This window comes from Cobetia sp. MMG027 (genome assembly GCF_027947415.1).
GTDB classification, from domain to species: domain Bacteria; phylum Pseudomonadota; class Gammaproteobacteria; order Pseudomonadales; family Halomonadaceae; genus Cobetia; species Cobetia marina.
In genome coordinates this window covers 1-57,671 of sequence record NZ_JAQJIO010000007.1, presented here as the reverse complement: position 1 = coordinate 57,671, position 57,671 = coordinate 1, and the positions used below count along the sequence as shown (strand labels likewise).

The 57,671-nt window shown below is 57.1% G+C and carries 46 protein-coding genes (1 of these 46 running past the window's edge); 12 read left to right on the top strand and 34 right to left on the bottom strand.

The window, feature by feature from the left end:
• On the top strand, positions 1-642 hold the 3' portion of the coding sequence (locus tag PJK54_RS10965; RefSeq protein WP_084208372.1) for a TRAP transporter large permease. Its footprint begins 666 nt before the window's first position; only the last 642 of its 1,308 coding nucleotides appear in the window; the start codon falls outside the window, past its left edge; its stop codon occupies positions 640-642.
• Positions 643-748: 106 nt separating this feature from the next.
• Here PJK54_RS10965 and uxuA read toward each other — a convergent pair whose 3' ends face one another.
• Complete coding sequence (gene uxuA / locus PJK54_RS10960; protein ID WP_271302822.1) at positions 749-1,924, bottom strand: mannonate dehydratase; 1,176 nt, start codon at positions 1,922-1,924, stop codon at positions 749-751.
• A 506-nt stretch (positions 1,925-2,430) separates the two neighbouring features.
• On the opposite strand from uxuA, the gene PJK54_RS10955 reads away from it, so the two are divergent.
• The 6 genes from PJK54_RS10955 (at position 2,431) to PJK54_RS10930 (ending at position 9,626) form a co-directional block, all read left to right on the top strand.
• The gene (locus PJK54_RS10955) at positions 2,431-3,177 is read left to right on the top strand and encodes a ribonuclease activity regulator RraA (protein ID WP_077377604.1); all 747 of its coding nucleotides are present in this window, start codon (positions 2,431-2,433) and stop codon (positions 3,175-3,177) included.
• A gap of 131 nt (positions 3,178-3,308) precedes the next feature.
• Complete coding sequence (locus PJK54_RS10950) at positions 3,309-4,364, top strand: Bug family tripartite tricarboxylate transporter substrate binding protein (RefSeq protein ID WP_254696518.1); 1,056 nt, start codon at positions 3,309-3,311, stop codon at positions 4,362-4,364.
• A 113-nt stretch (positions 4,365-4,477) separates the two neighbouring features.
• The gene (locus PJK54_RS10945; protein WP_077377607.1) at positions 4,478-5,023 is read left to right on the top strand and encodes a tripartite tricarboxylate transporter TctB family protein; all 546 of its coding nucleotides are present in this window, start codon (positions 4,478-4,480) and stop codon (positions 5,021-5,023) included.
• A gap of 3 nt (positions 5,024-5,026) precedes the next feature.
• Entirely contained in the window at positions 5,027-6,571 is a 1,545-nt protein-coding gene (locus PJK54_RS10940; RefSeq protein ID WP_271302821.1) for a tripartite tricarboxylate transporter permease, read from the top strand.
• Between the two features lie 270 nt (positions 6,572-6,841).
• Positions 6,842-7,438, top strand: a complete 597-nt coding sequence (locus tag PJK54_RS10935) for a hypothetical protein (protein WP_271302820.1) — start codon at positions 6,842-6,844, stop codon at positions 7,436-7,438.
• A 232-nt stretch (positions 7,439-7,670) separates the two neighbouring features.
• Positions 7,671-9,626, top strand: coding sequence for a TonB-dependent receptor domain-containing protein (locus tag PJK54_RS10930; protein WP_271302819.1), 1,956 nt, complete (start codon positions 7,671-7,673; stop codon positions 9,624-9,626).
• 127 nt (positions 9,627-9,753) lie between these two features.
• On the opposite strand, the gene PJK54_RS10925 is transcribed toward PJK54_RS10930, so the two are convergent.
• Both PJK54_RS10925 and PJK54_RS10920 read right to left on the bottom strand, forming a co-directional pair.
• The gene (locus PJK54_RS10925; protein WP_271302818.1) at positions 9,754-10,503 is read right to left on the bottom strand and encodes a siderophore-interacting protein; all 750 of its coding nucleotides are present in this window, start codon (positions 10,501-10,503) and stop codon (positions 9,754-9,756) included.
• A gap of 1 nt (position 10,504) precedes the next feature.
• Positions 10,505-10,981, bottom strand: coding sequence for a MarR family winged helix-turn-helix transcriptional regulator (locus PJK54_RS10920; protein WP_271302817.1), 477 nt, complete (start codon positions 10,979-10,981; stop codon positions 10,505-10,507).
• Positions 10,982-11,263: 282 nt separating this feature from the next.
• On the opposite strand from PJK54_RS10920, the gene PJK54_RS10915 reads away from it, so the two are divergent.
• A complete protein-coding gene (locus PJK54_RS10915; protein ID WP_271302816.1) occupies positions 11,264-11,941 on the top strand; it encodes an HAD family hydrolase in 678 nt (225 codons plus the stop codon).
• Between the two features lie 499 nt (positions 11,942-12,440).
• Here PJK54_RS10915 and PJK54_RS10910 read toward each other — a convergent pair whose 3' ends face one another.
• The 8 genes from PJK54_RS10910 to PJK54_RS10875 form a co-directional block, all read right to left on the bottom strand.
• Positions 12,441-12,776, bottom strand: a complete 336-nt coding sequence (locus tag PJK54_RS10910) for a hypothetical protein (RefSeq protein WP_271302815.1) — start codon at positions 12,774-12,776, stop codon at positions 12,441-12,443.
• Between the two features lie 116 nt (positions 12,777-12,892).
• Entirely contained in the window at positions 12,893-13,480 is a 588-nt protein-coding gene (locus PJK54_RS10905; protein WP_167592990.1) for an ankyrin repeat domain-containing protein, read from the bottom strand.
• A 90-nt stretch (positions 13,481-13,570) separates the two neighbouring features.
• Entirely contained in the window at positions 13,571-15,118 is a 1,548-nt protein-coding gene (locus PJK54_RS10900) for a catalase (RefSeq protein WP_271302814.1), read from the bottom strand.
• 537 nt (positions 15,119-15,655) lie between these two features.
• Positions 15,656-17,263: a BCCT family transporter gene (locus PJK54_RS10895; RefSeq protein WP_271302813.1), complete on the bottom strand. Its 1,608-nt coding sequence runs from the start codon at positions 17,261-17,263 to the stop codon at positions 15,656-15,658.
• A gap of 691 nt (positions 17,264-17,954) precedes the next feature.
• A complete protein-coding gene (locus PJK54_RS10890; RefSeq protein WP_271302812.1) occupies positions 17,955-20,465 on the bottom strand; it encodes a CoA transferase in 2,511 nt (836 codons plus the stop codon).
• 86 nt (positions 20,466-20,551) lie between these two features.
• Entirely contained in the window at positions 20,552-22,189 is a 1,638-nt protein-coding gene (locus PJK54_RS10885; protein WP_271302811.1) for a BCCT family transporter, read from the bottom strand.
• Between the two features lie 133 nt (positions 22,190-22,322).
• Positions 22,323-24,008, bottom strand: coding sequence for a GMC family oxidoreductase (locus tag PJK54_RS10880; protein WP_442870680.1), 1,686 nt, complete (start codon positions 24,006-24,008; stop codon positions 22,323-22,325).
• A gap of 233 nt (positions 24,009-24,241) precedes the next feature.
• Entirely contained in the window at positions 24,242-25,759 is a 1,518-nt protein-coding gene (locus tag PJK54_RS10875; protein WP_271302809.1) for a CoA-acylating methylmalonate-semialdehyde dehydrogenase, read from the bottom strand.
• A gap of 453 nt (positions 25,760-26,212) precedes the next feature.
• On the opposite strand from PJK54_RS10875, the gene PJK54_RS10870 reads away from it, so the two are divergent.
• The 4 genes from PJK54_RS10870 to PJK54_RS10855 all read left to right on the top strand — a co-directional run bounded on the left by PJK54_RS10870 (position 26,213) and on the right by PJK54_RS10855 (position 29,456).
• Positions 26,213-27,109, top strand: a complete 897-nt coding sequence (locus tag PJK54_RS10870) for a LysR family transcriptional regulator (protein WP_271302808.1) — start codon at positions 26,213-26,215, stop codon at positions 27,107-27,109.
• 377 nt (positions 27,110-27,486) lie between these two features.
• Complete coding sequence (locus PJK54_RS10865) at positions 27,487-28,350, top strand: SDR family oxidoreductase (RefSeq protein WP_271302807.1); 864 nt, start codon at positions 27,487-27,489, stop codon at positions 28,348-28,350.
• Positions 28,351-28,682: 332 nt separating this feature from the next.
• Entirely contained in the window at positions 28,683-29,051 is a 369-nt protein-coding gene (locus tag PJK54_RS10860; protein WP_084208355.1) for a PH domain-containing protein, read from the top strand.
• A 51-nt stretch (positions 29,052-29,102) separates the two neighbouring features.
• Positions 29,103-29,456, top strand: a complete 354-nt coding sequence (locus PJK54_RS10855) for a hypothetical protein (protein ID WP_271302806.1) — start codon at positions 29,103-29,105, stop codon at positions 29,454-29,456.
• 177 nt (positions 29,457-29,633) lie between these two features.
• Here PJK54_RS10855 and PJK54_RS10850 read toward each other — a convergent pair whose 3' ends face one another.
• From PJK54_RS10850 to cysN, 23 genes are all read right to left on the bottom strand, one after another.
• Positions 29,634-30,323 (bottom strand): hypothetical protein, encoded by a 690-nt coding sequence (locus PJK54_RS10850; RefSeq protein WP_271302805.1) that lies wholly within the window; start codon positions 30,321-30,323, stop codon positions 29,634-29,636.
• A 457-nt stretch (positions 30,324-30,780) separates the two neighbouring features.
• Entirely contained in the window at positions 30,781-32,202 is a 1,422-nt protein-coding gene (locus PJK54_RS10845) for a c-type cytochrome (protein WP_271302804.1), read from the bottom strand.
• 2 nt (positions 32,203-32,204) lie between these two features.
• Positions 32,205-33,794, bottom strand: coding sequence for a GMC family oxidoreductase (locus tag PJK54_RS10840; RefSeq protein ID WP_271302803.1), 1,590 nt, complete (start codon positions 33,792-33,794; stop codon positions 32,205-32,207).
• Positions 33,795-33,851: 57 nt separating this feature from the next.
• Positions 33,852-34,391 carry a sorbitol dehydrogenase family protein gene (locus tag PJK54_RS10835; RefSeq protein ID WP_176503780.1) on the bottom strand — a complete coding sequence of 180 codons (540 nt, stop codon included), beginning with the start codon at positions 34,389-34,391 and terminating at the stop codon, positions 33,852-33,854.
• 263 nt (positions 34,392-34,654) lie between these two features.
• Positions 34,655-35,323: a DUF938 domain-containing protein gene (locus PJK54_RS10830; protein WP_271302802.1), complete on the bottom strand. Its 669-nt coding sequence runs from the start codon at positions 35,321-35,323 to the stop codon at positions 34,655-34,657.
• Positions 35,324-35,425: 102 nt separating this feature from the next.
• A complete protein-coding gene (locus tag PJK54_RS10825; protein ID WP_271302801.1) occupies positions 35,426-36,451 on the bottom strand; it encodes a glycosyltransferase in 1,026 nt (341 codons plus the stop codon).
• A gap of 309 nt (positions 36,452-36,760) precedes the next feature.
• Entirely contained in the window at positions 36,761-37,687 is a 927-nt protein-coding gene (gene rfbA / locus PJK54_RS10820) for a glucose-1-phosphate thymidylyltransferase RfbA (protein ID WP_084208351.1), read from the bottom strand.
• A 337-nt stretch (positions 37,688-38,024) separates the two neighbouring features.
• A complete protein-coding gene (rfbB, locus tag PJK54_RS10815) occupies positions 38,025-39,098 on the bottom strand; it encodes a dTDP-glucose 4,6-dehydratase (protein ID WP_271302800.1) in 1,074 nt (357 codons plus the stop codon).
• Between the two features lie 360 nt (positions 39,099-39,458).
• On the bottom strand, positions 39,459-40,475 hold the full coding sequence (locus PJK54_RS10810; RefSeq protein ID WP_271302799.1) for a phytanoyl-CoA dioxygenase family protein: 1,017 nt from the start codon (positions 40,473-40,475) through the stop codon (positions 39,459-39,461).
• A 78-nt stretch (positions 40,476-40,553) separates the two neighbouring features.
• Positions 40,554-42,767, bottom strand: a complete 2,214-nt coding sequence (locus PJK54_RS10805) for a beta-1,6-N-acetylglucosaminyltransferase (protein WP_271302798.1) — start codon at positions 42,765-42,767, stop codon at positions 40,554-40,556.
• A gap of 1 nt (position 42,768) precedes the next feature.
• Positions 42,769-43,773 carry a glycosyltransferase family 2 protein gene (locus tag PJK54_RS10800; RefSeq protein WP_271302797.1) on the bottom strand — a complete coding sequence of 335 codons (1,005 nt, stop codon included), beginning with the start codon at positions 43,771-43,773 and terminating at the stop codon, positions 42,769-42,771.
• A gap of 10 nt (positions 43,774-43,783) precedes the next feature.
• Entirely contained in the window at positions 43,784-44,905 is a 1,122-nt protein-coding gene (locus PJK54_RS10795; protein WP_271302796.1) for a polysaccharide pyruvyl transferase family protein, read from the bottom strand.
• Between the two features lie 8 nt (positions 44,906-44,913).
• On the bottom strand, positions 44,914-45,762 hold the full coding sequence (locus PJK54_RS10790) for a sulfotransferase (RefSeq protein ID WP_271302795.1): 849 nt from the start codon (positions 45,760-45,762) through the stop codon (positions 44,914-44,916).
• The gene (locus PJK54_RS10785; RefSeq protein ID WP_271302794.1) at positions 45,759-46,508 is read right to left on the bottom strand and encodes a sulfotransferase domain-containing protein; all 750 of its coding nucleotides are present in this window, start codon (positions 46,506-46,508) and stop codon (positions 45,759-45,761) included. The genes PJK54_RS10790 and PJK54_RS10785 overlap by 4 nt, the downstream gene beginning before the upstream one ends.
• The gene (locus PJK54_RS10780; protein ID WP_271302793.1) at positions 46,505-47,602 is read right to left on the bottom strand and encodes a hypothetical protein; all 1,098 of its coding nucleotides are present in this window, start codon (positions 47,600-47,602) and stop codon (positions 46,505-46,507) included. Before PJK54_RS10780 ends, PJK54_RS10785 begins: the two co-directional genes overlap by 4 nt.
• Positions 47,603-48,217: 615 nt before the next feature.
• Positions 48,218-49,054: a beta-1,6-N-acetylglucosaminyltransferase gene (locus PJK54_RS10775; RefSeq protein WP_271302792.1), complete on the bottom strand. Its 837-nt coding sequence runs from the start codon at positions 49,052-49,054 to the stop codon at positions 48,218-48,220.
• A 102-nt stretch (positions 49,055-49,156) separates the two neighbouring features.
• Positions 49,157-50,038, bottom strand: coding sequence for a glycosyltransferase (locus PJK54_RS10770; protein ID WP_271302791.1), 882 nt, complete (start codon positions 50,036-50,038; stop codon positions 49,157-49,159).
• Between the two features lie 138 nt (positions 50,039-50,176).
• The gene (locus PJK54_RS10765) at positions 50,177-51,298 is read right to left on the bottom strand and encodes an ABC transporter ATP-binding protein (RefSeq protein WP_271302790.1); all 1,122 of its coding nucleotides are present in this window, start codon (positions 51,296-51,298) and stop codon (positions 50,177-50,179) included.
• A gap of 3 nt (positions 51,299-51,301) precedes the next feature.
• The gene (locus PJK54_RS10760; protein WP_271302789.1) at positions 51,302-52,384 is read right to left on the bottom strand and encodes a chain-length determining protein; all 1,083 of its coding nucleotides are present in this window, start codon (positions 52,382-52,384) and stop codon (positions 51,302-51,304) included.
• A 3-nt stretch (positions 52,385-52,387) separates the two neighbouring features.
• On the bottom strand, positions 52,388-53,242 hold the full coding sequence (locus tag PJK54_RS10755) for an ABC transporter permease (RefSeq protein WP_442870677.1): 855 nt from the start codon (positions 53,240-53,242) through the stop codon (positions 52,388-52,390).
• A 2-nt stretch (positions 53,243-53,244) separates the two neighbouring features.
• Positions 53,245-54,960 carry a polysaccharide biosynthesis/export family protein gene (locus PJK54_RS10750; protein WP_271302788.1) on the bottom strand — a complete coding sequence of 572 codons (1,716 nt, stop codon included), beginning with the start codon at positions 54,958-54,960 and terminating at the stop codon, positions 53,245-53,247.
• A 143-nt stretch (positions 54,961-55,103) separates the two neighbouring features.
• Positions 55,104-55,532, bottom strand: coding sequence for a DVU3141 family protein (locus PJK54_RS10745; RefSeq protein WP_271302787.1), 429 nt, complete (start codon positions 55,530-55,532; stop codon positions 55,104-55,106).
• Positions 55,533-55,594: 62 nt separating this feature from the next.
• Positions 55,595-57,505 (bottom strand): sulfate adenylyltransferase subunit CysN, encoded by a 1,911-nt coding sequence (gene cysN, locus PJK54_RS10740; protein WP_271302786.1) that lies wholly within the window; start codon positions 57,503-57,505, stop codon positions 55,595-55,597.
• Positions 57,506-57,671: the final 166 nt, after the last annotated feature.

Genomic DNA, 57,671 nt, shown 5'->3' with positions numbered 1-57,671 from the left:
GATGGTCTGCTGGCCTCGGGGATTCCGATCGTGATCATCGGCGGCATCACTCTGGGCATCGTGACGCCGACCGAGGCCGCGGTGATCGCGGTGGTCTACGCACTGGTGCTGGGCTTCGTGATCTATCGCGAGCTGGATCTCACCAAGCTGCTCAATGCCTCCACCGACACCGTCAGGCTGTGCTCGCTGTCGCTGTTCAGTCTGGTGGGCGCGGCCATCTTCGGGTATCTGATCAGCTTCTATCAGATTCCGCCGAAGCTGATGGCGGGCGTCAGCATCACGGACCCGACCGTGCTGCTCATCGTGATGACCATCGTGCTGCTGGTGATCGGCACCTTCATGGACGCCCTGCCCGCCATGGCGATCATGGCACCCATCTTCTACCCGCTGGCGATGGCGGCAGGCGTGCACCCCGTGCAGTTCGGTGTCATCGGCGTCATGGCGCTGGGCCTGGGGCTGATCACGCCGCCCTACGGCCTATGTCTGATGATTTCCGCCAAGATCGGCGGCATCCCCCTGCTCAAGGCCATGGCGACCACCATGCTGTACCTGGGCGTGATGCTGGCCGTGATCGTGTTGATGATCCTGTTCCCGGAATTCGTGCTGGCGATCCCGCGCCTGATCGCTCCCGATTTCGTCTAGCAGCCCCCTGGCCAGACAGACCTGTCTGTCTGGCCTCATGAACAAGAACGGCCACCCCGGTCTAGACACCGGGGTGGCCGTTCTTGTTTGAGTGGCGTACCCGCCGTCAGGCCAGTCTTTGGATCGCCATCTCGAGGCCACGGATTTCCGCCAGCCCTTTCATGCGCCCATACAGCGGGTACCCCGGGCGGGTCTCGCGGCGTGCATCGTCCAGGATGTGGTGGCCATGATCCGGGCGCATCGGCAGGGGGGCTCCACCAGACGCCAGGCGGCGGCGCTCTTCTGCCACCAGCACACGGATGATCTCCACCATGTCCAGATCGCCCTCGAGATGCTGTGCTTCATGGAAGGAGCGCTTGTCCTCGCTGTCACGCCCGGTGGCTCTGAGATGAGCGAAGTGGATGTGAGAGGCAAAGCGGCGCGCCATGATGCTGAGATCGATATCCGGATTGGCACCGTAGGAGCCGGTACAGAATGTCAGGCCATTGGCCGGGCTGGGCACGACACCCAGCAGCCAATCAGCATCCACCATGCTCGAGACCACGCGCGGCAAGCCGAACATCGGCCGCGGCGGATCATCGGGGTGGATGGCCAGTCGAATGCCGACCTCTTCCGCCACCGGTACGATGGCCTTGAGGAAGGTGGCCAGATGCTGGCGCAGGCGCGCGGCGTCAATTCCGTCATAGGCTGCCAGCGCGGCGCGGAATTCCGCCAGACTGTAGCCCTCTTCTGCACCGGGCAGTCCTGCAATGATGGTGCGAATCAGCCTCTCGCGACCGGCCTCATCCAGCGTCTCGAGATGCTGCCGCGCGGCCTGCTGCTCCTCGCTGGTGTATTCACGCTCGGCGCCGGGGCGCTCCAGCAGATAGAGATCAAAGGCTGCGAAGGCATCCTGATCGAAGCGCAGGGCCGTGCCACCTTCCGGCAGCTGCCAGGCGAGATCGGTGCGCGTCCAGTCCAGTACCGGCATGAAGTTGTAGCACACCGTGGTGATGCCACACTCCGCCAGATGGCGCAGCGACTGCTGGTAATTGGCGATATGGCGATCACTGCCGGGCGCTGCCTGCTTGATGCTCTCATGCACCGGAATGCTCTCGACCACCGACCACCTGAGACCGGCCGCCTCGATCTGCGCCTTGCGCTCGCGAATGGCGGCCAACGGCCAGACCTCGCCATTGGGTATCTCATGCAGCGCCGTGACGATACCTGTCGCGCCAGTCTGACGAATTTCCTCGAGCGTGATGGGATCCTCGGGACCGAACCAGCGCCATGTCGCTTCCATGTCATCTCCTTGACGGTCAAAAAAGGGGCGGACAACACCCACCGACAAAATATGACAACTTGTGTCAGGTGCTGCCATGCGACCTATGTCGCTGGCGATGACGAGCCGGCTCATGTTGCTTCCTGCCACCGACATGCTTCCTCACCGGAAAGCCGTATCGTGGGACTGGGCGAGACCACCTCTCGCACTGACACCCACAAAATAAATCCACTAATATCAAAATATTGAGCGATATTACGAGTAACGAGAGCAGAACGTGACGCTCGCGTGTCCCACGACGTCCTTCGCGTGCCATGCCGGTCAGCCATGGTGATGAGTGCCATTTTCGCTTCCGACACTAGACTTATTGATCATCCAAAGTTGTCAATATTTGTTTGATCAGTCATCTCAAGCCCCCTATAGTGATCTCGGAAACCCCATCAGACGCACGTGTCGACTGATCACTCTGGCCAGGCACGTTGCCGAGAGCCGAGCCTCCTTACCCATAGACTGACGACGGACGCCATATGACTGCCATTACTTCTACCGAGCACGCCAGCTACGCCGAGCTCTCCTCCGTGACCCGCGAGCGTTTGATGCGCGCTTCCACCGCCTCTCTGCACACCCTGCTCTTCAAGCGTGGCCTGCGAAACACCTTCATCCAGAACGTGGTGCAGATGAACCGCAAGACGACCCACATGGTGGGCCAGGCCTTCACACTGCGGTATATCCCGGCACGCGAAGACATCGACACCGTCGCCGCCTTCCGCGACCCCAAGCACCCGCAGCGCCTGGCGGTGGAAACCGTCCCGTCCGGGCATGTCATGGTGTCTGACTGCCGTCAGGATGCCTCGGCCGCCAGCGCCGGCAGCATCCTGCTGACCCGCCTGGAGTATCGTCAGTGCGCCGGTTTCGTCTCCGATGCCGGCATCCGGGATTCCGGCGCCGCTGCCGAGATGAACCTGCCGATCTTCTGCGCCAAGCCCAGCGCCCCGACCAACCTGACCAAGCACCATGCAGTAGAGTTGCAGGTGCCGATCGGTTGCGGCGGCGTGCCGGTCTTCCCGGGCGACGTGCTGGTAGGCGACGCCGATGGCGTGATGGTCATCCCGCTTGAGTTGGCCGACGAGATCGCCGAGGAAGCCAGTCAGATGGAAGATTTCGAAGATTACGTGCTGGAGAAAGTCCGTAACGGCACGCCCGTGATCGGCCTGTATCCGCCGACGGACGAGGCCCGCGCAGAATTCGAACGCTACATGGCAGCCAAGCAGTAATCTGCATGTCGCCCATACCGTCTTGTCCACGGTAGCCCCGGACGACAGGTCACGCCGGCCTGTCGTCCACCGCCCCTCCTGCATCAATGCGTATCGAGTGACCACAACCATAACAACACTGGAGTCGTGCCATGCTCTGTCAAGACAATCGCCAAGACACCCGTCAAGCCAACTCACGTCGTCTCACACCGAGCGCTCGCTCAAGGACCCGCTCCCGTTCACTGCTGGCGTTGCTCGCCCCGATTGCCCTGTCCGGCATGGTCGCGGCCTCGCCCTTCGTCAGCACCGGTGCGCAGGCCGACTATCCGGTGCGTGACATCCGACTGATCGTGCCGTGGCCCGCCGGCGGCGGCGCCGATGCCATCAGCCGCAAGATCAGCAACCTGGCCGAGCAGGACCTGCCGAAATCGATCTACGTCGAGAACATCGGGGGTGCCATCACCGCCACCGGCCTGATGCAACTCAGCAAGGCCCGTCCGGATGGCCATACCGTCGGCGTGATGACCTATGACAGCATCATCACCCTGCCTCGCGGCAACCTGGTGCCCGGCTACTCGCTGGACCGCATGATTCCCTTCGCTCGCATCACCAAGGAAGCGGACGCCATCGTGGTGTCCAAGCAATCCGGTTACGAGAATTATGAGCAGCTGATCGAGGCGGCACGCGCCAACCCCGGTACCGTGCGTATCGGTGTCGCCCCGCGAGGTTCCGGCCCCTACCTGGCAGTTCGCCGCCTGGAAGCCGCAGCCGGTGTCGAATTCAATGTCATCACCTATCCGGGCTCTTCCACCGCCGAAGCCGAGGCCCTGCTGTCCGGCGAGATCGATGGTGCCATCTCGAGCCTGGGTGACTTCTCCGGCATTCTGGAATCCGGGGATGCCCAGGGCATCGTCGAATTCTCGTCAGAGCAGAATCCGGCCTACCCGGAAGTGCCGCCGATGAGTGAACTGGGTGGCAATCTGGAAACCGGCAGCTTCATCGTGCTGGCCGTGCCCAAGGGCACGCCGGATGAGGTAGTCAGCACGCTGGAAAATGCCTATCACACGGCCTACGAGACACCGGAATTCCAGAAGTGGATCACGGGCGTCGGCGTCACGCCCAGCTGGCTGGGCGGCGATGAGGTCAATGCCTGGATCGAGGATTACCAACAGAAGACCTTCACCGCCATGGATGAACTCGGCCTGTAGACGCGCCGGCAAGCGGCACCACTGAGTGTCGATGCCACTCGACGTCTACCCGTCCTCCTTCACTTCCATCGTCAAGCGGCGTCCGGCAACGGGCGCCGTCAAGGAATTCTGTCATGTCCTCATCCGCTTCCCCTCCCCGACGCCACTGGTTGATCAGCGGGGCGACACCGCTGACGCTGGTCATGACGGCCGTCAGTGCGCTCTATCTGATCAGCGCCTTCCAGATGGCGCCGCCATTGGACAATGGCCGCCTGACGGCCTCGTTCTTCCCTGCCCTCATCGGGTGCATCGCGCTCGTGCTCTGCGTGGCCCAGCTGGTCAGCCAGCACCGCGCCAGCCGCGGCGCTGCAGCGGATGACGGCAAGGAGTCTTCCACGACGGACGGCGACGCCAGCGCACCGCTGTTCTCACCGGCGCTGCGCCTGATGCTGGTGACCGCCCTCTATATCCTGGCGTTTTCGCACCTGGGGTACCTGCTAGCGTCCGCGCTCTATGTCTTCAGCGTGATGCTGCTGTTCTCGGGGCGTGAGAAATGGATCAGCAAGGCATTGATCGCCTGCGCCATCTCCGCACTGGGCTATCTGCTCTTCGAACAACTCTTCAATGTCCACCTGCCGACCTTCGAGCTGTCCGCTCTCGTCGCCACGAGTGGAGGATGACGCATGGAATTCATCGCTCAGGTATTTTCAAGCTTCGCCCTGCTGCTGGACCCGGTCATCCTGTTCTACGTGGTCGCCGGCTTCGTCATCGGCACCATCTTCTCGGCCATCCCGGGCCTGACCGCCACCCTGGCGCTCGCCCTGCTGTTGCCGCTTACCTATAGCCTGGACGTGACTACCGCCCTGATGGCGTGTGCCAGCATCTACATGGCCGGCATGTGCGGCGGCAGCATCACCGCCACCACCATCAACATCCCCGGCGCGCCCTCCTCGATGATGACTGCACTGGAAGGCTACCCCATGCAACAGCGTGGCGAAGGTACCCTGGCACTGGGTCATGCCTCCTTCGGTTCGATGGTCGGCGGTAGCCTCGGTGCGCTGCTGTTGATCGTGCTGGCACCGTTCATCGCCGAGGCCTCACTGCTGGTCAAGACCACCGGCAAGTGCGCGCTGATCGCCTTCGCGCTGATCGTGATCGTGGTCGCCCAGCGCGGCAACATCCGCAAGGCCGGCATCACAGCCTGCCTGGGGCTGATGCTGGCGACGATCGGACTGGACGCCATGCAGCCACTGGCGCGCTTCACCTTCGGCATCAGTGAGCTGACTGCCGGGATCGACCTGATGCCGGTCATCATCGGCACCTTCGCCATCAGCGAGCTGCTGATCCAGGTCGGCAATCGCAAGAAGGACGCCGCCATCCGCCAGCAGCTCAAGGCCAGCCAACAGCTCAAGCGTCGTGATTTCATTCCGCCGCTGAGCGCCATTCGCGAGATCGGCATCGGCTGCTATCTGAAGTCGACGTTGATCGGCTACATGGTCGGCACCCTGCCCGGCGCAGGCGGTTCGATGGGCGGCTTCCTCGCCTACGTGGAAACCGTGCGCACCTCGAAGAAGCCCGAGAGCTTCGGCAAGGGCAATCCCCAGGGCATCGCCGCCGCCGAAAGTGCCAACAATGCCGTCTGTGGTGGCGCTCTGGTGCCGATGCTGACCTTCGGGATTCCGGGCGATCCGGTCACAGCCATCGTGCTGGGCGTACTGGTGATCAACGGCATCCAGCCGGGGCCGCAACTGATGGCGTCACAATCCGGACTGATCGCGCCGATGCTGGCCTCGCTGCTGTTCAGCGCCCTGATCCTGATTCCCCTGACGCTCTATCTGATGGGTCCCTACTTCCTGCGCATCGTCACCATCCGCAAGGACGTGCTCTACGGCGCCATCGCATTGCTGGCCGTCGTCGGCAGCTTCGTGGCCACCTACTCCGTGTTCCAGATGATGATGACGCTGGTGCTGGGCATCGTCGCCTACCTGATGCGCAAGCATGATTATCCGGTGATCACGCTGCTGCTCGGCTTCATTCTCGGCCCGAACCTGGAAGAGTTCCTGCGCCGCGCGCTGACGCTCTCCAACGGCAACCCGATGACCTTCCTCACCACACCGGACAGCCTGTTCTTCGTCGTGCTGACAGTGGTCTTCGTCTACTTCCTCGGTATACGCAAGCCGGTGCAGCTCAAGCAGACGCCCCCCGAGAAGGCAGGCTCGACGGGCTGAACGCTCCTTCGCGCCTCGCACCTGCGAGGCGCTGAGTGATCCAGGCAAGAGTCGCCTGAAACGCTAGACGTCGGTGAAAGACAAGACAGCCCGCCATCCATGATAGCGGGCTTTTTATGTGTTATCGCAAATAAACCGGACCCGAGTGATTCTCTTTCCGTGACTACGATATATTTACGTGACAAGTATCACATCGCATACTGGCCGGCGAAGACTCGATGAAATCAGTCCTCTCATAACAATATTGAATTGAATGATAGGGAACATCATATGAAATATTTCGCTGGCATTGCCATATCGTTTGGATTGTTTTCAGGGTGTGCCGCTCTGCAGTCAGAACCCGCTCACTATGACAATAAACAGAACGCTTTCCTGGCTCCTGGCTTCCCGATGGAACGCGTCAAGAAGCCTGAAGGGTTCAATGTTGTCGCCATTGATTCAAGCAGCGAAGTCAAGGACTACACAGCTACCGCTGCGGATGGGCAAGCAAACGAGAATATGCAGGCTGTCGCTTGGAATACCACGGAAGATAACACCGCGGTAATGACAGTTGCAGCTTTCAAGCTGACCATTGGATCGCGCTACCTTGAAGAAACCGATACCGATGGCTACACGTTCCAGGGTAGACACAAGATTCAATACAAATTCTCTGATGGTCGTTTTCAGGATCTAGTGCCAGATACCAGCATGCTTCCACATTTAGCGCCTGATTGTGCAATATCCATTACTCTCGGTAGCAATAATGAACGCAAACGAATCGTCGGCACCTATGTGGAAGGCGTGACCTGCTACGATCTGCCGTTGATCAATGATTATCATCGCGAGCAACTTCGCCAGAAAGCCTTCCGTCTGTTCGGTCTGAAATAACGCGACTCAGTACATGCCTCTGGCACTGCTTATCGCCAGAGGCATCGGTTGATTCTCACCCTCTACCGCCCCGGCTCACCTACCACAGCGCAATCCGCTCGCGCCTTACAGGCTCGTGACGACTCAGGAGAGGCGTCTGACGATAAATTGTGCAAGGATCTTGCAAACAGTTAGTGAGAACGATTAGCATTGCCAATCGTTAGATATAACTATTCAAAGCAAGGGAATCCACGTGCATCTCCGTCTCCATCCGCTTACCGCCGCCGTCCTTTCCGCCAGCGCATTGACTCTCGGCGCCACGAGCCATGCGCTCGCCGGCGACATGTCCACGCTTGTCGTCAGCGAAGACCGTCTTGAACAGAATGTCGTGATCAGCGCCGAAGAGATCGAAGAACGCCAGGCTCGTGACCTGGAAGACCTCTTCCGTGCCGAACCGGGGGTCAGTGTCGGTGGCGGCATCGCCATCGGCCAGAAGGTCTATGTTCGTGGACTGGAAGACACCAACCTGAACGTCACCATCGATGGCGCGCGTCAGGGTGGCTATCTCTTCCACCATACCGGCCGACTGACCATTGACCCTGCCCTGCTCAAGCAGGCGGAAGTCGATACCGGCCCTGCGACGGCGGATGATGGCCCGGGGGCGCTTGGCGGCAGCCTCCGCTTCGAGACCAAGGATGCGCAGGATCTGCTCAAGCCCGGTCAGGATATGGGGGCGCGCGTCTCCGTCGGTACCGAGAGCGCGGCGGACGCAACCTCCGGCACCACGGCGTTCTATGGACGGCTGGGGGAAAATCTCGGTCTGATGGGATATGTCAGTGGCCGCAACAGCGATGATTATGAGGTCGGCGGTGGCGGTGAGCAGGAGCAGACCGCAGGCCAGCAGCGCGGCTACCTGCTCAAGATGTCTCTGCTTGACGTCAATGATCAGGACCTGCGCATCAGTGCCGAGCGCACCACCGATCACGGCACCTACTTCACACGCCCTCACATGCCGAGCTTCAGCAGCCAGCAGCCGACCTATCAGGAAATGGAGCGTGAGACCTTTACCGTCAATCACGCCTGGCACCCGGGCAATGACCTTATCGATACGAAGACCACCCTCTATCACACCACCCAGGAACTGGATCGTGTCGAAAGTGGCAGCACCAGCCGCTCCCGCGAATTCGGCGCGGATGTTCGCAACACCTTCCGCCTGAAGACGGGTGATCTGGCGCATGCCCTGACGGCTGGCGTGGATTTCTATGATCAGGACACCCGTCGCTCCGATGACGCAGGCAGCTCTGGCCCCAACAACGAAGACACCTCACGCAACCTGGGAGTCTACGCCCAGAACCGCATGACACTGGGCCCGTGGGCTCTGTCCGTTGGCGCGCGCCTGGATGATTACGACAGTGATTACGGCGAGGCGGGTAGCGTCAGTGGCAGCGAGGTCTCCCCCAACGCGATTCTGAGTGTCGATGCCACTGACAACCTGACCCTGCATGCCGGTTACGGCGAGGCCATCCGGGGTGCCAAGGCGCGGGAAGTGATCCTGATCGGGGATGACGTCACCATCGCGGAAGGACTGGAGCCGGAACGCGCTCGCCAGCGCGAGATCGGTCTCGATTGGCACCAGCAGGATGCGTTGACCCAGGGCGATCGCCTCGGCTTCGCGCTGACCGGCTTCCATACCGATATCGAGAACTACCAGGCCTATGATCGCGGCAGTGATCCGGCGGTGCTCTACAACCTGGATGGCGACGTCGAGAGTCGTGGCTATGAAGCCAGCCTGAACTGGGGAGTCGGTGGCTATGACACCCGCCTGGGCTACGCCAAGGTCGTCATGAAGAACAACGACGGCGACCCGCTGGGTGACGAGATGAACATCGGTGCCTCCACCGGCGACAAGTGGACCTGGGATCACCAGTACCGTCTTGCGCACCACGACATCACGCTGGGCTACACCCTCAATGCGGTGGAGCGCCTGGAGCGCGTGGCGCAAGGCGATGAGGAAAAGCCGGGCTACGTGACGCACGACATCCGCGCCCAGTGGACACCGGCCACCTGGCAGGATCTGACTCTGACGTTGGCGGTCAACAATCTGTTCGACAAGCGCTACAGCGATCACAGCAGCTACCTGCTCAGCAGTGGCGACAGCATGCTGGAGCCAGGTCGTGACATCCGACTGGGTGCCAGCTACCGCTTCTGAGTCCGTCCGCTGTTTGCGGGTCAGTCAGCCGATGCTCGCGATGCGTTGACTGTCAGATTGCCCCACAGGCCTGCCTGTGGGGCTTTTTCGTGTCCGGACCACCTGCCTTGCACCTGACGCGCCGGTGTCAGTCCGCCTGCTCGGTCTCGGCGTCCTGTTGCTTGGCCAGCTTGTGACCATCTTCTGACTGACCGATCTTCCAGTAGCTCGAGACATAGAAGTGGGACTTGGGAATCTCGTAGGCCTGCTTGAGGTGAGCACGTAGCGCACGCATGCTGCCGAATTCACAGGCCGCCCAGACAGAGATCTGACCTTCCAGTCTCGGCAACGAGGCAACCTTCTCCAGCAGCGGCTGGCCTTCCGGGTCTGGCTGCGGGTTGATCAGCCAGTGCAGCTCGATTCCCAGCGGGTGCTCAAGCGTCTGGATGTCAGCCGCATCCGGCACTTCAATGATGGCGTGTCCTCGGGCATCCGCCGGCAGTTCGGCCAGATTGACACTGATCGCCGGCAACGCCGTCATGTCACCCGCCAGCAAGAAGCTGTCGGCCGCCATGTTGATCAACTTCCTGGGCCCCGGGCCGCCGATGGTGATGCTGTCACCCGGCCTGGCACTGGCCGCCCAGACAGACGCCGGGCCTGCCTCTTCATGCAGCACGAAATCGACATCGATCTCGGTCGCGCGCTGATGACGAATGGTGTAGGTGCGCATCATCGGTCGCTCACCTTCCCCACGCGCGAAGACCAGCTTGATGTAGGCACTCTCCTGGCCTTCGGGAAGGGAGCCGATATTCTCGCCCCCCAGCGTCACGCGCAACATGTGTTCGGTGACACGCTGGGTACGAATCACCTCGAGGTCTCGCATCGCGGGCTTGGCCATCTCACGCACTCCTGTCGTCATTGCCATTGGGCACATCAGCACTGAAATCCCCGCATGCGGAGACGTTGTCCATCATGCGAGTCGCCGTGCTCAGAAAGGCCGCGATCTCCTCATCACCGAGATCACCGGCCATGCGCTGGGCCGTCTCCTGTTCCAGCACCTTGACTCGCTCCAGCATGTCACTCCCCGCTGCGGATACCTGCAGCAGCTGACTGCGCCGGTCCTGCGGGTTCTGGTGTCGTGACACCAGCCCGCGGGCCTCCAGCTCGTTCAGGACGCGAGTGACACGCCCCTTGTCCTGCCCGAGCAGCTGCCCGACCTTGTGGGCGGTGCATTCGGGAACCCGGACGATGCTCTTCAACATCCGGATGTGCAGGACAGGCAAGTCGATGCCGTGCTGCTGGATGCCATCGCGCAGCTGCTTGCGATAGACGTGCATCAGACGATGCAGCACTTCGTGCAAAGCGGTCGTTGCCATGGTCTTCCATCAGTTGGTTGCTAAAGGGCAACTATATGGGCAGTTGGTTGACACTGTCAATAAATATCCAAAGAAGACGTATTCTCATTGGCTCGCCCAACTCAGTCGCCCAACTCAGTCGCCCAACTCAGTCGCCCATGTCAGTCGCGCCTGGCAACTCCGCCACCCGGACGCATTTCGTGCGCCATGAGAGGCGTGAATTCAACGGCTTGTCCCATGGCCGCCACCCTCAGGAAACTGCTAATGTCGTGACTATCACTTCCGACACTCCACGAGGCATCAATGGCCGAACTCTGCCTGCTGTTTGACTCTGACGGGACTCTGGTAGACAGCGAAGTCCTGCTGGCAGAAGCGCTTGCCAGCACGTTACCCGGCTACGGCCTGCCCTTCACGGCCGCCCGGTATCTGGATCATTTCCGGGGCGTACGTTTTCGCAGCATCGTCGCGGAACTCGAGGCACATCATGGCGCGCTGGCCCCCGAGCGGCTGGATGAGATGGAGGCCCGCATGCGTGCCATCCTCGAGGACCTGATGGCGGCTCGCCTCACGGCCATGCCCGGCATGCCTCAGGCACTGGCGGAGCTCTCCGGCTACCCCTGCGGCGTGGTCACCAACGGGCCGGAACGCAAGGTACGCCTGGCGCTGGATACCACCGGGCTGGCGCGCTTCTTTGACGGCCATATCTTCAGTGCCTACACCCTGGGCGTCTGGAAACCGGACCCACGCCTCTATCGCCTCGCCGCCGAGCAGATGGGGTTCGCGCCGCAGCGCTGTGTGGTGATCGATGACGCCGCCGTCGGCGTGAAAGCCGGGCTGGATGCCGGGATGCATGTCATCCACTTCGCCCACCATGAGGACGGCCTCGGCACGCCCTCCGGGGCGCTGAAGATGCGCAGTGCACGCGAGCTTCCGGCGCTGATCAGAGAGATCTCGCAGCGCGTGGCACGCCTCGACCCCTGATCGGCCAGGGCCGGATTCCTGAAGAGCTGATGCACCGCGAACCGGCGCGCAAGACAAGAAAGCCCGCACGGAGGCGGGCAAGGAATGCAAGAAAGCCCGCACGGAGGCGGGCAAGGAATGTCGGGACAGGACATTCAGGGCAGGGTCATCTTTCGACAAGGTCAGCTTCAGACAAGGTCATCTTTGGGCAAAGACACGTCCTGCATGCTGCTGCATCAGGGGCGATGGCCCGAGTCAGTCACATGCATTTGCGCAAGGATGCCATCGCGGCCTTTCGGCCGGCGCTGAGCGCGGAGGCAGAGTTCCGCGTGTGGTCCTGGGGGCTTTCCCGGGTCCTTCTGCGAGTCTCTCTCCAGGGCTTTCTTCAGAGCTTTCTTCAGGGCTTTCCAGAGATCTTTCGAGTCATCGAGCGCAAGGCAAGGACGGGCTTCGTCATGAGTCAGCCATTGATGGTGTTGTTGCTGGTCGCCAGACACTCAATCACTCGAAAGGCGAAGCCTTACACGCTGTCGTTGAGCGCGTGCTCCACTCGAGTTGCAGAAACACTCTTGCCAGCATCATTGGCCTGATAGCGGGCTTTCATCATCCCACCGGCGACACCGCGCACGCCTTGCAGCGGCTGCTCCAGCGCCTGCTGCACACGCCCTGCCGAGGTGCTCATGCCGGTAGCGGCAAAGACGGCCTGCCGCGTGGACGCCGCGTGGGCGTGACCCGCGATCAGAGGCTCGCTCAAGGCAGCACGTACCCGGGCATCGGAGACGCTATCTTCTGCGTGGCTGAGAGTGCTGACCGCAGTGAGCATGGACAGGCAGACAAGGGGAACCAGACGTTTCATTCAGAGAGACTCCAGGTGGTGTCGAGTGAGCGCCCCAGCGGGAGCGGCACTCGGGTAGAGGACGGCCGAGCCGTCCAATGGTGCTTCGGGCATGGCAGAGGCAACCTCTGCACGCCTTACAGGTTGAACTTCACCAGGGTGACGATGCGTGACAGGCCCTGAGCGGCGGCCAGAGACTCGGCGGTATTGCCTTGCTGATCCGCAATTCCGGGGTCGGCCCCGGCATCGAGCAGATGCCTGATGATGGTTTCCCGCCCGAACAGCGAGGCCATCATCAGCGCCGTCTGGCCACTGGCATTGCGATGATTCACATCACAGTCGGTATTGGCCAACAGCCAGTCTGCCGTCTCGACATGCCCACGGAAGGCCACGCCCATGAAGGCATTGCTGCCTCTTTCATCCACGGCACAGGCGTCCACCCCATACCCCTTGAGCAGGGCCAGAGTGCTGGTATGCCCGTAATAGGCAGCCATGATGAACGGCGTATAGCCGTGGGATTCCGTGATCGACAGGTCTCCGCCCTGGTCGTGGTAGCGTTCGATGGCGGCGTTGTCGCCCTCACGCGCGGCATCCATGATGTCCATGCCCTCGTCCGCCTGCGCCGGAAGGGCGAGCAGACTCATGACGGCGACGCTGAGCGCAAGCATCAAGGTGACAAGGTTCGTGATGGATTGCCTGATGGGGGCTTTCACGGTCAAGGTCATGGGACTCTCTCCTCGAGGTTGGTCCAGAAATCGGTCGGGAAGATGGCAGGGAGGCATTGCCCCCCCTGCCCTGTCACGCGACGCGTCAGATCACTTCTGCTGCGCGTCGATCAGCTCCTCGACATCGTCCATGTCCACGTGAGCGACCTTGGCCAGACGCTCGCCGTATTCGTGGTCGGCCTGATAGAAGTAGCTGACCATGATGTTGCGGATCTCGTCGTTCTTGACCTTGCCCAGATCCCCACCCAGCACCTCGATCAGGTCATCCTGATCTTCCTCGGAGAAGGAGCGGTACAGCTCCCCGGCCTGAGCGAAATTCTGCTCCTTGCCGATGGGCTGCTGCTGGGTAGTGCCATTGAGGGTGTAACGCTTGTATTCGTACTGGCTGTCGTCCACCAGCGAGTCGGCGTTGCGGCTCGGCTGGTAGTTGATGGAGCCGGAACGCGGAGCGGAGTAGCCCGCGCCATCCTGATGGTTGTTGTGGACCGCCACCTTGGGGGCGTTGACCGGCAGCTGAGAGTAGTTGGCCCCCAGGCGATAACGCTGGGCATCGGCGTAGGCGAACAGGCGCCCCTGCAGCATGCGGTCTTCCGACGGCTCGATGCCCGGTACCAGGTTGGCCGGCGACATGGCCGCCTGCTCGGTTTCCTGGAAGAAGTTGTCCGGGACGCGATTCAGCGTCAGCTCACCGACCTTGCGTGCCGGGATCAGGTCTTGCGGCCACAGCTTGGTGGTATCCAGCGGGTTGAAGTCGAAGCTATTCAGCTGTCTGGGGTCCAGCGTCTGGATATAGAGATCCCAGACCGGGTCATCGCCTTCGTCCAGATGGGTGTAGAGATCATCCGTCAGGTGATTGAAGTCGGTGGACTGCACCTTGGCGATCTCTTCCGGCGACATGCCATGGTTGCCCTGGCGCGACTTCCAGGTGAACTTCACGTATTTCCAGTCGCCTTCGCCATTGACGAACTTGAAGGCGTGGACCCCGGAGCCATCCATCTCACGCAGGCTGGCAGGCACGCCCAGCGGTGAGTACAGATAGGTCAGCATGTTGGTGCTTTCCGGGATATGGCTGAAGAAATCGAAGTAGCGATTCGGGTCCTGCAGGTTGGTGCGCGGGTCCGGTTTCAGGGCATGGATCATGTCCGGGAACTTCATCGCATCGCGGATGAAGAACACCGGGAAGTTGATGCCGACCATGTCCCAGTTGCCCTGGTCGGTATAGAACTTGACGGCGAAGCCACGCGGGTCGCGCAGAGTCTCGGGCGAGCCCTTGCTGTTGATCACGCTGGAGAAACGCACGAAGACCGGCGTCACCTGGCCCTTGTCCTGGAAAGGTGCCGCGACGGTCAGGTCGGTCAGATCCGCGGTGGCACGGAACTCACCGTAGGCCCCGATACCGCGCGCGTGAACCACGCGCTCCGGAATGCGCTCACGCTCGAAGTGCCCCAGCTTTTCCAGCAGGTGGTGATCCTGCAGCAATGTCGGGCCATTCGGACCAGCGGTCAGGGAGTCCTGGTTGTTGCCGATCGGCGCACCATTGGAACGTGTCATCACTTCCTGCTGCGCCAGACTGCTTGCAGAAAGCCCCAGCGCCATCACGGCTGTCAGGGTCTTCATGGGAAAACGTACGCTCAGCATCTCGGAAATTCCTCGTCAAATCAGGGAGTAACGAGGCGAGGAGTATTCGCGAGAAGTTCCCATAGCAAAAATAAATAATAGCTAACCCTGAAATAGCGAAAAACTAACATGATGCAGAATCAGCACCAATTACTTCCACTCTCAAGCAAGGACTGTGGCGTGGTTTCCTGTTCGCGGGCCAAGCTTGCCGCGTGTGCCTTGAGCCAGATGCCCCGATGACGAGGCTTTCACGCCAGAGGTAAGAATCGCCTGCCTTGAGCGAGAGCTTTCCCATGGCCTGAACGCCAGCAGAGCAGGCCACGATTGTTGCACCCAGTCATACAATCCAGTCATATAATCCAGGCATACATTCCTGTCATACAAACCCGTCATGCAATCCAGGCATCGCGAAGTCTCAGGTCATGGCCCATCGACACCCCGGAGGCACCCTGATTCGCTCCACTGCCAGAAACGACAACGGCCCCTCATGTTGAGGAGCCGTAAGTGAGGAGCCGTTGTCATCAAGTCTTGCGACAGATCTTTCAGCGCATCCAGCCACTACGCCTGGCGCTTCGCCTTCTTCGACTTGCGCTGGAACGCCGGCATGTCATCGATGACCAGCACCGGATTCAGCTCTTCCTTGGGGAAGTCATTCTTGAGCCAGCGCAGCATGGAGAGCGCCAGAATCAGCATCACCGGAATCATCGGCAGCGCCACCACGATGGTCGAGGTCTGCACGGTCTGCAGGCCACCCAACTGGATCAGCGCAACGCCGACGGCCGCGATCAGGAAGGCCCAGATCAAGCGGAACGAGCGCTTGGGCTCCTGATACCCGGACAGCTTGCGTGAGGTCACCGAGGCCAGCACGTAGGCCGAGCTGTCCAGCGTGGTCGCCAGGAAGATGAAGCACAGCAGGATGAAGGCCACCGTGACCAGCTTGGCATACGGCAGGGTCTGCAGGATGCCTTCCACCGCCAGCGGGATACCGCCGCTATCCAGCAGCGCCTTGATATCCAGCGCACCACTGATCTGCAGGTCCAGCGCGTAACCGCCCCACACCGCGAAGAACACCCAGGTGCCCAGCGAGCCGAACACCAGCTCGGCGATGATCAGTTCACGGATGGTACGGCCGCGCGAGATACGCGCCACGAACAGCCCCACCATCGGCGCGTAGGCGATCCACCAGGCCCAATAGAAGACGGTCCAGTCCTTCCAGAAGGTGGAATCCCCCGCCGGGTCGGTCCACAGGCTCATCGGGATGAAGTTGCCCAGGGTCTTGCCGAGGCTGTTGACGAAGCCTTCGACCATGAACTGCGAGTCACCGACGATGAAGGTGAAGGCCAGCAGGAAGATCGCCAGAATCACGTTGACGTCGGAGAGAATCTTGATGCCCTTGGCCAGGCCGAACCAGACACTGGCGGAGAACATCGCCGTCCAGATGCACAGTACCGCGACTTCCAGCCCGAAGTTGGCATCCATGCCCAGGATGCCGCTGACCAGCTGTGACACCAGCGGTACCGCCAGCCCCAGCGAGGTGCCGACGCCGCCGACGATCCCGAACACGACGATGGAATCCAGCAGCACGCCCCAGGCGCCATCCGCATGGCGGCCCAGCACGCCGCGCGAGGCGACGGACAGACGCACGCCATCACGCTTCTTGACGTACATGGAGTAGGCGATCGGCAGGCCCGGCAGGCAATAGAAGGCCCACGGCGTCAGCCCCCAGTGGAACTGACCGAAGGCCAGCGCCCACTCCGCGGCCTCACGACTCTTGGCCGCCACGTGATAGGCCGGCGAGGTGTAATAGTAGATCGGCTCGACCCACGCCCAGTTGACGATCGCGATGCCCATCCCGCAGGTGAAGATCATCGCCACCCAGCTGAAGTAGGAGAAATCGGGCGTGTCTTCTGCCCCACCCAGACGGACGTTGCCGTAGCGGCTGAATGCCAGCCAGATGAGAAATCCGACGACGCTCAGACCGGCCACCAGATACAGCCAGCCGAACTTGCCGGTCGCGAAGGCGAAGGCGGCATTGATCAGCGCGGTGCTGGCCTCCGGGAACAGGATGACGGGGCCGATGAAGGCCAGGATGACCAATACGGCGGGAATGAAGACACGGGGGTCCAGATGATCGCCATCACTGGCGGGGGGAACGGCTTCTTGCACGACTACCACCTTAGTGAGAAAGCCCGAGCAAGAGGGGCGAGACGTCGCTCTTGCTCGGGCAGTTCGCTGTGTTCAATAATTTTTCGTAATGAAAAGAGCGCGGTATTATACATTTTTTTATTCCACGCGCATTATACTTTCCCGGCAACCGCGGGGAGCATGAATCGCGACACGGTATTTTCTCATTCACACATGAATTTCATTCATCAATCTTGCGCTGCACACTCCCCCCTCCTGCTCTCTTCTCGCGCCTTCCTTGCACCCTCTTCGACAATATTTCCGCCAGACGCGAACAGGCCGCCGACACGTCAATGTCGGCGGCCTGTGGGCCTCAAACGCTCATGAGCGGCGACTGTCACGCATAAGCCAGCACCTGACGCGGCAGACTTTCCGTCCCTTGCATCGCGAGGATCACGCCAGCCGATGCGCCACTCTCATGAGCGGAACTTCGACGTTAACCTCGTGTCACAAGACGCCCCGCGCTTGAGCACTTCTCATGCACCTGGCTCGAGCTGACCCATGCAAGCTCAGAGTCAGACGAGTCGGCCTTGAGCGATCAGCACTGGCTGACGTACTGAGTCACAAGAACGCCCCACCTCGTGAATCACGAGATGGGGCGTTTAAACGTCGCAGGCGCCATCGATTGCTTGCCGTCGGCGGCCCTTGGGTGAACAAGCACCGCATGGCGGGATCAGCTCGGCAGGTACTCCTCACTCCAGCTTTCAGATACTACGCCCTCCTCGATCAACCGATCGATCTCTTCATCACTGTGATCAAGCTCCCTGAGCACCGAGCGTGTCGAGGCGCCGTATTTCTCGGCCGGCGACAGCGGGTAGATGCGCCCACGCCGCGGGCGGATGGCGTAGGGGTCAAGCTGGGTGATCTCGTGCCCGCTGGGGTGGTCCGAGTAGACCGAGAACGAATAGCTGCCGGCATCGATCCCGGTCCGCTCGCCAGCCGGATGGACGTTGTAGGAACGCAATGTCTCCAGGTTCTCACAGACGGCCGCGGCGATATCCGCCGCCTGCAGTCGCTCGACCCAGTCATTGGCTCTTGCACTGATGAAACGCGGTGCCAGGTAGGCGGCACGCTCCTCACGTGGGATTTCCGGCAGCTCTTCCAAACCCTCGACCTTGCGGAATTTCTCCAGCTCCGACTCGTAGGCACTGACTAGCAGGATGCCATCGGAGGCCGAATAGAAACGCGCCAGGTCATCGTAGCCGGTCGCCTCACGACCGGAGGGCTCGTCAAACAGACTGCGGCGCTCATAGTCGTAGCAGAACGGCAGCTGTGCCAGACCGCTCAACGCCGACAGCGAGGTCTTGATGCGCGAGGTGCGGCCGGTCTTGAGCTTGCGATACAGCGCGGTGGCAATCCCCAGCGACGCGCCAAAGCCGCACATGACATCGATGGTGCCGACGTGAGCGTGCTCTTCGGGGGTATCCATGCTGCCGCCGAAGCGCAGCATGATGCCGGTAGTGGCCTGCACCAGGTCGTCATAGCCGAGGTAGTTGGTGCGCGGCCCGGGCAGCACGCCGCTGAAGCAGTCCAACTGGCAGAAGACGGCGTCCGGGTTGAGCTCGCGCATGGCCTCCTCGCTCAGGCCCATGGAGGCCACCTGCCGGTCGGTGGCATTCCAGACCACCACATCACTCTGACGAATCAGCTCATCCAGGATGGCGCGCCCGCGGGGCTGTCTGACGTCGGTCAGCAGCGAACGCTTGGAGCGCATGTGCGACAGGCCGAAGATGACGGTATTCCAGCAGTCATAGAACGGCTTGGCCGGGTCGACCTTGATGACCTCGGCACCGAAGCGCGCCAGATACGCCACCGAGTGCGGCCCGGCGATCACATTGCACAGGTCCAGGATCTTGACGCCTTCCAGCCAGCCATCGCGGGCATTGCGTGCCCGCACCCGCGGCAGCTTGGTCTCGATGCGGGTCAGCACCGACAGCGCATGAGTGACACTCACCCAGCGGCGCGGTCTGGGCGTCAGCATCTCCTGGCCGCTGTCGGCCATCCACACCATCGGGCCGGGCTGGATCATCAGCCCGAACTCCGGGTCCTCGACCTCGACCATCAGGCCCGCCGTCTCGGCGTGGTCATCGTGGATCCACTCCTGCAGCCAGCGCTGCGGCGCACCGGGGAACTTGCCCTTGCCGAAGATCTTCTCCCATTCCTTGGAGGTACGCGTGAGGAAGACTTCCTTCATGCGCGCCGCGATATGGTCCGCCCAGGACTTGGGCAACGGATAGACGCCCAGCGACATGTCGGATTGCCATTCGCTGCTCGGGCGATAGGTATCCGGCTCCTCGCTCATGCCTTCGGCGACCAGCGCATCGTAGAGGCCCAGTACCTTCAGGCAGCGCTTGGCGTGCTCGCGATGACTCGGACAGACCACATAGAACATGCGGCCATCCTTGCACTTGTAGCTACGATAGAAGGGATCGAGCAGCTCCTGCAGCTCGTCGTAGTCGAGATTCATCGGCTGGCCCTCGATACGCCGACGTTCGATCTCCTTCTCGCGCTGGGTCTTGTAGCGCTCCGGCAGGCCCTCGATCTTGATCGAGTTGTAGCAGAGCCCTTCCATCAGCGCGCAGACCAGCGGCACCTCGATCTCGTCGCCCATGCCGGTGCGCTCACGGGCCTGCAGCGCCAGCACCACCGAGGAAGCCGCCAGCATGGTGCCATAGGCCGAGCCCAGCGGCAGCGGCGAGAAGGATGGGTTGATGCCCATCAACACGCGGTTGAGGCCCATGTCGGTAAAGACACCGGAATTGGCGGCGATCACGCTCTCGAAGGCACGCCAGTCGCGGCGCAGGGTGTCATTGGAGGCAAAGCCGGGAATCGACAGCGTGATCAGCTCATTGCGCTCCTCCCGCAATGCCTCGAAGTCAATACCCAGCCGCTTCATGACCCCGGGACGGAAGCTTTCGATCACGATGTCGGCCTCCTCGATCAGCGCCAGTGCCTGCTCGACACCCTCCGCGGACTTGAGGTCCAGCGAGACGATCAGCTTGTTGCGATTGAGCGTGGCGTTGGCCGGCGACTGCCACATCGGCCCGCCGGGCGGGTCGACGTGAACCACGGTGGCGCCCAGGTCGGCGAGGATCATGGCGACGGCCGGGCCCGCCATGTATTGACCGAAATCGATGACCTTGACGTCAGTCAGCGGCAGGCGGGTTTCGGAGTGAAATGTCATCGGTGCGGTCCTTCTGGCCAGAGGGGCTGCGGGTCGCGTCAGCCCCGGTGAGCGTCATGTGTTGAGAGAGACAGGAAAAAGTGCACTCAGCGAGACTTGGCGTCATCGCGCGGACTGGGAGTCTCCAGCACCAGATGCGGTTCCAGCACCTTGCGCGCGAAGTCCTGGCGCAACCAGCGCACCAGCGACCAGGTCAGGATGAACAGCACTGGGATCATCGGCAACGCGACCACGATGGTGGAAGTCTGCACCGCCTTGAGGCCGCCCAGCTGGATCAATGCCACCCCGACACCGGCGATCAGGAAGGCCCAGATCAGACGCACGCTGCGCCTGGGCTCCTGATACCCGGAGAGTTCACGGGTGGTCACCGACGCCAGCACATAGGCCGAGCTGTCCAGGGTGGTGGCGAGGAAGATGAAGCACAGCAGGATGAAGCTTGCGGTGATCAGCTCGGAGAACGGCAGCGTGGCGAGAATCGCGGACACGGCGCCGGGGATACCGCCGTCGCTGAGCGCAGCCGCGACATCCAGGGTGCCACTCACCTGCAGGTCCAGCGCATAACCGCCCCAGACCGCGAAGAATACCCAGCAGCCCAGCGAGCCGAACACCAGCTCGGCGATGATCAGTTCACGAATGGTGCGCCCCCGCGAGATGCGTGCGACGAACAGCCCCATCATCGGCGCGTAGGCGATCCACCAGGCCCAGTAGAAGACGGTCCAGTCCTTCCAGAAGGTCGAATCGCCCACCGGGTCGGTCCACAGGCTCATGGTCACGAAGCTCGACAGCATGGTGCCGAGACTGTTGACCCAGCCTTCCACCATGAACAGCGATGGCCCGGCGATGAAGGTGAAGGCCAGCAGCACGATGGCCAGAATCACGTTGATGTCGGAGAGAATCCTGATGCCCCTGGCCAAGCCGAACCACACGCTGGCCGAGAAGATCGCCGTCCAGATCAGCAGCACCCCCAGATTGAGCGCGAAGGACGGCTCGATGCCGAGCAGATCACTGACCAGCCGCGAAACCAGTGGCACCGCCAGTCCCAGTGAGGTGCCGACACCGCCGACGATGCCGAATACCACCACCGCATCCAGCAGCACGCCCCACCACCCCTCGGCACGCTTGCCGAGCACGCCGCTTGAGGCCACGGAAAGACGCACGCCCGGGCGGTTGCGCACATACATGGAATAGGCGATGGGAATCGCCGGCAGGCAGTAGAACGCCCAGGGCGTCAGCCCCCAGTGGAACTGCCCATAGGCCAGCGCCCACTCGGCCGCCGCATCGCTGCCGGCCTTGACGTCGAAGGGAGGGCCGGTGAAATAGTAGATCGGCTCGACCCACGCCCAGTTGACGATGGCGATGCCGATCCCGCCGGCGAAGATCATCGCCACCCAACTGAAATACGAGAACTCCGGCGTGTCCTGCGGGCCACCCAGACGGACATTGCCGTAGCGGCTGAACGCCAGACCGATCAGGAACACGACCACGGAGAAGCCCGCCAGCAGGTAAAGCCAGCCGAAATTGCCGGTCGCGAAGGCGAAGGCCGTATTGACGGCAGCCTCACCGGACTCAGGAAACAGGATGATGGGAATGATCAGGCCGGCGATGACGAGCACCGAGGGCAGGAATACCCGCCAGTCAATCTCGTCGCGGGCCGTGTGGGAGGCGCGGGAATCGCGTGGCTGGCTTTCGCTACCGGAAGCCGCCTTGGGCGCAGAACTGCTCATGTTGATCACCGTTATTGTGGTTATGCGGTTCGGTGTTGAGACACGGGGAGTTCCCTGCGATTGGCGTATCGCAAGGTCTCCATGCATGGCGTATCGGCAAGGCCGTGATATGGGTGGAGGAAGATGGCCGTTGTCAGGCCGATCTCGGCAGTGGCTCGGCCAAATCGGTACTGACAGCAGACTCCAGAATCCAGCCAGCGGCCTTCTCCGCGATCATCAGGGTCGGCGAGTTGGTATTGCCGCTGACGATGGTCGGCATGATGCCGGCATCCGCCACTCGCAATCCCTGGATGCCACGCACTCGCAGGCGGCTGTCGACCACGGCCATCGGGTCATCCGCGCGCCCCATGCGCGTGGTGCCCACCGGATGGAAGATGGTGGTGCCGATATCGCCGGCGAGCCTGGCGAGCTCGTCATCAGTCTGGTACTCGACCCCCGGCTTGATCTCTTCGGGCTGGTAGCGCGCAAAGGCCGGCTGGGAGGCGATGCGCCGCGTGACCCGCAGCGAGTCGGCCGCGACCTTGCGATCTTCCTCGGTGCTCAGGTAGTTGGGCGCGATGGCCGGGGCCTGGCGCGGGTCGGCGCTCTGCAGACGCACCGAGCCACGGCTGGTGGGGTTGAGATTGCAGACACTCGCGGTGATCGCCGGGAAGGGATGCAAGGGCTGCCCGAAGGCCTCGAGACTCAGCGGCTGGACGTGATACTGGATATTGGGATGGGCGTAGTCCTCGCTGCTGCGCGTGAAAGCCCCCAGCTGCGATGGCGCCATGCTCATCGGCCCGGAACGCTTGAACAGGTACTGCATGCCGATGCCCATCTTGCCCAGCAGCGTGCTGGCCATGGCGTTCAGGGTCTTGGCATTGGTGACCTTGTAGACCGAGCGGATCTGCAGGTGGTCCTGCAGATTCTCGCCGACGCCGGGCAGGTCCTTCACCACCTCGACGCCATGTTGCTCCAGCAATGCCTTGGGCCCGACCCCCGAGACCTGCAGCAGATGCGGCGAGCCGATGGCGCCGGCACACAGCACGACCTCACGCTTCGCCGTGAGCTTGATGAGCTTGCCATCACGCACCACCTGCAGCCCGGTGCAGCGCAGACTGGAGGCGTCCTTCGCTGCGTCCGCCCCCGTGCCAGCTCCTGTGCCATCCCCTGCGCCCTGCTCGCCGCCCGCGAACCGCAGACGATTGACCTGGGTGGAGTGCCACAGGGTCAGGTTGCCGCGCTTGAGTGCCGGACGCAGAAAGGCCTTGGCCGTATTCCAGCGCCAGCCGGAACGCTGGTTGACCTCGAAATAGGCCACCCCCTCGTTGCTACCACGATTGAAGTCCTCGGTGCGCGGGATGCCGGCCTGTTCGGCGGCACTGGCGAAATCGTCCAGCACCTCCCAGTTGAGGCGCTGCCGCTCGACTCGCCATTCGCCACCGTGACCATGGAACTGGCGATGCTCGGGGCCGGCATCCCCGCCCTCGTCGAGGCGCGCGTGATCCTCATGGCGCATGAAGGCCGGCAGACATTGCTCCCAGCGCCACTCGCTGTCGCCGGTCACCTCGGCCCAGTGGTCATAATCCCGCGCCTGACCGCGCATGTAGATCATGCCGTTGATGCTGGAACATCCCCCCAGCGTCTTGCCGCGCGGATAGATCAGCGAACGTCCGTTGAGCCCCTTGTCCGGCTCGGTGCGGTACAGCCAGTCGGTGCGCGGATTGTTGATGCAGTACAGGTAGCCCACCGGAATGTGGATCCAGTGATAGTTGTCGCGCCCACCCGCCTCGATGAGCAGCACGCGGTGGTCAGGGTTGGCGCTGAGGCGATTGGCCATCAGACAGCCGGCGGAACCGGCCCCCACGATGATGAAATCGAATTCCGACAGATCGTCTCCCGGTTTGACGGGGCGAGCGTCCTGCTCGCCCCCCGGGGGTCGATGCTGATTGTTCTTGTTGTCTGACATGGCGCGTCCCTCTCCAGACAGCTGGCGTATGCTGGTAGGTAACCAGAATGCAGATGACTACGATGCAGATGGCGACAATGCAGATGACCGCAGTCGCGAGCGACTTACTTGGCCGTCGGCATGGCGAATTCGGCACCGGCATCGATGGAATCCGACCAGCGCTGCATGATGGACTTCTGCTTGGTATAGAAGCGCACCCCCTCTTCACCGTAGGCGTGGGTATCCCCGAACAGGGAGCTCTTCCAGCCACCGAAGCCGTGCCAGGCCATCGGGACCGGAATCGGCACATTGATGCCGACCATGCCCACCTGGATGCGACGCCCGAATTCACGCGCGACACTGCCGCTCTCGGTGAAGCAGCTCACGCCGTTGCCGAATTCGTGGTCATTGATCAGCTGGATGGCGGTCGCGACGTCCGGCACGCGGACACAGGCCAGTACCGGGCCGAAGATCTCTTCCTTGTAGATGGTCATGTCCGGGGTGACGTGATCGAACAGCGTGCCGCCCATCCAGAAGCCTTCAGTGCTGTCGCCGCCAATGTCATTGCCGGTGAACTCACGCCCGTCGACGATCATCTCGGCGCCTTCCGCGACGCCCTTTTCGATATACCCGCAGATACGCTCATGCGCCTGGCGGGTGACGATCGGCCCCATCTCGGCGTCCAGATTCATGCCGTCCTTGATCTTGAGCTCGCGGGCACGCTCGGCCAGACGCGGCACCAGGGTGTCCGCCACATCGCCCACCATCACCGCCACGCTGATGGCCATGCAGCGCTCACCGGCGGAGCCGTAGGCCGCGCCGATCAGGGCATCCACCGCCTTGTCGAGGTTGGCATCCGGCATCACCACCATATGGTTCTTGGCGCCACCCAGTGCCTGGATGCGCTTGCCATGACGTGCGCCGCGCTCGTAGATCAGGTTGGCGATCGGGGTGGAGCCCACGAAGGACAGTGCGCGCACCTTGGGGTGATCGATCAGCGCCTCGACGGCATCCTTGTCGCCCTGCACCACGTTGAAGACGCCATCCGGCAGGCCCGCCTGCTTGAGCAGGTCCGCCATCATCAGCGAGGCGCTGGGGTCCAGCGGGCTCGGCTTGAGCACGAAGCAGTTGCCTGCCGCGATGGCCACCGGGAACATCCACATCGGCACCATCACCGGGAAGTTGAACGGCGTGATGCCGGCGACGACGCCCAGCGGCTGGCGCATCGTCCAGTTGTCGATGCCGGTGCTGACCTGGTCGGTGAAGTCACCCTTGAGCAACTGCGGGATACCGCAGGCGAACTCGACGATATCGATGCCACGTGCCACCTCGCCCTGGGCATCGGTGAACACCTTGCCGTGCTCGCGGGTGATCGCCTCCGCCAGCGCGTCCTTGTGCTCGTTGAGTAGCGCAAGGAACTTGAACATCACCCGGGCACGACGAATCGGCGGGGTGTCGGCCCAGGCCGGGAAGGCGGCGTCGGCGGCCGCCACGGCAGCATCGATGTCGCTGTCGCGTGCCAGCGTGACCTGGCCGGTCACCTGGCCGGTGGCGGGATTGAAGACATCCTGTGTGGCACTGGAGTCACCGTGGGTCACCTGGCCGTTGATGAAATGGGCGATGGTCTGCTGGGGCGTGGTCATGGCGTGAATCGTCTCCGCTGGCGTTGTGACTGAAGCGTGCGTGGGGAGCATCCCGGCGGCTCAGCCATAGGGGCTGGTCATAAGGCTGGACATGAGAGCTGCTTATGAGAGCTGAATGCATGAAGGCTGTACCTTGAATCTACCCCGCCGGCCGGAACGTTCAATTGAGTTATTCTTAGGTGCGATATAACGATTGCTGATATCACGAACGCCCCCGAACGCAGACAGCCGCCATCGCTCACCAGCCCAGTCATGGCGGGGTTGCGGGCGAGTGAGAGCGTGGAATGGAATACGGCGGAGGGAATGTTCGAACGTCATGGCAGCGCTTTCGGTGGCATCGCTAGACCAAAGGGGAATAGGTCATCGGCGGGACGCTGAGACAAGAATGCAGGCGACCTGCTACATGAACCATGTCGCTGTTGATCCTTCGCCCCCTTGCCCAGAGAGCCTTCGATGCAGGATCTGTCCCGTCTTCACGCCTTCGTCACCGTGGCGCGCACCGGTAGCGTGTCACGAGCCGCTGAGGCCTTGCACCTCACCCAGCCTGCCGTCAGCCTCAAGCTCAAACAGCTTCAGGAAAGCCTGGGCCTCTCTCTGTTTGATCGTCACCCCCACGGATTGCAGCTGACCGCCGATGGACAGGCCCTGCTCTCCAGTGCCGAAAGCACGCTGGCCAGTGCCCGCCAGTTCGAGCAGGCTGCCTCTGCCCTGCACAGCACCCTGCGTGGCACCCTGCGCATCGGCACCATCATCGACCCGGAATTCATTCGTCTCGGCAGTTTCCTGCGTCATCTGCTGGCACAGGCACCCGGGGTAGAGACGTCTCTGCAACATGGCATGAGTGGGTGCGTGCTCAAGGCACTCAAGCAGGATGAGCTGGAAATCGGCTTCTATCTCGCCCCACCGGGAGAAGGGCCGGGCGACAGCGCCCTCGACTACCGGGAATTGGCGCTGTTCGAGTACTACGTGCTGGCACCGGCGGGCTGGTCATCGCGGCTGACCGCGACCGACTGGGCCTCGTTGGCGGCTCTGCCGTGGATCGTCACGCCCCCCAACTCGGTACATTCCCGCCTGCTGGCACATGCCATGCGCGGCGTGGAGGCTACGCTGCATCGCGTCGCCCAGGTGGATCAGGAAGTCTGCATGCTGGACCTGGTACGCGCGGGGGTCGGGCTGTCACTGGCGCGTGATGTGCTGGCGCTGGCCGAGCGGCAGGAGCGTGGGCTCAATATCGTGCCGGACACCCGCCTGCCCTGCGCACTCAGCGTGGTATGGCGCCGTGACAAGGCCGCTGATCCCAGCGTTCAGGCGGCATTACAGAGCCTGGCCAATGTCTGGCCGGCAGAGTGACCGGTGTCGTGCCAGGTTGCGCCCTTCGCGGGTCACGCCGGTCTCTTCTCTCTTCTCTTCTTTCTTCCCTCTTTTCTCTGCGCTTAGCGCCACGCTCTTTGCCCTTCTCTCCTCACCTTGCATCCTCACGACCTCTCCACCTCCCATCACTGGCAGGATTGCTCTGAGCGGGACGCAGCGTTGCCTGTCTCGCCCGTTTTCCCCTGCGCCCACTGTCACAAGGTTATCCAAGGGCATGCGTGATATCTGATATGCCCGAGACTGTGCGGTGTGTCATGCCGGTCACGACCGCCCACGCGACTGACGCAGCTCACATGACTCACACAGCTCACACGACTTACACAGCTACGGCGTACGGCGTCGTCAAGGAGGATGAGATGGTGGCCAAGACCGAGATTCATGCCCAACAGCAGACACTGCCGGGCACGGAGCGCCTGATGGAGCCACAGGCGATCTTCATCCGCGACGACTATCGCGGCAGCGGCAAGCTCGAGAACAAGGTGGCGCTGATCACCGGTGCCGACAGCGGTATCGGTCGCTCCGCCGCCATACATTTCGCGCGCGAAGGTGCCGATGTGGCGGTGATGTATTTAAGCGAGGAAGAGGACGCTCAGGAAACGAAGCGACTCGTGGAAGCGGAGGGGCGCCATTGCCTGTTGATCGCCGGTGACCTGCGCGACGCCGAGTTCTGCCGCGACGCCGTGGCGCAGGTGGTCGAGACCTTCGGCGGGCTCAATGTGCTGGTCAACAACGCCGGCACCCAGTGGGTCAGCGAGGACCTGACCACCCTGGAGGATGTCCAGTGGGAGCAGACCTTCGCCACCAACATGCACAGCATGTTCTACCTGACCAAGGCAGCGCTCCCACATCTCGGCGAAGATGACACCATCATCAATACCACCTCGGTCAATGCCTATATCGGCCCGGACTTTCTGGTCGATTACACCGCGACCAAGGGCGCCATCGTCAGCTTCACCCGCTCACTGTCCAATCAGGTGGTCGGCCGCGGGATTCGCGTCAACGCCATCGCACCCGGGCCGGTCTGGACACCGCTGCAGCCGGCGACACTCGGCGCGCATGACCCGCAGATGCTGGAAGACTTCGGTGCCGACACTCCGATGGGACGTGCCGCGCAACCCTGTGAACTGGGGCCCTGCTATGTCTTCCTGGCATCACTGGATTCCTCCTTCATCAGCGGCCAGACCCTGCACCCCAATGGCGGCACCGTCGTCAATGGCTGAGCGCTGAAGGCGCACTCGGCCTTTGTGTCCATGAAAGCCGGTTCGTGAAAGCCGGTTCATGAAAGTCTTACCCTCCTTAGAAGTGAGAAGCGCATCCTGTTTCGCCAATGGCACGCTCGTTGGCAACCACCGCAACAGGGTGCGCTGACGCCCCTTGTCAGGCGTGAGCACGACGCTATCCTCAGGCGCTGGAATCCCTTATCCTTGAGCCTATACCACGTGTCACGATGCATGATTCATGAGCGACTGACTCACTGACGGCGTCTCATCCCCCTCGATATCCTGTTCGCGAGACTCATGTCAGAGACTTGAGCAGCAGGCTGGAGTATTCCATGATCGACTTCCAGAACAAGGGCGTGTTCAAGCTCAAGCCACACGCCGAATACGCAGAAAAGGTGGAAGCGTTGTTGTGTGAAGGGGAAGAGATTGTCGCGGCCTACAAATCGATGCGTGATGGGGTCATCTTTACCACCAAGCGCGTCATAGCGGTGAATGTGCAGGGCCTTACCGGGAGCAAGAAGGACTTCACCTCGCTCCCTTACAGGAAGATTGACGCCTTCTCGATTGAAACCTCCGGTACCTTCGACCTCGACTCGGAGCTCACGATATTCTCCTCCGCCCTGGGCACCGTCAGATTTGAATTTACCGGGTCTACGCCATTGACCGACATCTCACGACTCATTGCCCGTCATGCGTGTTGAGCCATTTCGCCATCATCGTACTTCTCTACGGACGTGAATGAGACTGCTGATATGAGTGATACCACCATCCAACAATTCGAAGAAAACATGAAGCGTGAGCTGGAGCGATATGTCCGCTCCTCTGCTGCCCCCGCCAGCTCAACCTCTCCCGGCACCTCGCCGCGCGTTCGCCCTGAGGCACCACGCGCCAGAAAGACGACCACTCCGCTCAAGGGGCTCAGAGTGACGCTGGGCGTCAAGCAGAAACGTCTGGCACTGGAAGAACCCTTCACGGTGCAGACCGACAGCATCTCCCGGGTGGAAGCGCGCATTCAGGCCGAAAAGGCCGCCCGCAAGGCTGGCTGGAAGATCATCAGTCACGTGATCGACTGGAATGATACCGAGCGGGAACCCGACGCTCGCTGATCCCCTGATCCACACACATCCGTGCATGATAGCCGAGCGCCAGGCAGCTATGCCTGGGCTCCACCTCTTCTGCTTTCCTTTGCTGTGCCTGTCACTCAGGCGGCTGCACGCCCTTCCCTCGATGGGCAGACATCGTGCATTACCCGAGCCCCTACCAGCGGTCCGGCATCGGCACTATCAATATCGCCTTGCCTTGGGCGAAAGACCGCATATTCCTCTCTCTCTCAGCAAAGCCTGCTCAGCAGATGCCAGCGCTATTCGTCGACCAAGACGGATCGCCAATCGATACACGAGCCCCAGACTGATCAGAGCGGCGCAGCCCAACACGAGCGAGCCAGCCAGCACTGCAGCGCCAGCCTCAAACAAGGGGCGGTCTAGCAGTTCCCTGGTGAAGCCTGTGGCTAACCCCCAGCACAACACGATGGCCATCAGAGGAAATATCGCGCCATGCCGGAGGTGACTGCGGGATCTGCGTTCGAGAATCTTCTCGCTTTCCCCACGCATGCAATACCGACTCCGCACGGGAGATGCCACCGGATCGTGATTGACTCGCCTTGCGAAGGCGAGCAAGGCAGCAAGCTCGTTGCTGTCGACTTCCGTACAGAGGAAGGATCCATTGCGAAACAGCAGGCCGACACGGCGGCCCAAGCATTCCGGAGGGATTCGCTTGAGCATGTCTTCACCAGAGATATCCAGCGCAGCGTCCCTGGCGCTCGACTCTTGAATGGCATGAAAATCCATCACGCAATGCAGCTCTTTCAGGTCCCATATCATGATGGGAGCGCCAAGAGAGTCGCTCCCTCTGAGAAAGGGCACGATAAAGCTTGTGACAATTTCAAACTGTCTCCGATATCCAGCAATCTTCAAGGTAATTCTCCAAAGCGTCCGTACTTTTTCGATCCATTTGCCGTGCCATCATAAGCAACACCTTGTCTCCAGTGAAACTGATCCCGATAAGTTGCAGAGTAATTTCAAACTCTCATGTGCAGGCTCACGCATGAGATATCTTCTTGCCCCACAAAGCCGTGGATACGAATGATCTGATATCTAATGTAATTCGAAGCGGTGAATGTCCGAGAACACCGCAGGATTCTCCTCGACATCAGGTCTTGCGCCTGGATCAGGACACCCCTTCTCGCTCGTGCAGCCGGGTATTGAGAGTACTGTCCTTCCCTGCTAAGCAACGCCAGTCAGCGGCGGCTGCCACAATGTCTTTTGTCTGGCCTACCTACGACAATGCCCCGTCCTGTCGCCAGAACGGGGCATTGTCGTAGAGGAATGAACGGCAAGTGAGAAATCGATGCCAGCACTTGGCATCAGGCCATCAGTGACGCGCTGCGTGACGACGCCAACGATAGAACGCCCCACCCAGACCTCCCAGCAAGATCATAGCGCCAGCAGCCAGCAGCCAGGGCATGGCCGATACCCACCACGGCGTGGAGCCACCTTGTCGCCATGCTGCTACCTGCTGGGCATCCACTGAAAGTTCGGCATTGCCGAACTTCTGCAGCACATGATTGCTGATCGCCGCAACCTGCGCATCCGTGAGCTGGTCTTCATAGGCGGGCATCGCGACATGATACGCCTCAGTCTGGCGATCCACTCCCTTGAGTATGGCCATGACCAGATTGTTGGCCTGTCCTCCGCGAGTCGCGGTGTTGTGAACGAGGGACGGATAGAAGTGATCCTGCGTGCCATGTCCATCTCGCTGATGACAACTGGCGCAGGCCGCCTGATAAAGACGACGTCCATCGAGAGTGTCAGCGCGTGTCTGCACCTGTGGGTCGTTACCCAATACAGGCTCGATCTCGGCAGGGTCTGGCATTGACGTCTTCTCACGCGGTTCATTGACGGCCAGTGCGGGACCAGTCTCGATAGCCGGCACCTGCTTCAGGTAAGCCGCCATGCTGGCCAGGTCCTCATCAGTGAGATAACGCAGACTGTGATCTACAGCGTCCGCCATTCCGCCACCGGCCTGCGCCAGACCGGGAACATGCCCGGTTTTGAGATAGCTCGCCAGGTTCTCCTCACTCCAGCGACCGATACCGCTGGCCGCAGACGTGATATTGGGTGCGTGCCAGCCCTCCACATCGGCCCCTGCGAGATAGCGCGAACTGTCCTGAGCCATCAGAGCATTGCGAGGTGTATGGCAAGAACCGCAGTGCCCCAGCGTATCCACCAGATAGTGGCCACGATCCAACTTGGCGTCGTGTGAAGCCTGAGGCGTGTAAGGGTCATCCAGGAAAAGCAGATTCCAGAAGATCATGCCCGCGCGCAGGTTGAAGGGGAACGACAGATTGGTTTCTGCAATAGGCTCATCCACCGGCGCTACCCCCTGCTGGAAGTAGGCATAGAGCGCGTGGATATCCTCATCCTTCAATCCCCGATAGGCGGTGTACGGCATGGCCGGATACAGCTGTGATCCATCGGGGCGCTCGCCCTCGGTCAATACCCGTGCAAAGTCTTCCTCACTGTAATCCCCGATACCGTACTGGTTTGACGGCGTGATATTGCTGGCCACGATGTCGCCCAAGGGCGATTCGATGACGTAGCCACCGGCATAGGCAGGGCCATCGTCTTCCGGAGCGCGATGGCAGGCAGCGCAATCTCCGGCACGTGCCAGATATTCTCCTCGTTTCAGCAGTGCCGAAACATCGCCTGCCGCGGACGCGTACGAGGACATCACAGGCAGCGTCAGGCCAGCCAGCATCAAGGCCACTCGGGTCAAGGGGGCGGCAGATGACATGCTCATACCTCCCTCGCCAGAATATCGGCGATACGAATACTCAGGGCGACACCGGTCAGCGTGGGGTTGATGACCCCGGAAGCCGGAATCACACCGGTAGTGGCGAGAAACAGGTTGTCATGATCCCAGGAGCGGCATTCACCATTGACGACCGAATTCTCTGGCTTCTCCCCCATGATTACGGTCCCCATCAAGTGATCACGATTCTGCCACCCGCTATCGTCTTCAATGACGGTGCCGTTCATGATGCGCACGAAATTCGCGAAATCCTGCTTGGCAACTCGGGCGGCCTTGGTCAGATACTCATCGACACGGTAATCCACCTCCAGCGTGGGAATTCCCAATGCATCCTTGTATCTGCGGCTCGGGCGCACCGTGTTATGTGAACGCGGCAGGGTCTCGAACGTCGTGGTGATCGAGACGTAGCGGGCGGCATCATGACGAATGCGCTCGTCGAGTTCCGGCCCCACGATGAGATCATCCAGCAATCGCCGAGTCACGGTCTCGTTGGGGACCGCATTGCCCAGAGCATGCTTGATCGCCGCGTGCTCGCGACGGAACTCGCCATCTCGCCAGTTGAATATCCCGCCTTGCTGAACCTGTCCCCGACCGGGCCACAAGGGCTCATCTGCGAGAAACGACAGACTGATGCCAGTGTGATCCATCAGGTTGCGGCCGACCTGATCGGAGGAGTTGGCAACCTCCGACATCAGCAGCAACTTCGGCGTCTCGAGCCCATGCGCGGCCACGATGAACGCCTTGGCCGTCAGGCGGACGTCATCACCATTGGAGCTGCGATAGTGCACCGCCACGATTCTGTCGCCTGCACCTTTTTCCAGCTGATAGGCCGTGGCATCGGTCAGTAACCTGGCTCCGGCACGCACGGCGTGATCCGCATGCACGTCGCCGCTGTACATGGCCCCGATGGGACACACGGGCATGCAGTTGTTGTTGCCACTGCAGGCAGGCCTGCCATCCCAGGGCTGTACGGTGCGCGCGTTGGGCTCATGCAGAAACTGGTACCCCTCCGCGCCGATACGTGCCTTGAGACGCTGGAAGTAATAGGTCTCGCCCTCCGGCGGCACCGGATAGGGTTCGGAGCGCGGCGGCCAGGGGCGCTGATCATTGCCACTCTGGTCTTCGGTATCACTGCCGGAGACACCCAGCGCCTTTTCGGCACGTACGTAATAAGGCTCCAGTTCCTCGTAGTCGATCGGCCAGTCACGCCCGACGCCATAGGTGGAGTAAAGCTTCATGTCATTGGGGGTATAGCGCCAGGTCGCGGCGGCCCAGTGCCAGGTCGTGCCGCCTACCAACTTGAGCATGCCTGGCCGAAATTCAAATTCACCGACACTGTCGATGTACTTCTCCTCATACGAGGTGGGCGCCCAGGGCTGATTGGGATACGGCGCATTGAAGTTCGACTTGCGGCCTGATGTACGGAAGTTCTCGACGATCTTCCAGCGAGGAATTCGTTCGCCTGCCTCGAGAATGATGACATCCTTGCCCTGACGCGCCAGCTCATAGGCAGCATTGCTGCCTAGGGCGCCAGAGCCGATGACGATCACGTCTGCATCATATTGCGTAGCCATGAGGGGTCTCGTCCTGTGAAGAATGGTAGAGCGTTGTTCGGGCGAATCTGATCACGCTCAATCGGTCGCGATCGTCGCCGGAGGTGAGACCCAATAGTTGGTATGGCCCCGCGAGTACGTCGGGATGACCGTGGCGTCCAGTGTCGGTTGATACATCAGTGCACCGACATAGGTGACGAAGTGAGTATCATCCGTAGCGGAATGCCCCTGTACGGTGCCGGTATACCCCAGATACCAGGCAGCGATGATATCAATGGCGGTCCGGGTCACCGCTTCAGGTTGCTGCTCGGCAAAGGACGTGAACTGACGCATGTCCGTCAGTTCCGCCTCATCCATTGCCTGAATGAGCTGACGCATGCGCCGAGGGAAATCGGCATCGATATCAAGAAGACCTTGATAGGCACGCCCCGCCAGCCGGCTATTGAGCTGGGGGCGCATGGTGAGACGTTCGGACAGGGTGAGGAAGTCCGTGATGTCCTGTGGCGGGATGTCATCGGGCGTATCAGCCCATAGGCGCGTGGCCCATGGCATCAGGGTACTGGCGGATAGCACCGCCAGTCCCGTCAGCAACTGACGCCGATTGAGAGTGCGTGTCATGGTGAACCCTCGCGCGTACCTGGCGGATTTCGTCGTTATGCAAAACTAATAATATTCTTATATAAGAATATCAAATGTCTCACAACATCGCCCATGCCAAGGGAGGGCGACGCTACGCCACCGGTAAAGCTCTGCCGATAGCCTCACCCCCCCCATTGTCACGCACAAGACATTCCCCCGCATGGCGGGCGAATGCCATAAATCTTGCTTCTCAAGAGCTTGATTACCGGATAATCCGCGTTCCGACAGCGCAACCTCAAGTTCTAACGCCGAAAGACGACACTCAGATTGTTGGCCGGCATCTCGACCACCCTGTCGAGCGTCAGGCCGTTACGCTTCGCTTCCTCGATCACGGCTTCCAGATCGCGCACGCCCCATAGTGGGTTGCGGCTCTTGAGCTGGATATCGAAGCCTTCGTTGCTGGGTGCCGTGTGCTGACCTTCTCGCTTGTAAGGGCCGTAGAGATACAGCACGCCGCCCACCGGGAGGAGTCGCCCTGCCCGTGCCATTAACTCGGACGTGACGCGCCACGGAGAGATGTGGATCAGGTTGATCGCCACCAGCGCATCACAGGCCACTTCAGGCCACTCGGCCAGCACATCCAGCGTGATGGGGGCCTTGAGATTGGTCAATCCGGTCTCTTCGCGCCAGTCCGCGATCGACTCCAGCGCACGTGGGCTGGCGTCACTGGGCTGCCACACAAGATGAGGCAGGCCACGCGCGAAGTGCACGGCATGCTCGCCGCTGCCACTGGCCAGTTCCAGCACTTGACGACGCTCGGCGAGGACATCACGCAAGACATCGAGAATCACGTCACGATTGCGCTCGACCGCGGGACTTGCCAGCCGTCGGGAGTTCTCCAGTGCGACATCCTTCTGGGCTGCGTGGCGTGCTGGGTCCTTGGGGTGTTCCGGTAATGCTGACGAGGTCATGCCCTGCTCCATTGACAGACTGAGGCTGGTGATCATACCAAAGCGCCGCACCCCATGGGGCGCGGCGCTTGAAGACATGCGGGGAGATTTCAGTGGTACGTCTCAGCGTGTCGGGGCCATCGTGCTGCGGGCCCGCCAGAAATCCAGCACTCGCAGGGGGTCCCCCACCTCATGGGCCTTGTGCTGGGCGTTGTGCGCCATGGCGCGGGTGGCATCCCGATCACTCAACAGACGCTCCAGCGCCGCCAGCCACTCTGCCGGGTCATCTCCGACCAGCAGGCCGTCGACGCCATCCTCGATCAGCTCATGATAGGGAGCGCGTCGACTGTAGATCCCCACCCCGCCCATGCGCGTGATATCGAGAAAACGCCGCCACGACATGTCGTGATTGACCGAATCCGCCATCAAGGGCGCGAGACCGATGGCGATCCGCCGCCGCGAGCAATAGTCCTGAAAAGCCTCCCAGCCTAACGCCTCCATGGACTTGAGACGCGGAATGTCACTCAGCGCCAGCGGCAGATGACGCCCCATCATCAACTCCACCTCGGTATCGTCGTGACGCGTCTGGATATCGCGCAGTACCGGTGCCAGCGCCACGATATCGTCGCGATGCGCCAGAGTGCCATGAAAGCCGATGCACCAGTCCTGACTATCGAGATGGCGAAGGTCCGGCAGCGCCCCTGTCAGCGGCGGCGTCAGCAGGCTGACCTTGGGATGCAGGCCTGCCAGAGTAGTCTGCAACTGCTCGCTGACCACCACCACCTCATCCGCCAGCGCCAGCAGGCGTTGCTGCAACTCACGTGCCTGCCTATCGCTTTCCTCCTGAGGCTGCGCGGTGACGAGGTCATGATCGAGCAGATAGCAGATGCGGCCATGCTGCTCGCGGTGAGCCTCCAGCATCTCGATCCACTCCTCTCCCAGGGTGCGGGCGATCAGCAGACAGGCACCGCCGAGACGCGCCTGAGCCAGCCTGGGCGAGAACTTCCAGCGACGCGTCTCGAAACGCTCGACGCGAGTGCCTTCCTTGCGCAAGGCGCCCATGGCAGGCAGGAAGAAATAGATGTCTTCCAGTGCCAGAGCATCATCGCTGAGTACGATCCAGCGTGGGGTTGTCGGGAAGGCGGTCATGACAGTCTCCTTTACACGAGGCATTCATGGTCCCGGCGCGTCTGGCCCGAAGGCCAAAAAGGGAGGCAAGCGCGCGAAAGAGCACACATTGTCTCTGGGACGCTTCCTCTGAGCTTAATGAATTCTGAGCCAGACACCACCCGAATGCTGCCAACATGTAGCGGAGGTAATCAACGTGTTACATGCGTTAGGGCCGCTGACAGCCCTTCCAGCAACGACAAGGCCCACAGGGTAAGCTGTGGGCCTTGACTCATCGATACCTCAAATGTCCGGCAGATCACTCATCGACGGGCCCTCATGGGGCTTGCCTCATGCGACCCTGATCAGCTCGTGTCGATCCTCTCCTTGTGAGGTCGCCCTTCTCACATCCTCAAGACGCTTGAGCAAGTACTGCCCATAGCCCGTCTTGCTGAGACGCTGGCCCAGCACCTGCAACTCCTCATCGCTGATCCAGCCATTGCCCCAGGCAATCTCTTCCAGACAGGCAATCTTGAGTCCCTGACGATGCTCGATGGTCTGCACGTACTGCCCTGCGTCCAACAGGCTATCGTGGGTACCGGTATCCAGCCACGCGAAGCCACGGCCGAGGCGCTCGACATGCAGATCCCCACGTTCCAGATAGGCATTGTTGATGCAGGTAATCTCCAGTTCGCCGCGCGCAGAAGGCTTGACCTGCTTGGCGATTTCCACGACATCGTTGTCGTAGAAATACAGTCCCGTCACCGCGAAGGGAGAACGAGGATGAGCTGGCTTCTCCTCGATGGACAGCGCCCGGCCCTCTTCGTCGAACTCCACGACACCAAAGCGTTCCGGGTCCTGAACCAGATACCCGAATACGGTAGCCCCGGAAGCACGTGACGCCGCGTGCTTGAGCTGGCCGGTGAAATTGGGGCCATGGAAGATATTGTCGCCCAGCACCAGGCAGACATCGTCTTCCCCGATGAAGTCCTCGGCGATCAGGAACGCCTGAGCAAGGCCATCCGGACTGGGCTGTACGGCGTATTCGAAGTGCACGCCATACTGCTCTCCACTCCCCAGCAGTTGCTGATATTGCGGCAGATCTTCAGGCGTCGAGATGATGAGAATGTCGCGAATTCCCGCCAGCATCAGTACCGAGGCCGGATAGAAGATCATCGGCTTGTCATAGATGGGCAACAACTGCTTGGAGACTCCGAGCGTGATCGGGTGCAGCCGTGTACCCGAACCACCCGCGAGAATAATGCCTTTCCGTGCCATGCTGATCTCCCTGTCCCTTGACGTCATTCCGCTGTCACCGCGGATAGCGAACACCGACCGACAAATGGGCATCGAGCATCATGGCTTTGAAAATGCCTTGCTTCATCAGTCCGTGTCGCAGAACAGAGTACGTGCCCCTTACCTGTCACGCAGCATGGTTTTCACCGATATTCATCCCCATTTACCCCATGTTTGGCTGACGTTACCAACATCATTTAATTAACATACTTGGATCGAGTGTCAGTCATGCCTTGCATGATGCCGCTCATCCAGACGCCCCATGCCACCATGACGTGACGCCATACTCCAGGCCTTACAGACACATGAGAACGACGGATCAGGCGCTGACGCCCAGGCGCTCTCCTTGATAATGGCCATCACGGATACGCTGCCACCATTCAGGGTTCTCCAGGTACCAGTGCACTGTCTTGCGCAGGCCACTTTCGAAAGTTTCCCGAGGGCGCCACCCAAGCTCCCGGTCAATCTTGGCGGCATCGATGGCGTAACGCAGATCGTGCCCCGGCCGGTCAGAGACGAAAGTGATCAAGTCCGCGTAATGTGCGACGCCTTCTGGCCGTGTCGGCACCATCTCTTCCAGCAGAGCGCAGATCATGCGGACGACATCGATGTTGCGTTGCTCGTTGTGGCCCCCGATGTTGTAGCTCTGCCCCACCTCTGCCTCACACGCCACCTTGATCAAGGCGCGGGCGTGATCCTCCACATACAACCAGTCCCTCACCTGATGGCCGCTGCCATAGACAGGCAATGCCTTGCCCTCCAGCGCATTCAGGATCGTCAGGGGAATCAGTTTCTCGGGGAAGTGATAGGGGCCATAGTTGTTGGAGCAGTTGGTCATCAGCGTGGGCAGGCCATAAGTGCGCTGCCAGGCTCTGACCAGATGATCCGAGCCCGCCTTGCTCGCCGAATAGGGAGAACTCGGTGCGTAAGGTGTCTGCTCGTGGAAACCAGGGGCATCATCATCGAGATCCCCGAACACTTCATCGGTCGAGATATGGTGAAAACGAAATCTCTCGGCCTTCTCCGGATTGACCATCGTCAGCTGCTTCCAATGACGACGTGCGGCTTCCAGCAGGCGGCAGGTGCCCATGACATTGGTCTCGATGAAGGCTTCCGGCCCATCGATGGAGCGGTCCACATGACTCTCGGCGGCGAGGTGCATGACGATATCCGGCTGATGCTCACGGAAGATGCGCGCCAATGCCTTGGCATCACAGATATCCGCCTGCTCGAAGACATACCGTGGGTGATCACTGACGGACTCCAGCGAGTCCAGGTTGCCCGCGTAGGTCAACTTGTCGAGATTGACCACTTCATGGGTTGTCGAATGGATCAACTCACGCACCACGGCTGAGCCAATGAAACCGGCACCACCGGTAATCAGGAACTTCATGCTTCACCTCGGCCACGCACTCGGCGCAGAAAGAAAATGTGAGAGTGCTGTCAGTCATGGCAACGCCGACCAGCTGGCGGTGACAATGCACCGGGCCGCCACCCTCCTTGTCCCTAGATGATACGTCACGCCATCGCTGGCCCTCGCCCGATTCACCTGCCGTCGCCCAGCTGAAATTCCTGCGCCGAATGTCACCTCAATATGATGAGGCAATTCTCATATGGCGAGGGAGAAACCTCCTTCCGAGGTATGACAGACACAAGAAAGCCCCGAACGCGAAGCGAACGGGGCTTTCTCGTGTCTGTCAGGAACCATGGCCGGATGCCTTGCCCAGGCGTCCGGCACGTCAGTAGACCTATCTCACAGCTCGCCGTTGTCCGAGGGAACGAACCAGGAAGCCTGCTCTCCCCGGGCGGCGGCCTTGCGATCATCACGCTGCCGTTCAGCCTCCAGTACCTTGTACTGCACGCGATTCAACCACTCGAAACCCAGTCCCGGTAACGGAGAGAAGGGAGTCGTACGACTCATTCCCCACAGCGCAAAGCGTGTACTGCCCTGCTCTGCCTCACCTCGGCCATGCATGCCGTAGGTATTGGCGATCAACAGGGTGTTGGCCTTGACGGCAAAGTGCTTGACCTCGCCCAGCCCGAAGCGCTCCAGATCCCCCTCATCCACCCGGAACGAGCCTCGCTGGGTATAGCGATTGGGATGATCACGGGCGATCAGGCTCATGTGCTTCTCCCACGTCAACCGGGCTGACGTCAGGCGAGTGGAACCAGGCACGAACATGAAGGGGCCCTGTGCAGGCGTCACATCCTGCAGATACAGCCAGAACTTCATGGTGGGCTGGAAGGTATCCACGTGCAGTGATTTCTGAGGATCGCGCTCGTGACTTTCCAGTACACCATTGTGGATGCGCTCCAGATGCATGATGGGCTGGCGAGCATGACCACTGCAGTAACGCATGAGACGGCGGAATCGTCTGTCACGCATCAAGGCCTGCATTTCCGGCAAGGCTTCAACATTTTCCGGTGACATCACCCGGCGACGGGTCAAGGTATCTGCCTGCCGACACTGACGAATCTCGCCACGTGCCCCCTCGGCCTCAGTGAGCAGCCGCTGATACTGCTCCGCAGGCAGGAAATCTTCCAGCATCAGATAGCCATCACGCTGAAAGGCCTTGCGCTGCTCTCGCGGAACGCCATAGGCAAACCAGGCCTGGCGTACACGCATCAGCCAATGCGCAGCGCGCAGGCGTGCCAGGTGAAGACCACGCCGATTGAGCTCAGCACTGCCCAGCACTGGATTGGCCACGAAGGACTTGGCACCTGTCAGGACCGCTAGACTGGCAGACAATGTCTTGAGATGGCTCGACATGAAATGGCCTCTTTACATCTCGTGAGGTGCTTCTCCATCACTGCATCTGCAAATGACACAAGAGCCTGGAGAATCCTTCTACAACCGCTTGGTGGCAAGGGCTGTTGCTGGCGCCTTCGCCTTTTGCGACTTCATTGTCGGCATGGGTTTCTCGCCCTTGTCAGCTCTCAAGCTACGAGCAGAAGCCAATGAAGCCTTGGATACAGGGGTAATCTGGATAAAGTCGGTAATGACTTCATCAAGCCAGAAGTCATCGTGATAGGGCACGGCAGAGTAACTGCAGCGGCGATCGGCAATGATCGCGTCCACTTCACGCAATACTTCTCCATGAGAATAACGACGGCCTTCCACCTTGGCCCCTTCAGGCTGGAACTCAATCTTGAGGTGGTCTGCCTGGTCATCCCCCTCACTTTCCAGCGCCAGCACCAGAAGATGGCGCTTCCAGCGTAGCGTATCGAGGCGCTTGATGGTGGCATGGTCCATGGTCATGACCAGGACCCCATTGCCAACCTTGGCGTTCAGATGCGCCAGATCCGCCAGGTAGTAGTGCCAATCAAGTGTGTCATCCCCTTCAGGGATCACGCCCAGGGCATCATGATACAGCTCGATCCCGTGGGTATCCTTCAGGTAGGTCTCAATGGGAGTGACATGTTCGGCCTTGTCGTAGACCAGAATAATGATCTTTGAGTAGATCGCCTTCAAGAAATCCCAATGATTGAAATTATCCGTCAGCAGTGCAGGCCAACGAACACGCGCCTCATATTTAGTAAGGGTCAGTATGAATGACCGAGCACTTCGGGGCTTGTATAATGATTGATTTACCACGTGCTTGATGATATATGACGAGACACGATTCAGTGTACATGCCCTTTCCTCCAAAAGGTGCAGCACTTTGCTTTTGAGATAAAGGTCCTGGAGCACTGACTTATCAATATGCTCAATATTATCACGATCAACCATCAACAGGTTACAGCCGGAATGCCAGCGCAGGACTTCGATATAATCGAGCGCATTGGCCCCCAAGGAGAAAACGATGATCTTGTCTGGATGCTGGTAAGCAATATCTCCTAACTGCTGATGCCATTTGTGTTGCATCAACATCGTGTCATCTGCGACGACTGGCAGCGATGACTTGCTGCAATAGCCAGCACCCACCTCGTTATCATCGAAGAGATCGCCATAGACTACCGTACTATCTAACTTGTCTAGCTCAGCCAGAGAAGCCTGTTTGGCCAGCGAGTCAGAGCCGATGAGTACAAACATCTTGTTCGGAATGGATTTGACATAATCATACGGGTTTTCTTGATGCGATTCGAGGCTATGCCAACGATTCCGCTCTATCCAGGACTGTAATTCAAGTCGTTCACGATAGGCTTCGCGTTCTTCATCAGCTCGCAATAACAGCTCTGAGTAGTCAGCAACCTGCATAGGTGCGATGGCCGCCAATTTCGCTCTCAAATCATCAGCGCGGTGTGAAGCCTTTCGGACGAAGAATTTACTTTCACCAAGCAATTCAGGGTAGTCATCATCATAATAGACTCTAGGTATTCCCCATGAATTAAAGGTATAGCGCGTCAGCAGTTCACTATCACGCTGCTCATCGGGAACCAGATTAGCGACCAAGGTCTGGAAGAATAGCTCATCAGGTACCCAGGTAAACCGGTAAAAACGTTTGAGCACCGGTTTTTTCTGCACCAATGAGAGAATACGCATAACGGTAGAACGACGTAGGCACCACCACTGAGACCCCATATGGGGCGTCTGTCCAAGCGGAATCTTACGATTTATCTTGAGCTTGCGCTGTAGCTTGAGTGAATTATCGAAAAGCGGCTGTTGGTACCGCCAATTGAAGAAGTGGTACTTGGACCAACGCTGCTTTTGCAATCCAGCAGTGACCCATTTGTGCTCTTGTGCGTTGACCGCTTCAATGTGATCTTTGCCACTACGCTGTAAGTATTTCTCCAATAACTCAACAGGCTTGATAGGCATGCAAGAGCCTGAAATCAGCATGAAGTAATCGCTATCGGTGTCATGAAGCTTGGCCTGCTCAAGGCAATTCAAGGTGGCTTGAACTATTGACCATTCCCCCCAAACCACCTTGACTCTATCTGCGTGATAGATAGTACCTGGATAGGAGTCAAAGCCCCATTCAGTAATTGCACTCTCCAGATTTCCAAGTGAGGTAGCATCATGATGCACGAAAATGTTACTACCTGATTTAAGCAGAGGCTCTATTAAAGACTTAAGCTGTGCTGGGTGCTCATGTGCCAAAAGAATAAAAGAAACTTTCATTTTACCACCCTCCAGTATTCATTAAACCACGCCGGGCCAAGTCCTGCCAACCAGTGAAGGGTATTGAAACACCAGAATTATACAACATGCCTTGAGCACTGATGACATCACCATATTGCTTATATTCTGCTGAGTCATTGTAATGCTGCTTAGCAACCATTTCTTCCTTTACTTTATCATCGAGTTGACTGATAAACTTGAAATGCAATAACGCACCAGTGACCATTCTTTCATTGACACAGCGGTTAAGCTTCCTGGGAAGCAACATATGCATAGACGAAATATAAGCGTAATTTTTCTTCCACTTGACTAATGGTACTTTATTAAGCGCTGGAGAGGATGATGGACTATCCCGTGTAAAAACACGCTTCCTAACACCACCTTGTACGAAAAGATTGGTGATGTCAGGATTATAGGATTTTGAGTAGCCATAACCATCAAAATACTTGCAAACTTTTAATGGATCTGTCCCGGGAGTATAAACTGTTTGATTAACGGGTTTATCGCTATACATGTCGAGCATAGTTGTAAAGAAGGACTCTTGCTTAATCGAGTCCATATACTGGGTCAAATCTACAAGATCGCGAGTTTCAATATGAGGATATACTATAAACTCATCAGGATCACAGGTTAAACACCAATGTCCCTCGCCGTATTTGGCAAGAAGAAAATTTAGCCAGTGCATACCAAAATTTGAATCTTTATAACTGGCTTTTGTGTGGTACACAGTGACATCGGGCTGTGTAGATAAATACTCTACGGTAAAGTCATCAGAATCGTTATCCACAATTACAAAATGGTTTATACCAAGCTCACGATAATACCTCAAGAAGTATTCAAGCCGATGCCCTTCATTCTTCATTGTACTGAAAAGAATGATTTCAGAATGCTGGATTTTGGAGCCCGCCTTAACCAAGGATAGATCAGGTTCACACTCATAAGCTTTATGGATGTATGAATTTTCCTTTTTTAAAAATTTTGTCAACTCAAAATTTGGAAATTTCATAGCGAATCCTCTATAAATAAATACGATTACATAGATTTAGTTTAAACTGGTGATACACGCTATCCAAATCACGTAGCATAGAATTGGAACCTAGCTTTGATGCATCAGCCAAATCAGTAAAATCTGTAAAAGACAACTCAGATCCCCTGTCTAGAATCGACTGGTGCTTTACATTATAATATTTACTATCTTTAGAATAATAACCTTTTACGCCGGCGCGGGATAAGATGTAGTGCACATGGAAGCGAGAACAGATCACAAAGTCGTCAAAACTAATAGGGATTTTCTTATGCAGGCTATCTGCTATTTTTAGCTTAGAAATAGTTGGCAATCTTTCCTTAAGGAATATAAAAACTTCATCGTCTTGCCAAGGATAGCTTTCTATAAATACTACTTTATCAAACTTCTTGGAAAACTTAGATAGAGAATGCCAGTAATGAGAATCGATTTTTTTTATATTATAGGACAAGAAGGATAGATACAGAGTTTTAGAACGACTGGTCGAATCAACTAAATCATTAATTTTGAAGAGATAACAATCATCTATACCATTAATAAAGCTACCACTTGGAGCTATCTTTTTCAAAGCTCTGAAATTATCAACATCTCTTAGCTCAAAGAAATTAAAAAGAGAAAATATCTTATCAACAAGTTCCAACTTATCATCAGAAGGAGGGCTTACAGGCCCAAAACCTATACCGGTAGCATAGATTTTCGCATCATATTTCTCTTTAATCGATGCAAGCAAGCCTATGAAAAAACCTTTTTCGGGGTCATAATTATTTAAGTATCCACCTCCATGCAGCTGGATAATATCAGCTTCCAGCATAGGAGATAGATCATACTGTGAGTATTTTTCCAACCCTCCATTATCTATAAATCTATAACCACGAATTACTTGCTCCCAAAAGCCGATATTCGTAAAACTTTTTGCAACTTTGACTAAATCGTCTTTAAAACTATATTCATTATCATTCTTATGGAGCTTTACTTCATTGTTAGCAATATTTTCATAAAAAGTGATATTAGCATCGATTTTAATATTATCAAAGTAATCGATCCATCCCTTAACTATTAACTCATCACCATAGTTAGGAGCACCAGCACCACCGATAAGGACGACATTCTTCATGATTAACCCTATATTTTAGAATAAAAATTTTTACCAAATCTTTCAGTTATAAAAGTCGTCTGCTCTGCAAGCATTTCGCTTAGCATGTCATGAACCGACTGAGGGATCTTCATACCTGACCCTTTATGTACCTGAGTAGAAGCAGAAGAAAAGTCTACCTCTGTAGATACATCAATGAAATCACATACTTCTTTTAAAAGGTCTTTGGGGCGCTCTTTAATATCACCAAAGGGAATATATTTCACCCTACCGGAAAATTGATCCCAATTTGGTACATATTTAGAGTAATTGCCTCTATCTAGTATAGATTCATGTCGGACATTGTTATAGAAAAGATCAAGATCAACTACTTTGTTATTTTTGACTGCTTTAGAATAATCACCATTCCGAACCATATTCATTTTTAACTGAGACCATGTTCTTTTGACAGGATCACGTATGATATATATATATTTAGGTTCTTGACAAAGCTTTTCAATATGTCTAATTGCGCTTTTATTCAATGTACTATATTCTGGAGTAATCTCTCCAGTGACTTTACCTGATTCAGCCTCACTAAAGATGTATTCATACCACGAGTCTGTAAATTTTTCTCTTGTCATTATATTGGATAAATAATTTACGCCTTTCCAATTTAATTTACCTGGCTTTTCGATAAGCTTGTTCAGTTCACGTCTTGTTGTTGCGCGAAGGTGCCAACTAATCCATTTACGAAATTCAGGTCTGTGGACATAATCAAAATAATGTACTTCCTTCATAGGAGGAAGCCAAACCTCAGGATGCATACGTAATTGCTTATCAAGCCAAGTAGTACCAGCTTTTTGAGCACCTATACAAAAAAAATTAGGCAAACTCATTTAACCACCGCTTTATTAAAATTTGAATAAAATTCATAAAAACTCATATCCTCATCAACATTGTATTTATTCATAAATATTTTAACTTCATCCCAATTGCTTACTATCTCACTATAATTACTACCTAGTATTTTTTTATGTGTTGATTTCTCCTCTTTCCAATTTTCTAGACCTAGAAATTTACCCAGTTCCTCCAATTTTTTACCATCAAGCGTATCATTGTAATCAATGAAGAAGTAGTTACTAGGGTATTTACTAGCCTCAATACAAACACGCAAATAAGTTGTTGCTCTTACAGAGAAATGTTTAGCAAATCCACTAATATTAAAATCTAAATTTTTGGTATTTTTACGTTTAGACTCATCTTTTAAAACCCACTGCTTACTTTGTAAAGCAGATAACTGAGATATATACGACTGTACGGGGTTTCTACATAAAAATATTTTGTTAATATTAGAATCTTTCAAAACATAATCATATACCCTACTATTGTGATTGGGAAATATTTTAAAGCCGGCATAGCTTTTACCTTCTAGCCTATACATATCCTTTAAAAAATTTATAGGCTGCTCATCTCTAAAAGACAATGAATGTTTTTTATTATATAACCCTGAATTTATTCTAGCCTCAATAGCATTTTTCTTAAATATTTCACCATGACATACCAAGTTATCCTGAAAATCAAGCAGCTCAGCTAAGCGATATGAGCCAGTGCGTGCAAAACCTAGAATTACAAAGTTTTTCATATTGTACCCTCATTTTCTTTTTGCTTAAAATTAGAAATCTTTACATTAATTAATTGACGATATACTTGTTTTAAAGATGGGCTAACTGCTAACGACTTATAAAATATGTATTGAGTATTTTTTACTATTTTAATATCTTTAACCTTTTCTACATTTAACTCTTCTTTAAATATAGATTCATGAGATAAATTATTCGCTTCGAACATTAACATTGTTCTAATGCATTTTTCGCAATTACCACAATTGCTACCTGTCTCCTCGATAAAGTTACAAACCGTAATATTATTCAAAAGATTCATATCCGCTAGATAGCCTATCTTTTCAATTCTGTTTCTATCACTACCTACAGGTTCGATAATTAATTCTTTTGACGAGTATAGCAAGTTTAGAATCGTAAGATTACCCCATGCTCCCAATACTTTCTCTTCTTTAATAGTATAGTCTAAGCCAATAACACCGACTTTGTACTCTTCACTATATAAATTCATTATTGCTGCAATACCCATAGCATGAAAGAATGGGTACCAAGCTACAACCTTTTTATAGTTTGTAGAAACTTGCTTTAATCCCACGCTGAAGCTATCTAACAATATTTTATTCTTTTCAAACTGCTCATCATAAAAAGAATTATCTTCTAAATTGTAACCAAAGCCATTGATCATAATACAGGATTTCACACTTGGAAAATTACCATTATTTATCCTGCTAGCAAGAGCATATGTAGAATCAATCCCTCCACTGAAAGCCATAATAGCTTTACTACAACCTGCCGGTTGAGTCGGATATGAGGGTATATTATTAGGCTTACATATCACTTTGCTTTTTTTTACGAACTTATCAGGTCTCCATTGATGCCAAAGACTACCTACCAGGTTTAAATTATTAACTAATACTGGACAGCATTTCTCTTCAATTTCTAAATCTAGTCCTTTTTTCATAGCTATAGGAAACGCTGTCAACAATAGCAAGTTACCTAAGCTTGTACTACTTAATTTAAACTTATTATCGATTGCTTTAAACCAAATAGACTTAGGCACACCTTGGACCTTAACTTCTATATGAGAATCGTTTATGTACCGTGAGTAAGCCTTCATTATTGACCTCGTTTAACGTGTGACTGCACACTTAAGTGAGTTATTGCAGATGGACTTTAATACAGATTAGTACATCAGTATATTATCTATTCAATAAATAATACTTATAGGGTTTATAATACATACTGCAGCAGCGCTTACTACCTTGACAAACAATATATAATAAACCTTTAATTTACATTTACATAGTTTTTGGTTATTATGATATTATTTATGCCTATTGAAAAGGCTTTAATTGTAAACCTTTCCTATACCTCGAGAAAATAGCAATGATTTTTTTGATGCTGTAGGCAAAGCTTCTAAATTTAAAAAATAATCTATATTTAAAACCCAATCATATTGCTTAAACCAAGAATATTAACAATTTACTATTACTTAATACCATAAAATAATAGCATTGACAATATGTTTTATATTTATACGCGTTAAGATAGCGGATACATTAGTAATGATAATCCAATGTTATATAGCATTTACTTATAGGAACTATATGTCGATAAATATTTTAACGCTTAAATTACTTGATTACTTGAGGAGAAATGGAAAACATATTTGCATCATTTTACAAATACATAGAAACCTGTAAAATACTTTATAATACTATGCAAATACATCTCAATCTTTATAATAATCATTACTATATTTTCTACAGAAGAAATAATCGGAAACGTAAATATGTGGGAAATGAATATTTACTGGCTTGCCATTTACATCAAACTCATACTTAGTAAGAGTACGATTAACCACATTCCTATTTGTGTTTTGCAGATCACATATTAATGTCTGAAAAAAACTCTCATCTGGTATCCAAGAATATTTAAATATGTGCTTATACTTAGTATAATTAGACAATATATATTTTGTTGTTTGTCTGGTAATACACCACCACTGGCTTCCAAACTTCACCTCAACATCACTAGGTATATGCTTTTTTAAACCTAAGTTTTTTTGAATAAGATACGACCAACGATGCAATTTGGGGAATTCTTTTTTATTTAAAAAGTGTCTATAAATTATTCTATCCTCGCGAATACCATTTTTTATCCAGCTACTATCTTGGCACTCAATATAGTCAATGCTGGGATCAATGCTTAAAAATTCTTTTAAGAAATTTAAATTTTGAGTAGGGAAACAGAATTCACTTAGCAAGTAACAATGAGTAAATGCGCCTAGAAAATCAGAAAATTTAAGCAATCGCATTGAGGCATCAATCAAACTCCACTGTCCCCAACCACATCTGACTCGATTCTCTAATATATGGACTCTCGAGTTACTATGAAGCCTTGCCTTCAATTCATTGAATTTGGCACATGACGAATTTTTATCAAAATGAATGATAACCTGTCCAGTCTCATCATCCGATAATATCCTGGTGACCAGCCGAACAATTCGATCTGGACTGTCATGACAAAGAATCAGATAACTGATCGTCACTTCTGCATCTTCACTCATCATTCTCCTCCTGAGTGGCGACAAGCGTCTGAGTATTGCCACGGTGCTGAGGGTGGCTCTTCCTCGATAACATGGCTTCCCTAATATTGCATGAGCTATCAGTCATTGGTTCTTCTGCATGATTTTCTGCAATCGCGCAAAATTCTCTTTATGCCGGTAGTAGCCCTTGGATTCACGTTTGGGGTGCCAGAGGTGTACCAGGGTGGTACCTGCCAAACGGCTTTGCTCGCCATACAGGGAAAAATACGCACGAAAACCCCGATACTCAGTAATATCTCCGCTCCCCATATTTCGCAGATATTCCGGCGGCAAGGGCGCTATCGGATAACGCTGCCCCAACCGATGCAGCAGTTCGAAGTCCTCTGCTCCATGTCCCTTGAAGGATTCATCATGTCCTCCGATGGCAAGCAGGTCCTCGCGCTGCGAGACGATGGCGGAACTTCCTTGCACCAGAAATTGCAGTTTCCCCGACAGACGCTTATGACACTCCTTGAAGCACCATGCTTCTTGCCCTCTTTCGAAGGCCTGCATGAATTCATCGCTGCCCTCTTCTGTCAGAAAGGCAACCGGAATGCAAAAAAAGTTCTGCGGCTTTTCAGCCAACCGTGTCTGAAGGATATGCTGTTGGATACGCTCATACACTGAAGGGCAGCCGATGAAATCCACATCATGAAAGATGACAACGGGAGCCTTGGCCGCTTTGACACCCCGGTTTCGGGCCCGCGCCAGAGAAAAACGTCGCCATTGCGTCTGCAGCGATACCAACGTAATCTTCGCCGAAAAATGCGAACCGCTAGACACCAGCTGCTTGAGGTAGCGCTTGACGGAAAACGGACTTCCATCATCCACCACCACGACTTCAAAACCACTGGGTATAGTAATCAGCAGTCTTTTCAGTCTATGTATCTCGCGCTGCTCTACTTCCAGGGCGCGAATGGGGATGATGATAGTAGCACTGACGTTATTGAGACTTGCTGAACACATAGTGAGACTCGCAGAACAGATAGGACAGATAGAACAGAAGATTCACGTTGTAAGGTGATACACAGCGCAAGATACTCTCAGGATATTGTCATCTAATCAATATAATCAGCAGCGAAATACTCCACTTTCAAATAGATATCAGTCCAGTCCATCCAAAGTATTCAATCTAGCTTCAAGTTGCGCCTTCTGCTCACGCATCATCCGCAATGCCTTGTCGAAAACTTCTGAATCTTCTCTCGCCAATGGCACCCTGCCAGACTCAACTTGCTGCTTGCCTAACTGAATCGCTTCTAGCTGTTTAGTTATCTGGGTAACCTGCTGCTTTACCTGTTTTCTCTGTACTTGTGGGCTAGCATCCACGACTGTTTTCAGTACCTCCAATTCCCCTTTCCAGTGTCGGTGAAGTTGATTAAGAACCTTGATTTCGTATTGTGACCAACCTGCGTCCTTGGCTTGGCGAATCACCTGCCATAATCCTCCCAATTTAGGCTGCTTCTGTTGAACAGCATTTTGCAAGCTAGCCAGTTTCTCTGCCGTCAATGTGGCAGGGTCCACCCCATCCAGCGAAATATCCACGCTTGAGTCTGGAACCAAGCTATGCTTGTCTGAGTCAAGATGGTAGGCAAGGATGGCGTCGTTGATGTCGTCATACCAGATGGCCTCACCTTGGTGGATATAGATTCCCGCTTGACAGAGTTCACGCAGCATCCCCTCACCATGAGAGACCATGATCAACGAGGCCTGACCGACCCGACGCTGAAACAACTCCTGTGCCTTGGCCTTGAAGGCCCTGTCCCCTACGGCGGTAGCCTCATCCGAGATGTAGACATCAAAGTCGAACGCGAAGGACAGCCCGAAGGAGAGACGGGAGCGCATCCCGGAGGAGTATGTCTTGACGGGCTCATCGAATGCCTTGCCGATTTCCGCGAAGTCTTCCACGAAATCGACGATTTTAGCCACATCCGTGCCACGCCCCTGGGCGCGCGCCACGAATTTGACATTCTGCCGACCGGTCATGCTGCCTTGCATCCCACCGGACAGGCCGATGGGCCAGGAGACTCGACTATGGCGAATGACTTCGCCACGTTCCGGAGTGTCCATTCCGGCAATCAGTCTTAGCAAGGTTGATTTGCCAGCCCCATTGGCACCGATGAGGCCAACGCTCACACCGGACGGAATCGTGAGATTGATATCTCGCAGCACCCAATCGCTACCATGATGGTTGTGATAGCGCTTGTAGAGATTTTTGATCTCTATCATGACTCAATCCCGATGTTCTTTGATGATCAACATCAACATGCTGGCGATGAAAGCCAGGAAGATGGTAATCAGTGCAAAGACCGTGATGTTGTAAAGGCGTTCAGGCTGTGTCGAATATTCTGGCATCAGAGGGCTTTGCAGCACACTGACCTGCTTCAACTTGCGAGCCGCTTCGAGACGTGTGTTCTCGAGCGCTGCAAGCGCACTGGAATATGTCTCCTGAGCGAACTTGGCCTTGAGTTCCAGCGTTTCATACTGAGACGAAATGCTGTTGAGTGAGCCACCCGTTGCCTGTGCCAGGCGATCGCGCTGCTTGGTGATCTGCTCTCGCATCGCTTCTATTTCCGCCTGAACGCGGCGCATGTCGGAGGCGCGATTGCTCTGATAGCTTCCCAACGCCTTGCGCTGGGCCTGCAACGTTGCCAACTGCCCCTCCAATGTCGCCACTACCTGGTTGATGCTTTCCACTGTGCTTGTCGGCGAGACCAGGCCTTCCTTGTTCTGGAATGTCAGCAGGGCTTCTCTAGCGTCATCCAGGCGACCTTCCAGTCGTCCCAACTGTTTTTCTAGGAACGTGACCTGCTCTTCTGCCAGTCGACGCCCCATCTCGTTCATGTGAGCTTCGCCAGCCGAGAGCAGCAACTCCGTCATCTTGTGAGCAAATTCGGGGGTATACGCCTGCACTTCGATATCCAATACGCCCGCGTATTCATCCATTTCAATGTTGACGCGACGAAGATAATAATCATGCAGTTCTTCGATCGGAGCATCCTGATCCATCAGTGACGAGAACAGGTCACCATGCTGGCTGTAGTGCTCCCTGAAGCCCAGCTTTTCATCAGCCAGCTTCAGCATGTCCGTGGATAGCAGGTATTCACGCAGCAGCAGCAGGTCCTTGTCAGTACTCCCCCCAGTCAGCAGAGATGAGACACTGAAGTCCGTCGTGGCGATCTGTGGGCTTTCCAGCACTACCGTCGCAGTGGACACATAACGGTCCGATGCCCATAGGCTCCAGTACAAGGTCACCAACACGATGGCGATCAGTGCCAAGGCCCAATGGGGCTGACGAGTCATAAAGGCTTTCATGGATTACTTCGCCTTGAGTTTATGAGAAAAACGGATATGTAACATCAGACCCAGCGCATTCAAGCACAAGATGAAGAACCATAGGTAGAGAAGACTCGTTCCCTTTACCACGTGATATCCCTCGAAGAATCCAAGGCGAAGCAACTCCAAGCCATGAGGGATCGGGTTCCACATCAAGTATTCCAGCAGCCAATGCGGCAGATGATTGATGGGGAAAATGACACCCGAAATGATCAACAATGGCAGGCTGATGATCTTGACGACCCTCTCCACTTCCTCCACCAGTGTGGCGAGTACTGAAAGTGTCAGCCCCAACCCCAAGCCCAGGCCCCACAGTGAGAACCAGCTGAATAGCGCGAACAGCGCATCATCTGGGGCAAGCGGTATTCCCAGTAGCAAGCCCCCGGCGATGAAGAGCAGGAAGACGAAGGTCCTGAGCATGCCTTCCAGAAAATTGCGCACGATGACCGGGTCTGATGTCTGTACCTGCCGATAGGTAAACAGCGCCTGGTTGGCATTCACGGCCCCCATCCCTCGCATCATCCCTTCCCTGACGAGGTGGAAGCCCATCAATCCCGCGATAAGCCACGGAATGAATTCTGCATTGGTAATTAACATGTCGCCCCGAGCGAATGAGCGAATGAACACCATGATGCCGATCAGTGCGATCGGCTCCGCGATCATCCAGAACCAGCCCATGCGATCTGCCATGGTGCGCCCGATAGCTTCACGGATGAACATGGCGAACCAGACACTGCGCGTCACGGCCCAGGCGGAGCGGGCCTTGGGCCCGCTCTTGTTGTCACCTGTCGAGTGATTCGATGGTGGGGTCATGTCACCGTTCATGTCACTGGCCATGATCAGAGGTCTATCGCGACTTTGGTGGCGACGGCGACCTGATAGAGAATCTGCGTGATGCTGGTGGCCAGCTGCAGATTCTTGGTCGGCGGTTCCGGTAGTACCAGAATCTGGTCACCCGAGCGCAGCTCGACTTCCTCGGCACGGCGTACGGCGCCGTTCTGACGCACCACCAGGATCTGGTCTTCATCCGCGTGCTGGGTGAAGCCACCAGCACTGTTGATGTAGTCCATCACCGTCATGCCCTGGGTGTAGACCACGGCCTGAGGCACCACGACTTCGCCGCTGATCAGCAGGGAATCGCTGACTTCCGGAATGGTGATGACATCGCCGTCCTGCAGACGCACGTCGGCGATGTTGCCATCGTCACGTGCGACGACCAGACGCCCGGTCGGCTCTTCCTTCTTGGCCTGCTCGACGAATTTCTCGATCATCGCGGCTTCCTGGACACGAAGCTCGGATTCTTCGGTGGTCGAGGAAGACGCGCCAAGATAGGTGGCCTGAAGACGCTTGAGGCTATCCTGCAGTGCCTGCGCCTGCTGTTCCTTGACGCTTTCACGGCGGATGGAAACGCTCTGGTAGTCGGTCAGTCCTTTCGGCACCCCGACGGCATTGAGCAGTTCGCCCAAGTGGGCATCGCGCGGCAGTGCATAGCGTGACGGGCCATAGAAGCTGCCTTCCAGCTGCACGACGATGGTCTCGTCCCGCTGGTCGGCACTGAACAGCACTTCATCCCCGGCACGCACGTCAGCGCCACGGAATTCCGCCACCGGCAGATAGCGGGAGATGGGGCCATCGGAGCGCGAGCCGCGCAGCAGCACGTGCGAGACACCGGACTTGAGGCGCGCCAGGTTCAGCACGTCTTCCCCGCTCAGGCGCGAGTCGGTGAGTTCATAGCGATAGTCACGCTCGACATCTCCCACCACGCTGATGGCCGGGCCACGCTCCTCGACGACGACGGTATCGCCATCGCGGAACTGCGGGCGGGCGATCTCGCCTTTGATCAGGAAGTCGTAGAGATCGACCGTGTTGATGACGCGGCCGTTGCGCTTGATCTTGATCTTGCGATAGCTACCCAGTGCCTGGTCGATACCGCCGGCCTGATCCAGGAAATACAGCATGGAGTCATTCGGGGTACCGGCATAACGGCCCGGATTCTTGACGTAACCGGTGACGAAGACCCCCACCGGCTGTACGCCCTGCAGGTTGGTATAGACGCTGACATTCTCCGGATACACCTCCTGGATGGCAGCACGCACCTTGCCGTCCAGCTGGGCATTGGTGGTGCCCTGCACTCTCACCGGGCCGATACCCGGCAGGAAGATGTTGCCCTGCGCATCCACCGGCAGAACAGACTCCATCTCCACGCCACCCCACACGCGCAGGGTAATCTGGTCACCTGGCTTGATGGTGTAGCTGCTGTTGAGGCCATCGGCCATCATGCCGCGGAAACCACCGGTAAAGAGGTTTTCGCCGAACGGCGGCAGAGAGTCGGGGTCGGTCTGCTCACGTGAGGTCAGCGGGCCGTAGGTGCCACTGCGCCAGTCGGCGCGCGCCTTGTCTTCCACACTGTCCGTCTTCTGCGGAATGCTGGAGGCCTGGTCGTCGCTGGACAGGATGGAACCACCGCCCAGGCCGGCTGCCATGGCAGGGCTGGCGTTCAGGCACGCTACCGCCACCAGGCACCCGGCCCGGAGCAAGAATCTGGAAATTGTCATCGGGCTAGGCCCCTCGTAGTGCAAGAAATGGTGCAGTGTTGATCAGGAATGTCAGTGCCGGTCACGCCAGCCTGTTCCCTGTTGTCGTCGGTTCATGCCGTGTCGCGGTGCGGGCCTGTCAGCGAGAAGTTGCCGCAAGCGCGTCAGCGCGCCTCTTCCAGCAGGCCGGTCACCAGCCGCTGGGTCACCCAGGTGCCCTCGCCGGCCTTGCCCTCGTTGCTGGTACGACAGGCCAGCTCCTTGCTCGGCAGGTCACGCGCATTGGAGACCGTCAGCTCACGACAGATACGCCCACTGGCGGCGAAGTAGCGCTCATGGGCGACCACTTCGACATCGCTGCCCCAGGGGCTGGTGGGCACGGCGATCACGCTGCCGGGGGCAGAGCTGTCGAGAAATGACGAGACATCCGCCGGCAGTGATGCAGCGCCGGTGAGATTGGCCAAGTTGGTGCTGCCAGCGCCGGTGGAGGCGGGATAGGACGTCGCGCAACCGGCGATGGTCAGTGCGAGACCTGTGACCGCCACGAGTCGCATGGCGCTCGGCAGACGGGGTGTAAATCGGGATTGAATCATGAGGAAGTCCTGAAACGGCAGACGCCCCCGCCTTGCGGCGAGGGCTGATCGGCGTGAATGCATCAGCCGATGACGTTGTAGTGCTTGAGCTGACTGACCAGCGTGAGAGCGGTCTGCTCCAGCGTCAGCTCACCGGTGTTGATCTCGATTTCCGGCTTCTCCGGGGCTTCGTACGGGGAGCTGATACCGGTGAAGTCACTGATCTCGCCGGCGCGCGCCTTGCGGTACAGACCCTTGGGATCCCGCTCTTCACAGACGCTGATCGGCGTGTTGACGAAGACTTCGATGAACTCGTCAGTGCCGACCATGTCGCGCACGGTCTGGCGATCCGCCTGGAACGGCGAGATGAAGCTGACCAGAGTGATCATGCCGGCATCGACCATCAGCTTGGCGACTTCGCCGACACGACGGATGTTCTCGGCGCGATCGTCCTCGCTGAAGCCGAGATCCCCACACAGGCCGTGACGCACGTTGTCGCCATCCAGCAGGTAGGTGTTGTAGCCCATGGCGAACAGCTGACGCTCCAGCGCGTTGGCGGCAGTGGACTTGCCGGCGCCGGACAGGCCGGTGAACCAGATGATGCAGGGCTTCTGCTTGTTGCGTTCGGCGCGGCGCTGCTTGGTGACCGCCATGTCGTGCCACACGATGTTGCTGGCACTCAGGGTCTCCTTGACCATGCCCGCACCGATGGTGATGTTGGACAGGCGATCAATGAACACGAAGCTGCCGGTATGTGGCGAACGCTGGTAGCTGTCCATGGCCAGCGGCTGGGTCAGCTCGACCTGCACGCGGGCGATGCCATTGAGCGGGATGTTCTCCGCTTCATTGCGCGCCATGGTGTTGACGTCGGTCTGGTGAATGATGCGCCCGACGCGGCCGATGACGCTGGAGGTACCGAGCTTGAGCTCGTATTCCTTGCCGACCACCAGCGGGTTCTCGTGCATCCACACCACGTCCGCGGTGAAGGCGGTGCAGGGCTCCATGTCGGAATCCACCGCCACGATCATGTCGCCGCGCGAGATGTCGATCTCATCGGTCAGTGTCAGCGTGACAGCCTGGCCCGGCCAGGCGATGTCGAGATCGCCGTCGAAGGTGACGATACGCTCGACCGTGGAGGTCTTGCCGGACGGCAGTACCTTGATCTGCTGACCCGGTGAGACAGTGCCGGCGGCCAGGGTGCCGCAGTAACCACGGAAGTTGAGGTTCGGACGATTGACGTACTGCACCGGGAAGCGCAGGTCGGTCAGGTTGCTGTCCTCGGTGACATCGACGGTCTCGAGGATGTCCATCAGCGGACGCGCTTCGTAGGCAGCATCGTCATACCACGGGGTATTGGCGCTGAGAGAGACGACGTTATCGCCTTCCAGTGCGGACAGCGGCACGAAGCGGATATCCGGCACCTCGAGGTCCTTGGCGAACTCCTGGTAGTCCGCGACGATCTCGTCGAAGCGTTCCTGGGAATAGTCGACGATATCCATCTTGTTGACCGCGACCACCAGATGCTGGATGCCCAGCAGCGAGCAGATGTAGCTGTGACGACGGGTCTGGGTCTGCACGCCGTAGCGCGCATCGATCAGGATGATCGCCAGGCTCGCGGTGGAGGCACCGGTGGCCATGTTGCGGGTGTACTGCTCGTGCCCCGGCGTATCAGCGATAATGAACTTGCGCTTGTCGGTGGAGAAGTAGCGGTAGGCGACATCGATGGTGATGCCCTGCTCACGCTCTGACTGCAGACCATCGACCAGCAGCGCCAGATCCACCTTGCCGGTGGTGCCGCTCTTCTTGGAATCACGGGTGATGGCGGCCAGCTGATCTTCGTAGATCATCTTGGAGTCATGAAGCAGACGACCGATCAGGGTCGACTTGCCGTCATCCACGCTGCCGCAGGTGATGAAACGCAGCAGATCTTTCTGCTCGTGTTCCTTGAGATAGGCTTCGATGTTTTCCGCGATCATCGTTGACTGGTGTGACACTGTCATTCTCCCTGAACCCGGTCTGTCCAGCGCGAGCCTCCCTTGAGGCTTCCAGCGCTGCGAACATCCCGTGTCCTGTCAATTTCGTTGAGTCTTGCTTGCCTGACATCGTGCAGTAGCCGTTGCGGGCTAACGCAATACTGATGCGCCCGCCGCCTAGAAGTAG

Bases quoted from the DNA above. Each gene is read 5' to 3' on its own strand.
- PJK54_RS10845 (WP_271302804.1), bottom strand. From the start codon at position 32,202: ATGTCATCTGCCGCCCCCTTGACCCGAGTGGCCTTGATGCTGGCTGGC.
- PJK54_RS10915 (WP_271302816.1), top strand. From the start codon at position 11,264: ATGGCCGAACTCTGCCTGCTGTTTGACTCTGACGGGACTCTGGTAGAC.
- PJK54_RS10905 (WP_167592990.1), bottom strand. From the start codon at position 13,480: ATGACCTTGACCGTGAAAGCCCCCATCAGGCAATCCATCACGAACCTT.
- PJK54_RS10880 (WP_442870680.1), bottom strand. From the start codon at position 24,008: ATGGCCAATCGCCTCAGCGCCAACCCTGACCACCGCGTGCTGCTCATC.
- PJK54_RS10945 (WP_077377607.1), top strand. From the start codon at position 4,478: ATGTCCTCATCCGCTTCCCCTCCCCGACGCCACTGGTTGATCAGCGGG.
- PJK54_RS10885 (WP_271302811.1), bottom strand. From the start codon at position 22,189: ATGAGCAGTTCTGCGCCCAAGGCGGCTTCCGGTAGCGAAAGCCAGCCA.
- uxuA (WP_271302822.1), bottom strand. From the start codon at position 1,924: ATGGAAGCGACATGGCGCTGGTTCGGTCCCGAGGATCCCATCACGCTC.
- rfbB (WP_271302800.1), bottom strand. From the start codon at position 39,098: ATGAAGTTCCTGATTACCGGTGGTGCCGGTTTCATTGGCTCAGCCGTG.
- PJK54_RS10940 (WP_271302821.1), top strand. From the start codon at position 5,027: ATGGAATTCATCGCTCAGGTATTTTCAAGCTTCGCCCTGCTGCTGGAC.
- PJK54_RS10800 (WP_271302797.1), bottom strand. From the start codon at position 43,773: ATGAAATTTCCAAATTTTGAGTTGACAAAATTTTTAAAAAAGGAAAAT.
- PJK54_RS10795 (WP_271302796.1), bottom strand. From the start codon at position 44,905: ATGAAGAATGTCGTCCTTATCGGTGGTGCTGGTGCTCCTAACTATGGT.
- PJK54_RS10950 (WP_254696518.1), top strand. From the start codon at position 3,309: ATGCTCTGTCAAGACAATCGCCAAGACACCCGTCAAGCCAACTCACGT.
- PJK54_RS10935 (WP_271302820.1), top strand. From the start codon at position 6,842: ATGAAATATTTCGCTGGCATTGCCATATCGTTTGGATTGTTTTCAGGG.
- PJK54_RS10790 (WP_271302795.1), bottom strand. From the start codon at position 45,762: ATGAGTTTGCCTAATTTTTTTTGTATAGGTGCTCAAAAAGCTGGTACT.
- PJK54_RS10755 (WP_442870677.1), bottom strand. From the start codon at position 53,242: ATGGCCAGTGACATGAACGGTGACATGACCCCACCATCGAATCACTCG.
- PJK54_RS10805 (WP_271302798.1), bottom strand. From the start codon at position 42,767: ATGAAAGTTTCTTTTATTCTTTTGGCACATGAGCACCCAGCACAGCTT.
- PJK54_RS10765 (WP_271302790.1), bottom strand. From the start codon at position 51,298: ATGATAGAGATCAAAAATCTCTACAAGCGCTATCACAACCATCATGGT.
- PJK54_RS10750 (WP_271302788.1), bottom strand. From the start codon at position 54,960: ATGACAATTTCCAGATTCTTGCTCCGGGCCGGGTGCCTGGTGGCGGTA.
- PJK54_RS10830 (WP_271302802.1), bottom strand. From the start codon at position 35,323: ATGACCTCGTCAGCATTACCGGAACACCCCAAGGACCCAGCACGCCAC.
- PJK54_RS10780 (WP_271302793.1), bottom strand. From the start codon at position 47,602: ATGAAGGCTTACTCACGGTACATAAACGATTCTCATATAGAAGTTAAG.
- PJK54_RS10760 (WP_271302789.1), bottom strand. From the start codon at position 52,384: ATGAAAGCCTTTATGACTCGTCAGCCCCATTGGGCCTTGGCACTGATC.
- PJK54_RS10855 (WP_271302806.1), top strand. From the start codon at position 29,103: ATGAGTGATACCACCATCCAACAATTCGAAGAAAACATGAAGCGTGAG.
- PJK54_RS10775 (WP_271302792.1), bottom strand. From the start codon at position 49,054: ATGAGTGAAGATGCAGAAGTGACGATCAGTTATCTGATTCTTTGTCAT.
- PJK54_RS10920 (WP_271302817.1), bottom strand. From the start codon at position 10,981: ATGGCAACGACCGCTTTGCACGAAGTGCTGCATCGTCTGATGCACGTC.
- rfbA (WP_084208351.1), bottom strand. From the start codon at position 37,687: ATGGCACGGAAAGGCATTATTCTCGCGGGTGGTTCGGGTACACGGCTG.
- PJK54_RS10745 (WP_271302787.1), bottom strand. From the start codon at position 55,532: ATGATTCAATCCCGATTTACACCCCGTCTGCCGAGCGCCATGCGACTC.
- PJK54_RS10910 (WP_271302815.1), bottom strand. From the start codon at position 12,776: ATGAAACGTCTGGTTCCCCTTGTCTGCCTGTCCATGCTCACTGCGGTC.
- PJK54_RS10865 (WP_271302807.1), top strand. From the start codon at position 27,487: ATGGTGGCCAAGACCGAGATTCATGCCCAACAGCAGACACTGCCGGGC.
- PJK54_RS10770 (WP_271302791.1), bottom strand. From the start codon at position 50,038: ATGTGTTCAGCAAGTCTCAATAACGTCAGTGCTACTATCATCATCCCC.
- PJK54_RS10900 (WP_271302814.1), bottom strand. From the start codon at position 15,118: ATGCTGAGCGTACGTTTTCCCATGAAGACCCTGACAGCCGTGATGGCG.
- PJK54_RS10840 (WP_271302803.1), bottom strand. From the start codon at position 33,794: ATGGCTACGCAATATGATGCAGACGTGATCGTCATCGGCTCTGGCGCC.
- PJK54_RS10860 (WP_084208355.1), top strand. From the start codon at position 28,683: ATGATCGACTTCCAGAACAAGGGCGTGTTCAAGCTCAAGCCACACGCC.
- PJK54_RS10835 (WP_176503780.1), bottom strand. From the start codon at position 34,391: ATGACACGCACTCTCAATCGGCGTCAGTTGCTGACGGGACTGGCGGTG.
- PJK54_RS10955 (WP_077377604.1), top strand. From the start codon at position 2,431: ATGACTGCCATTACTTCTACCGAGCACGCCAGCTACGCCGAGCTCTCC.
- PJK54_RS10825 (WP_271302801.1), bottom strand. From the start codon at position 36,451: ATGACCGCCTTCCCGACAACCCCACGCTGGATCGTACTCAGCGATGAT.
- PJK54_RS10870 (WP_271302808.1), top strand. From the start codon at position 26,213: ATGCAGGATCTGTCCCGTCTTCACGCCTTCGTCACCGTGGCGCGCACC.
- PJK54_RS10785 (WP_271302794.1), bottom strand. From the start codon at position 46,508: ATGAAAAACTTTGTAATTCTAGGTTTTGCACGCACTGGCTCATATCGC.
- PJK54_RS10890 (WP_271302812.1), bottom strand. From the start codon at position 20,465: ATGACATTTCACTCCGAAACCCGCCTGCCGCTGACTGACGTCAAGGTC.
- PJK54_RS10875 (WP_271302809.1), bottom strand. From the start codon at position 25,759: ATGACCACGCCCCAGCAGACCATCGCCCATTTCATCAACGGCCAGGTG.
- PJK54_RS10810 (WP_271302799.1), bottom strand. From the start codon at position 40,475: ATGTCGAGCCATCTCAAGACATTGTCTGCCAGTCTAGCGGTCCTGACA.
- PJK54_RS10925 (WP_271302818.1), bottom strand. From the start codon at position 10,503: ATGGCCAAGCCCGCGATGCGAGACCTCGAGGTGATTCGTACCCAGCGT.